This is a genomic window from Planctomycetota bacterium (assembly GCA_016235865.1).
Lineage (GTDB): Bacteria > Planctomycetota > MHYJ01 > JACQXL01 > JACQXL01 > JACRIK01.
This window is the reverse complement of sequence record JACRIK010000029.1, coordinates 1-52,384: the sequence shown is the minus strand read 5'-3', so window position 1 is coordinate 52,384 and position 52,384 is coordinate 1. Positions and strand designations below refer to the sequence as shown.

Below are 52,384 nucleotides of genomic sequence, written 5' to 3'. Positions count from 1 at the left end.
GGGATTGTTGCCACCACCCAACCCGCGACTGTTGACCTCTCGGCGATTATTCCGCTCAACACCAAAGCCGTGATTGTCTCCATCGCAGTCATCAATCAGAGCTATGCCAACGGCGGGATGATGGTTTATATCTTTCGGCAGTTGGGAGCGGAATATGCCCTGCAGGTAATGGCGCCGCCGGCTAACGCTCCTGGGGTATCTAACGGGGCATCAGTCCTGATGCCGGTGGCATCTGACCGGACCCTCTTGTGGCAGGCATACGTGTCAGGAAACAACTCCACCGAACTGGTAATCTATATTTTGGGGTATGTGATGTAAAAACCACAGATGACACAGATTACACAGATGGCACGGATTACGCAGATTAAAATCCCCCTCAATCCCCCTTTGGCAAAGGGGGAAGAAGGGGGATTAGAAGAGCGGTTAATCGTCCTATTTTACCAATTGGATGACCTTATCCTTGAGTTCCGGCGGCAGGTTATTGACCATGACCACATTCAGGCCGTTGAGCGCCAGATAATCAGTCTCGCCGGTGTCGTTAACTGACGTGGCAATGTTGCCGTCTTTCTGGACCTGGCCGTTTGATTCCATAGCCAGGACCGAGGCGTCAAAGAATTCCCGGGCGTCCTTGGCCGTGTCCCAGGCGGATTTATGAATGGCAAATCCTTTTTGCGCGCCTTTGTTGCCGACCAGGATAATCTTGTCACCGGCCCAGCCCAGGGCGGCCTCTTCGGCCAGCGGCCCGGATTTTTCATTAGTCAGCAGGCCGAGCAGCAGCCCGAATTCGCCGGCCGTATCCGGCTTGGATGCTTCCCAGCCCGCGCCGAGCGAGGCGGCTACCTCAGGTAAGGCGACCTCGACCGGCTGTTCCTGGGCCAGGTATTTGGCCGGATGGAGCACCTGTTCGGTGGATTTGGGGATATTGGTATACATGGCGTTGACGCCGGCCCAGCCCTTGGCCTCTTTGATGGCCTGGACGAACCGGGCGGCGATGGAGTAACCGAAGGCGCCCTGGCGCGCGGCCGCCTCGCCCCTTTGGCTCCGGTCGTATTTCGGCTCACCGCCCATCATCCGCCATGGCGTGGCTGACGCAATCATCATCTTGGCCATGCTCTCGGGCATGCATTCGATAAAGGTGAGCGTGGCATCGCCTTCTATCAAAGCCAGCAGGGCGTAATTCCCGTCCGTGGTCTTGATGGTTTTTTGCAGTTCACCCATTCCGAATAACTGGTCCTGGAGGGCGTGGAAGGTCTCGTGGATGCGGGTGCCTTTGAACCGGACCGGGTCAAGTCCCTGTTTGAGGTAGAGGGTCTTGTCGGCCCAGCGGTAGAATCCCTGGATGGAGTCGCTCTGGCCGCCGTAGGAGCGGGCGAACATCTCCGGGGTCAGGGTCTGATACTTGGGCATTTCCTTGAATTTCAGCCCGTGCACCTTTTCTATCAGTTCTATGGCCTCTTTCTGGGCCGCGTCGTCCTCAGGCGTATTGGCCAGCGCGGTAATGGGCGGAATCAAATCCAGCACCGCCTTGAATTCCGGCATGTCCTTTAAGAACACCAGGTCCGGGTCGGCTTCAATGAACTCCCGGTTGTCATAGCCGGCCTTGATGGCCTTGGCCAGGTATTCCAGGGCCAGAGTTGTCTCCTTTCCGCCCGAGGCGGGTCCGCCTTTAAGGGACATCAGGGCATAGGTGCAGGCCAAGTTATAATATACCGTGCCTATCTCAGGATTGTCTTCCTTGATTAGCTTGAGCACTTCCTGATATGTTTGCAGGGATTTAGGGTAATCGCCGGACTGGATGGCCTCAACGCCGGCGCGCATCAGTTCGCTGGCTTTAATGGCGTTTTCGTCAACCGCCGGTTTGGCCTTGGCAGCCGGCTTGGATTGTTCTCCGTTCATCGTTGAGCCCATGCGGCCGGACGAGTCGACTTTTACTTGCTCAGTTGGCGGGGTTGGCGCGGCGGCCTTAACCGGTTCCTGAGGCGAACTATTACAGGCCAGAGAAGTGATGATGCCGGCGGTGACCAATGCGCTCAACCAGACTGATTTCTTCATACGTTCCTTCTTTCTATACAAGGATTAAGTCAATTTCAGCACATAATGGTATATATAAAACTTTTGGTCAAGTAAAAGGCGGTTTTATTTGTCTTGGGTCGGCACAAATAGTATATTAGATGGCGATGCGAAAGATATATATTATTTTAATCGTGGTCGGCGCGCTGACGCTGGTCGCGGCCATTGCCTTTGTGGTGATTTTGTCTGTGTCTAAGGGCAAGCCGGGCCAGGCCGTTCCGGCCCAGGCGGCGCCGATAACCAAGACTATTTCGGTCGGCGCCTATTATCACACCTACGATGCCAAGGATTCGCCGTTCTGGCAGAGATACCTGCGTGAGAAACTGAATATCCAGCAGCAGCCGCAGCTGGGCGAATACACCTGCCGCGACGAGGCGGTGATAAAGCAGCACCTGGACTGGGCCAGGGGCGCCGGCATTGATTTCTTCGCCATGAACTGGTTCGGGCCGGGCTCGGCCTCGGACGTGACTATCAAGAACTATTTCAGCGCCTATCTCAAGCGCGCTAAGAGCGATTTTAAGTTCTGCCTGGTTTACCAGACGCCTTATATCCTGACTTTTGAGAAGGGGGTGGTGATTATAGACCATGACAGCTTGAGGTTGCTGCAGAATCACCTGCTCTACGCGGCGGATGAGTATTTCAAGGAGCCGAATTACCTGAAAATCAATAACCGGCCGGTGGTGTTCATATATGTCTCGCACCTGCTGCGGGGCGATTATGAATTGGCCCTAACCAAGACCTGCAACGTGGTTCAGCAGAGGACGGGATTGGATATCTTCCTGGTGGGCGACGAGGTGATTTTCCCGGAAGGCGACAGCCGCCAGACCAGGCCGGACAAAAAGCGGATAGCGGTTTTTGACGCCATCACCGCGCACACGATTGTCGGTCCGACCAGATACGACGGACTGCCGGTCCTGACCGGGTTCTTCAAGGATTTGGACGCGCTATTCCGCAGTTACCAGCAGCTGGCCCGGGAGAGTAACGGGATGTTTATTCCCTGCGCCATGCCCGGATTCAATAACCGCGGGTATAATAAAGAGGCGGATAAGTATTCGATCCTGCCGCGCGAGGCCACGGTGGACAAGGAAAACGAGGGTACGACCTATGCGGTTTATCTTGATATCGCCCGGAAATATGTTGACCCGTCGCTGGGCATGCTGATGATAAATTCGTTCAACGGGTTCTCGGACGATACCCAGATTGAGCCGGTGACGAGTGATTTTATGACCCCGGGCTCGGCGCCGGCAGAGCTGACCGGCGGATACAGGTATTATAATTACCAAGACTTGTATTTGAGGTTGACCAAAGAGGGACTGAAAGAGTAAACACGAATAAGACGAATAAAACGAATCACACGAATTAAATCCCCCCAGGCTTCCCCCCTTTGTCAAAGGGGGGTAAGAGGGGATTTGTAAAGGAGAATAATATGCCAACAGAAGAATTAAATATGGAATCGGTAACGAAAATGAAGGACGCCTATGAGCGCATTAAGGCAGAGATGAAGAAGGCCGTGGTCGGACAGGAGCAGGTGATTGAGGAGATGCTGATTTCCATCTTTTCCAAGGGGCATTGCCTGCTGGTGGGCGTGCCGGGACTGGCCAAGACCCTGATGGTCCGGGCCCTGGCCCAGACGCTGTCGCTGTCATTCAATCGGATACAATTCACGCCGGACCTGATGCCTTCGGATATTACCGGCACGGATGTCATCCAGGACGACCGGACCACCGGCAACCGATGCTTGCAATTCATCCGCGGGCCGGTTTTTGCCAACGTGATTCTGGCCGATGAAATCAACCGGACGCCGCCCAAGACCCAATCAGCGTTGCTGGAGTCGATGCAGGAGCTGCAGGTGACGGCCGGCGGGAATAAATATCATCTGGAACAGCCGTTCTTTGTCCTGGCCACCCAGAATCCCATCGAGCAGGAAGGCACGTATCCGCTGCCCGAGGCGCAGCTGGACCGGTTTATGTTCAGTATCCAGGTGGATTACCCAAAGGATGCAGAGGAGATGAGCATCATGAACCTGGCCCAGTCGCCTTTTGATGTCAAACTGGAAAAGGTGCTGACGAAAGAGGATATCCTGAAACTGCAGTCGACCGTCAAGCAGGTGCCGGTGGCGGATTACATATTGAAATACACCCTGAAATTAGTCCGGCAGACCCGGGTGAATGCGACAAACGGGGACGCCAGCGAGGTGCCGGAATTTATCCGGCAGTGGATATCCTGGGGCGCCGGGCCGCGGGCCAGCCAGTATATCATCACCAGCGCCCAGGCCCGGGCTCTGCTCCAGGGACGTTATTATGTCACCAGCGATGATGTCAAGGCGGTGGCCTATCCGGTCCTGCGGCATCGGATTATCAGGAACTTCGCGGCCGAGGCCGAGGGTATCACTACGGATAAGATTATTGATAAGCTTATCGAGATTACGCCCCTGGCCAAGAATGAGTTGCTGGAAGACAAGTCATTGCCGAAGATATTTAAAGCATAGAGCATAGGGCTTCCCCGAATGCTTTCGGGGTTGCTCTACGCTCTTTGCTCTACGCTTTACTTATGCAAGAATACCTTAAATATTTAGACCCCAAGGTGCTGAACAAGATTAGTCGCCTGGACCTCAAGGCCCGGCTGGTGGTCGAGGGTTACATTGCCGGGATGCACCAGAGTCCGTATAAGGGCGTGAGCGCCGAGTTCGTCACACACCGGGAATATGTGCCGGGCGACGACCTGCGCCACCTGGACTGGAAACTCTTCGGCCGTTCGGACCGGCTCTCGGTCAAGCAATACAAGCAGGAGACCAATCTGGCCTGCTATATCCTCTTTGATGTCTCGGAGTCAATGGCCTACGGTTCGAGCGAGGTGACCAAGCTGGAATACAGCCGTTATATCGCCGCGGCCCTGAGTTATCTGATGATTCAGCAGCAGGATGCGGTCGGGTTGGTGCTGTTTGATTCGGAAATCAGGGAAATCATCGCCCCGCACAGCAACCAGGCGCATCTGAATCTGGTGCTCAACCAACTTTCGATTGTTACACCCCAGAAGAAGACCGATATCAAAAACGTGGCTGATTATATTTCCGAGCGCCTGGACCGCAAGGGCATGGTTATCGTTATCTCAGACCTGCTGGATGAACCGGATAATATTCTGACCGGCCTGAACCGCATCAGGTCGCGGGGCCAGGATGTGATTGTCTTCCATATCCTGGACGATTTTGAGATGAGGTTCCCGTTCAACCGGATGACCCGTTTTGAAGGACTGGAGGAATATTCTGATATAACCTCTGACCCGATTGCTTTAAAGGCCGATTATCTCAAGGTGCTCAACGACTTTACGGACGGCATCAGGCGTGGCTGCCAGGCCAATCGGATTGATTATAACCTGATAACCACGGATCAGAAATTGGATGTGGCTTTAAGCGCCTATCTGGCCCGGAGAACGGCGAAGTAGTTAGATTTTTGGATGAGCTATTAATTTATGCTGAATTTTGTCAATCCGTTATTTGCCTGGCTGGCCCTGGCCGCGGCCATACCGCTGATTATCCACCTGCTGAACCGCCGGCGCTACCAGCAAGTCCGCTGGGCGGCCATGGATTTTCTCTTGAAGGCGCTGCATAAGAACCGGCGTCGGCTCCGGATGGAATCGCTCATCCTGCTGCTCCTGCGCATGCTGATTGTCACCGTTTTGGCCTTTGTCCTGGCTAAGCCGTATCTCAAAGGCAGCGTGCTCTTCAAGGAACCGGATACCCATCTGGTCATTGCCATAGATAATTCCTACAGTATGGGTTACCGGTTGGGCATGTCAAATGCATTTGAAGATGCCAAAAAGGCGGCGGCCGGGTTGATGGGGCAGCTCAAGCCCGAAAAAGGCGACAAGCTTTCCATTATCACCATCTCAGGCCGGCCGGAAATACTTATCAGCGAGTCAGCATACCAGATGGAACAGGCCAGGAGCAAACTGGCTAATCTGGCTCTCTCGGACTATGATACGGATATATCCAAGATGTTTGCCCTGGCCCGGGAGATATTGAACAAATCCACCTCATCCAGGAAGATTATGTATCTGGTAACCGATAACCAGCGGGTGGCCTGGGATAAAATAAATACCCTCAAAGAAAAGGATATTCTGGGCTCGACGCCCGTAAATGTTATTCAGGTCGGGCCGCTCAATCCCGGCAATACCCAGATTAGCCGCGTCTATACCGATAAGACTATTATTACCGCCCGGAAACCGGTTACCTTTTATGCTGAGATAAAGAATTATTCAAACTCTGATGCTCCGCCGGGTGCGCTTCAGGTTAGTTTCTCTATCCAGGGGCAGAGATATGCTTCGTCAACCGCGGAGATACCGGGAAATAATTCGGTGGTAGTTCCCTTTATCCATACATTTAACGAGCCGGGCCAGTATTGGGTAAAGATAGAGCTGGGCTCGGATAACCTGATGCTCGATGACAGCCGGTTGTATCCGGTGGCGGTCAAGGATGGCATAAATACCGTGATAATTAACGGAGAGCCAGGGATTGAGCCGTCCGAGGACGAGATTCTTTTCTTGCGTTATGCCTTAGCGCCGTCTGCCCAGTCAGCTCCTTACGGGACAAGCGGCGATGTCTTTTCCCCGTACCGGATTGATACGGCCACCGCTACCCAGTTTATAAATACTGAGGACATAAAAATCGGGATATATGACCTGATTATCATGGCAAACGTGGAATTCCTGACCCGGGATAAGGCGGAGCAGCTGGAGAATTTCGTCCGTAACGGCGGTGGGCTGATGGTGTTCTTGGGCGACCGGGTAAACCGGGCGGCCTATAATGAATTACTATATAATAATGGGGCCGGGTTGTTGCCTTGCCCGTTAGGCGAGGTCAAGGGCGACCCGGCGCACAATGAAATAGCCAGGTTCGGCGAGATTGATTTAGCCCACCCGGCCTTGGCGTTCTTCTCGTCCATCAAAGAGCGGTTTAATACGCTGGCGGTCTATCAGTATTACGGATTGGTGGAAGAGGGAGTAACGGCAACAGTTTTAGCGCGGCTCAACCGGCCTGATAAACCAACCATCATAGCCGAGAAAACCGTTGGCAAGGGCCGGGTGATGGTTATTGGCACCTCGGCTGATAACGAATGGAACCTGATGCCGGCCCGGCCGATGTATGTGATGCTGGTTGACCAACTGGCCATGTATTTGGCCTCGTTTCGCGACCGGGCGGTGAATCGCAACCTGATTGTCGGCGAGCCGATAGAGATTTCCGCGGAGTCGCCGTCAGCTAACTATACTCTGCGCCTGTCTAAAAATGATTCTATTTCACTGGCGCCGTCGGCGCTCAGTTCCACATCCTCGGTCATACGCTACGACACCCGGGATGCCGGTTTATACACCCTCTCGGGCGGCAGCCAGGGGTTTTTCTTTGCGGTCAATCCGAACCCGGTTGAGGGCGACCTGCGCAAGATAACACTGGAGGAACTGAAGGCATTTATTCCTTCGGTTGAGATATTCCCGGCCGAAGGGCTTGATTTCAGGGACAATGGAGTTTATCCCGTAGGGACAATCGGGCTGCCGCTGAAGGATTCTTCGGACTTATCCACCAGTCAATTGTGGAAGTATTTGCTCTACATCCTGCTGGTTTCGGTGGGTCTGGAGATGCTCCTGGCCTGGCGATTCGGCAGGAGATAAAAAATAAGAAAGTGCTTGATTTCCCGGTAAATCCGGTTATATTACATCCAAGACATCAGTGATTTTGCCCGCTTAGTTTTTATATAACAGAAAGGAATAATATATGACAAACAAGCCATGGTTAAAGGTTATCATATTCAGCGTATTCATTGCCTGTGTTAGCGTGGCGAGTTACGGCGGTTGCGGCGGCAGTAGCGGCTCAAGCGGCAGCAGCGCTCAGCAGGCCTGGTTCACCAAGTCACCCATGCTCACTGCCCGGGCCTTATGCGCCGTCGGCGTGGTCAATAACAAGATATACGCCATCGGCGGCATTAATTCATTCAGCAATCAGGCTGTAAACGAGGAATACGACCCGGTGGCCAACACCTGGACCGCCAAAGCGCCCATACCTATAGCCCGGCGGGCCCTGGCCATCGGCGTGGTCAATAACAAGATATACGCCATCGGAGGATATGACGGCTCGACATACTATGCCACGGTCGACGAATATGACCCGGTCTCCAACACCTGGGCGGCCAAAACGCCTATGCCGGTATCCCGGAGCGCGGTGGCTGTGGCGGTATTCAACAACAAGATATATGTCACCGGCGGAAACGATTTCGGTACGCTTTACCTGCCTATCCTGATATACACTCCGGCCAGCGACACCTGGACTACCGGCGCCTCGATGACTGTCGGCCGGGGCGGACATTGCGCCGGAATGGCCAACAACAAAATATACGCCATGGGCGGAATCACCAGCTTAACCACCTATGAAGACGCCAATGAGATGTACGAACCCGGTTTAAATAGTTGGTTCAATGGGGCGGTTGTGCCGGCTCAAAGGGGGTGTGCCGGACTGGGCGTAATCAATAACAAGATATACTTTATCGGAGGCGAAAACTACAGTTCAGGGCAATATTATTATTACCAGACCAATTATTTCTATGACCCGAATGCCAACCAATGGGCGGTAAAGCAATCGATGCCTACCTTTCGGACCGGACTGTCTGTTGCGGTAGTCAACAACAAGATATATGCCATCGGCGGACTGGATACCGGCGCCAATTACCTAGACATTAACGAGGAATACAACCCGGCGCTGGATTAGTGATAGACTCCAATAAAAAAGCCCCCCGTCCCGATGTTACATCGGGGCGGGGGGCGGACATCTCCGGATGCTTACTCTTAGAATTTTACATTGGCGCCAAAGGACACCATTTTCATTGAATCCTCAGCCGCACCATATGTTGTTGGGTCTGTGAAGAACCCGCCGCTGCTTAAGGTGGCATAACCCAACGTAAACGAAACGCTCGGGTTATACTGCAGGGTGACAACCAAATCAACCTCGGTGCCCAGGGAATCGTCAACACCGGTCATACCCATGGGCTGGTCCGAAAGCGTAAACTGGCCGAACAGGAGTTTTACCTTAAGGTCTTCGGGTGAGCCGTCCTTGTCCAGGTCAACCTTGGTCGCCACGCCGGTTTCCAGCTTAATGGCGGTATAGTTGCTGTCCAAATCCAGGCCGAACACCTCATCTTCCAGTATCATGGTGGATTTGACGTTTTCCAGAGAGATGAAGTTATTGTTCTTGGTGGTGCCGCCGCCTGAAAGGAACCAGTATGATAAATCCACATAGGGTTTTAAGGAATGCTGGACATCATACTTTGCGCCCAGCCGATAAGCCGAGGCGGATTGTTTTACGCCAACCGCGGCATCGCCGGTCTGGTTGTAATATTCGGCATAAGCTCCCAAATTGGGCATCGCGCCGTTGTAATTGACGCCCGCGCCGATAGTCTGGACTTTCAGCCCGTTCTCGGCATTGTTTAACTGGGTCAGCAGGGCATTGATGATTTTCTCATCGCCCAGCTTAAACCAGGCCACAGCGCCGGTGAGCGAGGTCGTATCGTGCAATCCGCCGGTGGGGTTTTTATTTACCGTGCCGGTAAATAGTAAGCCCTGTAAATTGCTGTTCTTGAGCGAGCCGTAATCAAAACGCAGCCCGCCGAATTCGCCGTTAGTCTTGGCGCGGTTCCAAACGGCGCCGTTCGGTTCGGTCAGGGGGCCAGTGGTGCTGGCATAGCCGGTATCCAGGAAGAACGCCCCTTCGCCGTCGCGCAGGGTGGTTTTGAGATTCTGCAAGCCGTAGGTGAAGGTCAGGTCCTGGACGATGAATTTCTCCAATTTAAGCAGCGCCTGTTTTACGGCCGGTTCAACATTAGTGCCGCCGAAGAAATCCATATTGGCGGCAGTGCCGACTCCGGTCTCAAGGCGTCTGTTCTGTAATTGAATCAATCCGGTGATTTTGTCGCCCAAGGCCGCTTCCAGGTTGAGTGTGATAAGGGGTGACCAGAGGGTATCGCCCACCTGGGGGGCGCCGTCCAGAACGCTGTTTACCCCGGCATCCCTGGAGACCATGGGTGTTTCCATCTCGCCAGAGATCTTGATTTGCTTGGCGCCGGTAGCCGATTGGTCTGTCACAACCGGGTTCGCATCAAGCAGGTTGGCAGCCGCAATGACGAATGCCACCGCGACCAGCAGTCCTATTTTCTTCATATCCGCTCCTTTCCTTTTTTTAATATTTTATCCCGGCCGGTGGATAATATCCGCCTGGCAGTGATTATTATTATTATCGGCAGGATATTCAAGAAAAATAAGTAAAATCGTATTTTTCAGTCCGGCGCATACTTTTGCGTGCCGGGTTAAATAATTGCTAATTTAGTTGACTTTGGGAAAACAGGAAATAATAATGGTGGTTCCTGAAAGGTATTGCCCCGGCAAATACTGTCGGGATAACTGCCCGTGAGCGCCATAATTCGTTTTACTCAAACGGGCAGTAAAGAGGAGATCAGATATGAGAACGCCTTTTATTGCCGGCAATTGGAAGATGCATACTAAGTTGGAAGAGGCGATAACCTTAACCGCGGATATCAAGAACGGTTTAAAGGATATGGAAGGCAAGGAGGCGGCGCTCTGTCCGCCTTATGTCTACCTGGCGGCCGTCAAAGATGCCCTGAAGGGTTCGGAGATACGGCTGGGCGCCCAGAACGGATATTTCCAGCCCCAGGGCGCATTTACCGGCGAGGTGGCATTCGCCATGCTCAAGGATATCGGCTGCGAATACGTGATTATCGGGCATTCCGAGCGCCGGCAGATATTCAAGGAGGATAACGATGCCATTAATAAGAAGATTAAGGCGGCCCTGGCCGCGGGTTTAAAGCCCATCTTCTGCGTGGGTGAATTGCTGGAGGAGCGCCAGGAGAACACCACCGAACGGGTCATCCGCCAGCAGGTCGAGGCCGGGCTTGATGAGATTGCCGCGGATAATTTCCCGAATATCATTGTGGCCTACGAGCCGGTCTGGGCCATCGGCACCGGCAAAAACGCCACGCCGGAACAGGCCCAGGAGGTGCATTTATTTATCCGCAAGCTCCTGGCGCACCTGAGTAGCGAGACCATTGCCCGGGAGATACGGATTATCTACGGCGGCAGCGTCAAACCGGATAATATCGGATTATTAGCGGCCCAAGAGGATATTGACGGCGCCCTGGTGGGCGGCGCCTCGCTTACGGCCGAGTCGTTTATTAAGATTGTGAATGGGGTAAAGAAAGGATAAATATAGGTATGGGTATACTGATAGTACTTTTAACCGTGTTATTTGTAATCGTGAGCGTTCTGCTCATTGTGATAATACTGCTCCAGCCGCATTATAGCGAGAGCGGGCTGGCCGGCGCCTTCGGCGGCGGCGGCGGAATGGATTCATTCCTGGGCGTCAAAGCCATTTCAGTGGCCACCAGAGTCACTGTGGTCCTGGCCGTGATATTCCTGCTTCTGGCTATTATTCTGGCCCAAATGCCGCGGACTTCTATAAGCCGGGGCTTAATCAGCAATGAAAAAGAGGCTCCACCGGCTAAAGAGGTGGCAACCTCCCAGGTGACACCGACTGCAACTGCGCCGGTGGCTGTTCCTCAGACGCCCGTCACGGCTAATCCGCCGCAGCCGGTTAATCCACCCGCACCGGTAACTCCTCCGGCGCCGCCTAAACCGCCGGAAGCACCGGCACCGGCTCCGGTTTCTCCGACGGGAAGATGAGCAGGCGCTGGGCATCCGGCGTTATGAAAGACGTTGATAAGTGAACACAGATAATTATATAAAATTATTCGAGAAACTGCAGGCAGTCAGGAAGGGGCATTTTATCCTGACCTCGGGCAACCACAGCGACACCTATGTCCAGTGCGCCCGGATTCTGGAAGACCCCAAAGTGACCGCCAAGCTGGCTAGGGAGTTGATTAAACCCTGGAAGAACAAGGGCATAGACATCGTGGTCGGCCCGGCCCTGGGCGGTATCATTCTTTCCTATGAATTAGCCCGAGCGCTTTCCCGAATGAATTCGGGATGGCAAAGGAAGGGTATTGGTTTGCGCCACAAGGCCCAGGCCATGTATCTGGAGCGGGTCGAGGGAAAATTGGCTTTGCGCCGGGGATTTAACGTGCCTGATGGAAGCCAGGTCATCGTAGCCGAGGATGTCATTACCACCGGCGGCTCGGTCAAGGAGGTGGTCGATGTCATAACCCAGCAGGGCGCCAAGGTGCTTGGTATTATCTCGCTGGTGGACCGCCGTCCCGAGAAAGGCAAGGAAATCTTCGGCATAAGATATAATTCCATCATCCAGGTTAACCCGCCGATATACCGGCCGGATAACTGCCCGCTCTGCAAGCAGGGCATACCGGCTGAAAAACCCGGCTCAAGAGGATTAAAGTAAATGAAGAGCATGACCGGATACGGCGAGGCCCGGGGCCGGATTGCCCCCAATCGGCTTAATATCAGGGTCGAGGTCCGCTCGGTCAATAACCGGTTCCTGAATCTCAAGATGAACCTGCCTGAACTGCTGAGCGGCTATGAAAGCGATATCGAAGAGATTGCCCGCCAGTATCTCAAGCGGGGCGCGATTAATCTTTTTATCAAGGTATTCTCCGACCGGACCCCGCGATTGATAATCAACCGGGCCATCATCAAGCATTATCACCAGGAGTTAAAACTGCTCCAGAAAACCCTGGGGTTAAAGGATGATATTCCGCTTAACACCCTGATTAACCTGCCCGGCGTCCTGGAGCCGGTGGTCAAGACCGATTACATCACCAATAAGGAATGGTCGTATATAGTTAAGGTAATCAGGCAGGCGCTGGGCAACCTGGTCAAGATGCGGCAGCGGGAAGGCGACCGCCTGGCCAAGACGCTCCAGAAAGACCTGAACCGGATGGGCGATTCCCTGAATAAGATAGAAAAGTTTGTGCCGTCTATCCGGGCGGATTATGAGGCGTCTTTCAGGAAGAGGTTGCAGGACGTGCTGGACAAATACACCCTGAACAAGGATTTTTCAGGCCATTCCAACCCTGATAATGGGGCCAAGCCAAAGAACCGAAATAATGACCTCAGCAGCCTGGAGCGCAATATCGCGGTTGAGGTGGCGCTCTTTGCCCAGAAGTCGGATATCAACGAGGAGATAAAAAGATTGTCTTCGCATATAACTGAGTTTACTGCCACCTTAAAACAGAATAACGAGGTGGGTAAGAAACTCGACTTCATCACCCAGGAGATGCTCAGGGAGATTAACACCATCGGCAGCAAGTCCGCCAATACTACCATAACCTATGCGGTGATTTCGCTTAAGAGCGAACTGGAGAAAATCAAGGAACAGGTGCAGAATATTGAATAACCACCTACACCTATGCATAGGTGTGGGGGTATACCCTAAGGAATGGAAAGTTCGCAAGGGAGAGATACTATTTTACGCCAGATTTTAGTTGTTTCCGGCCCGTCCGGCGTGGGCAAGACCACCCTGTGCGAACACCTCTTACGCCTGGAGCGGCGGCTGAAACCCTGTATTACCGCCACCACGCGCCAGCCCCGGCCCGGCGAAAAGGACGGACGGGATTATCACTTCCTTACTGTTAAGGGATTTACCGGCGGCATAAGAAATAAGAAATTTGTTGAATATACCCGGCTTTTTGGTAATTATTATGGAACGCCGGTTGCGTCGCTCAACGGCGTCTTCAGGCAGGGCAGATATCCGCTGTTGCGGGTTGATGTCCGGGGCGCCAGGGCGTTAAAACGAAAGGGATTTAAGGGCGTCTATATCTTTATCCTGCCGCCGGATGCCCGGACCTTGAAACAGCGGCTGATTAAACGGCAGAGCCGGGAGACATTAGCGGAGATAAATAAGCGCCTCAAGCGGGCCAGGGCTGAGATGCGCTATGCCCGCGATTACGATTTCCACGTTATTAACGACCGCATTGCCCGGGCTGTCGGAGAGATGCGGCAGATAGTGAAAAAGAATTTATACTAAATGTAACCCGCCTCCGCCCTTATGGGTTACGGCGAGGTCTAAGAGTCCCGCTTCAGGCGGGACCCTAAGAAAGCGAGATAATAAATATGGTAAACAGCTTGGAGAAGAAGATAGAATTGGCAGCCGATAAACTGGGCGGCCGGCTGAAATTAACCGCTATCCTCATCCATCGCATTAGGGACCTTAGGCAGGCCGGCTTAAAGCAGGACAAGGCGTTTTATGCCCTGATGGAACCGATGTTGGATGAGATCCTGGATGACCGGTTAACGGTGGCGGGCGAGGAGACCAAGACAAAAAAGAAATAATATATGGTCACCAAGAACCAGTTTAAAGGCAAGGAAATCGGCATCGGCGTCACCGGCAGCATTGCCGCCTACAAGACGGCCGAGCTGGTTTCCTACCTAAGCCAGCAGGGCGCAAATATCACGGTGGTTATGACCGCCGGGGCCGCGAAATTCGTCACGCCCCTGACATTCCAGACCCTGTCGCACCATAAGGTTATTACGGATTTATTTACTGAGGATTATGAATTCGACCCACAGCACATTGCCCTGGCGGAGAAACTCTCGGCGCTGCTGATTGCGCCGGCCAGCGGGAATATCATCGGCAAGATTGCCTCGGGCATTGCGGACGATGCCCTGACCACCTTGGTTATGTCGGTCAAGGCGTCTAAGGTTATCATTGCCCCGGCCATGAATGAACGAATGTACCTTAATCCGATTGTCCAGAACAACATCAAGCGCCTAAAAGAACAGGGCTATCATTTCATAGACCCGGCCAAGGGTCATCTGGTTTGCGGCTCAGGTATCGGCCGGTTGGCTGACTTTGACACTATCATAAAATATCTGGGTTCGCTTATTAAATAATCCAGTTAAAGGAGCAAACAGTACCAGGTATTTATTTTACCTGTCTACTGTGTACTGCCTACTGTCTACTTATGGCGAATATTCTCATTACAGCCGGGCCGACCTACGAATACATCGACCGGGTTCGCTATCTGGCTAACCTGTCCTCAGGCAAGATGGGCTATGAACTGGCCCGGGCCGCTAAAGGCAAGGGTCATCAGGTCACTCTCATCTCAGGCCCGACCGGGCTAAAAGCCCCGTCCGGAGTTCGTATTATAAAGATAACCTCGGCCCATCAGATGTATCAGGCCGTGATGAAGGCATACGCCAAGACCGATGCGGTCATAATGGCCGCGGCGGTCAGTGACTACACCCCGGTCCATTGTTTCAAGGGCAAGTTAAAGAAGACCTCTAAGACCTTTAATCTTAAACTCATTCCGACTGTGGATATCCTCAGGAAATTAGGGCGGAAAAAGGGAAAAAGGGTTCTCATCGGCTTTGCCCTGGAGACAGATAATGGTAAGCGTAACGCCCTGAAGAAACTAAGGGCCAAGAATCTTGATTATGTGGTCCTGAACTCTCCGGATGCCTTTGGCAGTGACAGGTCCACGGTTGAAATGTATAGTAGACAGGGCTTGGTCAAGCGGTTTAACAATACCTCCAAGAAGCAAATCAGCGGGTTTATAATTAAATTGGTCAGTGTCAGTTAAACACTGGAGTATTTTTCAGATTCCACTTGACAAGTCAGGAATAACGTTTATATTAATATATAGATTGAAAGCATCTGTGAGATGAGCATCAGCGTTTTAGTTGCTAATAAATTATAAGGAGATAATATTATGATTAACAAGATTATCCTTGGGACTGCACTGGCTGCTCTCATCCTGATGGTCAGCGCGCTGGCTGCCCCGGCTGATGCGATTACCGTGACCTATCCGGCCGGCAGCGAGTCGCTCAAGGTCGGCGCCAGCGAGCCCATTACCTGGACCAGCGAAGGCGCTATCGCCACGGTCAACATAGAATATTCCAAGGATGATTTTGTCAGCGATATAAATGCCATTACCACCTGCGATAATACCAATGGTTATGCCTGGACCATCCCAAATGACATCACCCCGGACTTCAGCGTCAAGGTCAGGGTCTCCTCGTTCGACACCCCATCAATATCAAGCACCTCAGCGGCATTCAAAATCAGGGCCGATATCAATGTGCTTGCCCCGGACGGCGGCGAAAGATGGGTCACCAACAGAACCGAGACCATCAGTTGGGCTATCACCGGCACGGTCCCCACAGTCGGAATATATTATTCTACGGATAACTTCGTCAGCGACAACCAATTGGTCATCACCACCTCAAACACCGGCTCTTATAACTGGACTATTCCGGACCGGGGTGGCCTAAAGGCCAACAGTAAGGTCAGAATCTGCGACAGCCGGGATTTAGCCGCCTACGGCCAGAGCCCTAATCCATTCTCTATTGATTATTATTACATTACTTTCAATGTCCTGGATACGGTGACTAACGAACATATGAAAACAATGACATATCAGGATCCGACCCGCGGTTTGACCATATATCCGGTTAGTTCTCCGAAAACTATTGGTTATCCTTATAATACTAATCATAACTCCATATTTACCAAGATGGGGTATCTGGATACCGGCGTGGACAACTGGGATGCTAACGCTGATAGGACATTCACCATTAAGATGGAAGGGTCTGTGGTTCACAACTGGCAGATACCGGTTACCTTTAACTATGAACCGTCTGATAATAGTCTGACTGCTACCGGCTGGTTTACGAGGGACGGGTTGGTAATGCCGGTCTTGGACCCGGAAGGTAACCCGCTCCTGACCAATCTGCGTATTGACATCTACGACCAATACGATAACCTTGTCAGGACGCTTGAATCAAATATTCCGAGTGTTGATGGTGTTTTTACTATCACCTGGACCAATACCACGCTGGTAGCCAATAAAACCTATTGGGCGAAAAGCGAAGTAACATATGCTACCACCCCTTACCGAAGCGCCTCGACATTTGAGATTGAATTGGACGCAGGCGGAACCACGCATACCTGGGAGGTCAAGGGAAATATCAATTATAACATCGTCTCAAACCGGCTGGAAACCACCAGTTGGCTGACCTATGACGGGATGATTATCGCCGCGCCGGACAGCGTCACTATCACCATCACTGACTTTGCGGACAGCGACCTCAGAACCATGACTTCCTCAACCCCGGATACCTGGGGGGTTTTCAGGACCACCTGGGATAATCCCAATCTTGATGACTACCAGACCTACACGGCCTATATTGAGATAACCTATTCCACGACAACCTATCGGGGCATTATCGCCTTTGACCTTAACCAGGAAGGCGCCTTGGCCGGCTCCAGCGGCGGCGCTCACGACAGCCGCGGGGTCTGCGGCTATCTGGGCATAGAACCGTTCCTGTTTATCCTGTTGCTTATGGGATTACGTCGCGCGAGTCTCCGGCTACTGCAATAACCAGTATCCATCCCTGAAGGGGGTCGCTTAGCCCATTTCCATACCTATATCGGTATCTACCTATAATTTATGGGGATGTCCTTATAACTTGTGGCGCCTTGGCGCCATAACCCGTAGAGACGTCTTTTTAACCCGTATGGATACCCCTAAAACAGGCCATTTTGGGCTATTTTCTCTTCCGTAAACCATTATAAATCAATCCCTTATAGCGGGAGGGGGGAGGTACCCCCCGGGTAGTATCTACCTACTCCCGGTCTATGCAGTATCCTCTCCCGGCCTATGTAGTATCCCCTCCCGGTCCATGTAGTATCCCCTCCCGGTCCATGTAGTATCCTCTCCCGGTCTATGTAGTATCCTCTCCCGGTCTATGTAGTATCCTCTCCCGGTCCATGTAGTATCCTCTCCCGGTCTATGCAGTACCCACTCCCGGCCTATATAGTATCCCCTCCCGGTCTGGTAAGTAAATACTCCGCCCCTCTTATGAACATACCACTCCCAATGCGAGAAATTATACTAATTTGCCACTAAGGCACTAAGACACGAAGAATATAAAGAATTAGCGTCTGGATTCCTGCTTTCGCAGGAATGACCCCTTTGTGTTCTTTTGGCGCCATTAGGGCGCCATGGCGCTTCGGCGCCAGTGGCAATAACTTATTTCTTTTCCTTGACCTTTATCTGATAGAGATATATTATTGTTTTATGAAATGGACCAATAGTTTTATACCAACAGTCAAGGAAGACCCGGCCGATGCCGAGAGCATCAGCCACAAGCTGATGATGCGGGCCGGCTTAATCCGCAAACTGGCCGCCGGCACCTATAATTATCTGCCTCTGGGCATGAGAATCCTTAATAAGGTTATTAATATAGTGCGCCAGGAGATGGACCGGGCTGGGGCTTTGGAAGTGTTGCTACCGGCTCTGCATCCGCCTGAACCCTGGGAACAGACCGGACGGCTAAAGGATTTCGGCGATAACATGTTCAAGGTGATAGACCGGACCGGGAAACTGAATGTGCTTGGGCCGACCCACGAAGAGATTATCACCTCGCTCGTTGCCAATGAGGTTTCATCTTACCGGCAACTGCCGGTGACCTTATACCAGATTCAGACCAAGTTCCGGGATGAACTCCGGCCCAGGTTCGGGATTATCCGGAGCAAGGAATTCCTGATGATGGACGCCTACAGCTTTCATACGGATACGGCGTCTTTGGACCAGAGTTATAAGAAGATGTATGACGCCTATTGCCGCATCTTTGACCGGTGTAAACTTCCGTATAAGATAATCGAGGCCGACCCGGGCCTGATGGGCGGGAGCGGCTCGCATGAATTCACCTGCCCGTCTCCGGCCGGCGAAGACCTGTTCGTGACCTGCACCCAGTGCAGTTATAGCTCTAATCCGGATTTGGCGACGATACAACCCCCTAAATCCCCCTTTAATAAGGGGGAATTCAAGGCGCTTAAGGAAGTGGCCACCCCAGGCAAGTCAACTATCGAGGCGCTGGCCGGGTTCCTCAATGCCAAGCCCGAACAGATGGTCAAGACCATGATTTGCAATACCTCCAAAGGACCGGTGGCGGCGCTGGTGAGGGGCGATTATGAACTGAACCTGTCCAAGCTGGCCAAACTGCTTAATTCACCGGTGATGGAACCCGAAGGGACCGCGTCCTGCGAACTGGCTGATGACAAGACCATAGCCAAGGTAACCAACGGCCCGGTGGGGTTTTCCGGCCCGGTGGGCTTAAAGAATATCACCATCATTGCTGATTATTCCGTAGTCGGGCTGATGGATTTCATTACCGGCGCCAATAAGTTGGATGCGCATCTTTTGAATACCAATATCAACCGCGATTTCAAGATAGACCAGTCCGCGGATATCCGGATGATTACGGATAAGGATGTCTGTCCGGGTTGCGGCAAGCCGGGGTTGAAGATATTGAACGGGATTGAACTGGGGCATATCTTTAAGTTAGGCACCAAGTATTCCCAGGCGCTTAATGCCCAGTTCCTGGACGAAAAAGGAGTGCGGCATCCGATGATTATGGGTTGTTACGGCATCGGCGTCAACCGCATCATTGCCGCGGCTATCGAGAATTCATTTGACCAGAACGGGATTATCTGGGCCGAGGCCCTGGCGCCGTATCAGGTGCTGATTATTTCTATTAACCCGGCTGATGAGGAGATATTCCAGGCGTCAAAGGATATCTATGACGGGCTGACCAACCGGGGCACCGAGGTGCTCTGGGACGACCGCGAGGTATCGCCGGGCATCAAATTCAAGGATGCGGATCTGCTGGGTATCCCGCTGATAGTTACCATCGGTAAGGGTTTGAAAGAGAAGAAGGTGGACCTGAAAACCCGGGCCAGCGGGAAGAAGGAAAGCGTGGAGCTGGATAAGGCGGTGGCATTCATCGCAGAGCGTTTAGTCCCGCTCCTGGCGGGATAAACTCCGAGCGTGAAGCGTATAATAATATGTTTAGAATAAGTATGGCGGTATTATTGTTGGCATTGGCCGGCTGCGCCCCGTTAGAAAGAACTCGGGCAAGGGTTATACTAATGATGGTGTTAATGATAGCGGTAGTGGGCTTTCTAACGGGGTGCGCCGGCGGTCCGGCCACAAACATGGCGGTCTCTCCGGGCGAGATAAAGGTTTCGTTCTTCCAGCTGACCCAAGGCAGGTCCGCCAAGGAGCCGATCGGCATCTATGTGGCCATGATTTCCGGCGAGCGGAATGTGAAATCCGGGCTGAAGTTGAATGAAATCTTTGAGCAGGTCAATACGCCCCGGGTGATGGTGGTGGATGACGAGACGGCCGGCGAGTTGTTCAAGTTCATCAACCACGAGGAATTCTTCGCGCTGCCGGAGACGACCCCGGCGCAATTTAACATAAATGACTTGAAACGGACCGACTTTTTTACTAAAGTAATCAATGTGGATATAAACGGGGTGGCCTACAGCGTGTGCTATGATAATCTGCCCCAGCCACTGAAGGAGAAATTCAACCGCATCCAGCAGGCGATATTCCTGTTCATGACCGCGGCTCAGCCCAAGGCGGCCATTGAGGTTCAGGATTGGAAGGAATTATTGCCTGAGGGGATACAGAAATAGTAAACACGAATAGGACGAATCAGAGCGAATGACACGAATAATTCCTGATTTATTCGTGCGATTCGTTAATATTCGTGTGATTCGTGTTAAGGTGTTTATTAGGTATGAAGAACAACGAATTCCAGAAATTCCAGTCGCCCCTAACCACGCGCTACGGCTCACCGGAGATGCTCTATAATTTCTCCGATGAATACCGTTTTCAGACGCACCGCAGAATCTGGATTGCTTTGGCCGAGGCCGAGCGCCAGCTGGGCTTGCCGGTGACCGCCCAGCAAATCGCCGAGATGAAACGGTTCCAGTCCAAGATTAATTATAAACGGATAGCCGATTGGGAGACCCGGACCAATCACGATATCATGGCGCATATCAAGGCCTTCGGCGAGCAGTGCCCCAAGGCCCGGCCGATAATCCATTTAGGCGCCACCAGCGCCATGGTTACGGACAACGCCGATTTGATAATCTATAAAAACGCCATCGCGCTCATCAAGGCGCGACTGGTCAAGACCATTAAATCCTTGAGCGCCTTTGTGAAGAAATATAAGGGCATGCCCTGCTGCGGGTTCACCCATTTCCAGCCGGCCTTGCTGACTACGGTGGGCAAGCGGGCCTGCATGTGGCTCCAGGATTTGGTGGAGGATTTTCATCACCTGGAATACCTGGAATTCAATCTCAAGTGCTTGGGCGCCAAGGGCGCCATCGGCACCCAGGCCAGTTTCCTGTCGCTCTTTAACGGCAATGCCAAAAAGGTAATGCAGTTGGATAAGATATTGGCCCGGAAACTGGGTTTTGATAAGACCTTCCCGATTACCGGCCAGGTCTATCCGCGCAAACAGGATTACCAGATGCTGACCGTGCTTTCAGGCATTGCCCAGTCGGCCCATAAATTCAGCCAGGACCTGCGGCTGCTGCAGGGCTTAGGCGAATTGGAAGAGCCGTTCGGCAAGGAACAGGTCGGTTCATCGGCCATGCCGTATAAGAGGAATCCGGTCTCGAGCGAGCGCATTACCTCACTGGCCCGGTTTGTCATTCTCCTGCCCGATAACCTGGCCCTGACCCATTCAGTCCAATGGCTGGAGCGTTCTCTGGACGACTCGGCCAACCGTCGGATTTCCATACCCGAGGCATTCCTGGCCACGGACGCCATACTCAGAACCTACAATAAAATCATGGCCGGCGTGACGGTTTATGAAGGCGTGATTAACCGGCGCATCGAGACGGAATTGCCATTTATGATAACCGAGGAGATACTGATGAAGGCGGTGAAATTGGGCGCGGACCGCCAGGAACTGCACCAGAGAATCAGGGAACGTTCGATGGAGGTAATTAAGAATATCAAGCAGGGCGGGAAGAATGACCTGCTGGCCCGGCTCAAGAATGATAAGGCCTTTGCCCGGGTGGTGCCACATCTGAAAGACATGCTCGAGCCAAAGAAATACATCGGCCTGGCTGAAAAGCAGGCAGCCGAATTCTTGAGGCAGGAAGTAGCGCAGATAATAAGATGAATCCCGCCATTAGGCGGGATCTAACTTGCTGTAACGCTCTCCCTCTGGGATACCTAACAGCAAGTAAGAGGAGCAAAGAATGATATATAGTGATAAGGTGATGGACCATTTCCGGAATCCGCGTAATGTCGGCGAGATACCGGATGCGGACGGCGTAGGCGAGGTCGGCAATCCGGTCTGCGGCGATATGATGACATTCTACATCAAGGTTAAGGATAACCGGTTAGCCGATATCAAGTTCAAGACTTTCGGGTGCGGCGCGGCCATCGCGGTTTCCAGCATGGTCACTGAGATGGGGATGGGCAAGACATTGGAAGAAGCCAAGAAGATTACCAAGGCGGAGGTGGCCAAGGAGTTAGGCGGCCTGCCGCCCAATAAGATGCACTGTTCCAACTTAGGCGCCGAGGCGCTGACCAAGGCCATCGAGGATTATGAGAAGAAAAAGTCCGGTTTAAAGACACCGTCAGTTCCGGCGCCAGCCAAAGAGCCCCAGGTTGAAGGGCCGTGCGTCTGTCAGTTCTGCAAGAAGGAAATACAGGACGCGCACGATAAGATATGCAAGCCCTGCGGCGCGAAGGCAGATAAAAATAAATAGGGATTATCACGAATAAGGATTTTCGCCTCCAAAATCCCCCTTAATCCCCCTTTTGCAAAGGGGGAAATAGGGGGATTAGAATATATATGACCTTCTGGGAAATTATTATTTTGAGCATCATCCAGGGCATAACGGAATTCCTGCCTGTCTCCAGTTCCGGCCATCTGGTGATTGCCGAGCATCTGTTTAAGATGACCAATCCTGAGACGAATCTTCTGCTGATTGTCATCCTTCATCTGGCCTCGCTGCTGGCGATTTGTATAAGTTTTTATCAGGAAATCATAGAGATGGTGCTTAATCCCAGGATACTCTGGCTGGTGATTATCGGGACCATCCCGGCCGGACTGGTCGGCTATTTATTTAACGACCAGATAAGCCGCTTGTTTGCCAGCCCACTGGTGGCCGGGATTGGATTGTTATTGACCGGCATATATCTGCTGTTATCGGAATTGCACTGGAAGGGGTCGCCGACTACATTAGCGCGCGCCACGCCCAAACAGGCGTTCTGGGTCGGCATTGCCCAAATGATTGCGATTATCCCGGGAATTTCCCGTTCAGGGACGACTTTAGCCACTGGGCTATTAAAAGGCCTGGATCGTTCGTCCGCCATAAAGTTTTCATTTCTGCTGGCTATTCCGGTGATAGGCGGGGCGTCAATACTGAAACTAAAAGATTTCGGTAAACTTTCAGGGGCACTTCAGCCGATACCTATAATGGTCGGCTTTATCATCTGTTTAGGGGTAAGCCTGCTGGCAATAAGCATCCTGGTTCGGACGGTCAGGCGCGGACACCTGTCATATTTTGGCTGGTATTGCCTGTTAGTCGGATTGTTTATTGTAATGTTTGTGCGTTAAAATACGTCAAGCAGTCAAGGATTGTCAAGTACAGATAACCTACTGACCCGCCGAAGGCGGATTTGACTATTCTTGACCATTTATGACGCTATTGTATTTATTATGACTGCAGACAAAAACAAGCGTTCCATCAGGCCCATTATCGGCGTATTCTTAATACTATTGGCCCTATTTTTAGAGTTCAGTTTGATTACCCACAGCACAACCGATAACCCGGCCTGGCATTATAACGCGGATAAGCCGGTTGGTTTCAGCAACTGGGGCGGGACGGTCGGCAATTTCTTCGCCACCAACCTGTTTCTTGTTTTCGGTATTGTGGCATATCTTTTAGCGGCCATGGTCGGGCTCTGGGGCATATTCCTGATATGGCGCCGGCAGATTTCGGTCCTGCCGCTAAAGATATTGTGCCTGATTATATTCATAGCCGCCGCATTGTCATTAGCCGGATTGGTTACGCCGGCCGGGTTTAACTCGGGCCGGATGGAGACCCTGGGCGGACTGACCGGCGCGGCTCTGGCCGGATTCACCATCCATACCTTTGGCTCAATCGGTTCGTATCTGCTGGCTCTTTTTGTCTTGGGGGCTTCCATTATCTTGGCCACGGATTGGCTGGCCTATGATGTCGGCGCCAAATTCGGCCGGATTATATACGCCATGGCCGCCAGATTCATCGGATTCATTAATGCGCTCCGCCAGGGCATTGACCGCAAGCACGCCCAGGATAAGATGATTAAACAACTGACCAAATCCGGTGTGCCAGCTCCGGTTACAACACCCATGGTTTCCGTGGAAGATGGCGATTTTGGCTCTGATCAGGATGAGCCGGGAGAGGATGATGACGCCAGAATCAGCAAGATTGCCGAGACCAAGCCCAGGGTTGCTCCGGTAAGAGAGCCGGCCAAGGCTCGGGAGGTTATGGTCGGCAATTTCAAGCTGCCCGGCTTGGACCTGCTGGAAGACCCGGAGGCGATGCCGGATTCGGATAATGCCGACGAGGTCAAGGACCGGATTGTCGTGATAGAAGGAACCCTGCGCAATTTCGGCATCGAGGCCAAGGTGGTAAACATTGAACGTGGGCCGGTGGTGACCAAATACGAGATAGAACTGGCGCCCGGCATCAGCGTCCACAAGGTGGCCGGGATGATAGATGATTTGTCTATTGCCCTGAAATCGCCCAATGTCACGGTGGTGGCGCCGATTCCGGGCAAGTCCACGGTCGGCATCGACGTGCCCAATACCTATAAAGGCATTGTCCGCCTGAAGGAACTGGTTACCAATAACGACTTTATCCTGCCGCTGTGCCTGGGCAAGGACGCGGCCGGAACCCCGGTCGTCCGCGAGCTGGACGAGATGCCGCACATATTGATTGCCGGCACGACCGGCTCGGGCAAGTCCATCTGCATTGACAGCGGCATCCTGAGCATGCTCATGAAGCGGACGCCGGATGAACTCAAGCTCCTGCTGATTGACCCGAAGATGGTGGAGCTGTCGGCATTCAAGGATATCCCGCACCTGATTTCGCCGGTGGTGACGGATATGAAACGGGCGCCGTTGATTCTTCAGTGGCTGGTCCGGACTATGGACGAGCGCTATGAATTACTCCTCCGGGTGGGCGTCAAGAAGATAAGTTCTTATAACCAGTTGACCACCGATAAAATCAAGGAGCGGCTGAGCGAGGAAGGTGAGGAACCTGTGGACGTGCCCAACAAACTGCCTTATATCGTGGTGGTGATAGACGAACTGGCCGACCTGATGATGGCCGCCTCGGACGACGTGGAAAACGCCATTACCCGGCTGGCCCAGAAATCCAGGGCGGTCGGGATTCACCTGATATTGGCCACCCAGCGGCCGTCCGTGGATGTGATAACCGGGCTGATAAAATCCAATATGCCGGCCCGGATTGCCTTCAAGGTGGCTTCCAAGGTGGATTCCCGGACCATCCTGGACCGCAACGGCGCCGAACGCCTGCTGGGCAAGGGCGATATGCTCTTCCTGCCACCGTCCTCGACTGATCTGATTCGGGCCCAGTGCACCTTTGTCAGCGACAAGGAAATCCATAACATTGTGGACTTCCTCAAGAAACAGGGTTCGCCGGTCTATGATACGGAATTGCTGGAACTGGAAAGCAAACGCGACTTTGAGAATCTGGAAGACGATGAGTTATTTGAGGACGCGGTTCGGGTGGTGTTGGAAACCCAGCGCGGGTCGGTATCATTAATCCAGCGCCGGCTGAATATCGGATACAGCCGGGCTGCCCGGTTGATAGAGATGATGGCCAAGGTCGGTATCGTCGGCGGCTATAAGAACAGCAAGGCCAGGGAGGTCATCATGAATCTGGCAGATTGGGAGAACGCTAAAACCACGGCCGGAAGGCAATAACCCCGCACATAACTTGCATAAGCGAAAGAATATTTTACCTGAAATGAATAACCCCCGCCCCCCGAAGATATCGGGGAACGGGGGAATGAGTGCGGAGACCTAAGCTATGCCCTTACGGGACAAAATAGCCTAAGCACTCCGGAGAGGGATAATATATATATAGTGGCAACTAGCATGCCAGTTCTGAAGATTACCGGGCAAATCCGACGGGTTTATTAGCCAATCCCCTTATTTATCAACAGGATAGAGAATCTTACGCAATTCGTACGAAAAATCAGGGCGGTCTTATGCACGGAAAACTTTTCCGCAGTGACGGAAAACTTTTCCGGCTACCGTCTTTCCAATTCCCCGAAAATCATCTTGCCGGCCGCGGTTTGCAGGGCGCTGGTGACCGTCACCATGACCTTCTGGCCGATGCGATGCTGGGCGCCCTCCACTACCACCATGGTGCCGTCCTGGAGATAACCCACCCCCTGCTTGGGCTCTTCGCCGGGTTTAAGAATCTTCAGTTCTATAATCTCGCCGGGCAGGACCACCGGTTTTAGGGCGTTGGAGAGTTCGTTGATATTGATGACCTCCAGACCCTGCAATTTGGCCACCTTATTTAGATTGAAGTCGTTGGTGACCAGATGGCCGTTGAGCGACTGGGACAGTTTGACCAGTTTCATGTCGGTTTCCTTGATGTAGGGGAATTCGGCCTCGTCAATCCGAATATCCAATCGCTTATTCTTGCGTATCTGGTCCAGGACATCCAGCCCGTATTTGCCCCTGGTCCGCTTGGATTTGTCCGATGAGTCGGCCACCTTCTGGAGTTCTTCCAGGACAAACTTGGGGACAATCAGTGGGGAATCAATGGCCATGGCCTCAAGGATGCTGGCGATCCTGCCGTCGATGATGACGCTGGTATCGACAATCCAGGGCTTGCCGCTTTTATGGCTGGGCGAGAGTTCCACAAAGGGAATCACGAACTTGAAATCATCCTTGCTGCGGATAATGGCGATGACTGTAATGAAACTGAACAGGAAGGTGATGGAGAACTGGAACCAGAACTTAAAGTCCGGCAGGTCCTTGGCCATTATCTCGGTCCAGCCGAGCATAAAGACGACATTGGTAAACAGGTAGGAAACAATGAATCCGAAAATCAGCCCGAAAATCACGATGGAAATTGTGGCGATGAACCGGCGGGTGAACCACAATTCTATCAGGACGAAAAGGGTGGACAGCAACACGCCGACGATAACACCGATGAAATTACCGGAGATGTTCCAGCCGATCAGCCCGCTGGTGGCGATGAATAATGCCCTTAAAACGTATAGCATAAATACTCCTTACTCGCTGTTAGACCTTGGTCGTTGACCTGCGCGCCCCGACCCCGAAAGCATTCGGGGCGGGGTGCTCGGAGTCACGCTTCGCTTAGTCCCAGCGAGTTATCCCGACGAATGTCGGGATTGCCATTTATATAATTATATTCTTTCAAACGGATAAAATAGTTTCTTATATTCTTCCTGGGCGTAGCGGTCGGTCATGCCGGCGATATAATCGCAGATGGACCGGCGCAGCGCCATTTCCGGGTCAGAACCCGGCTCCCGGGCCAGTTTTTGGTATCGGGGCGGCAGCTGTTTCGGGTCGCTCAAATATGCGTTGAACAGGTCTTCGATAAACCGCTTGGCCTTCTGGGTCATCCGCTCCACTCGGTAATGCTTATAGAGATTCTCGTATAAGAATGATTCCAGCTCCTTGCTTTCTTCGGCCATCTTATCGGAGAACCGGACAATCACTTCGTCGTGTTTCCGCACATCAGCCACGCTTTTGATATTACATTTCTTGAGCAGTTTCAAGGTATTCTCAACCAAATCGCTGACCTCGATATTAATCAGCGAGATGATGGATTGGGGCCGGAGGAACATTTCCTGCTCAGCCGGGGATAGTTTCTTCTTGTGTCCGGCTGAGGCCTTTTGCCAGAGGGAGCAGTTCTTGAGGGCTTCATATTTAATCAGGCCGGCCCGGATACCGTCGTCCAAATCGTGGTTGTCATAGGCAATCATATCAGCCATGGCCACCACCTGCGCCTCGAGCAGTCCCTGCCATTCAGGGTGGTATGCCTCGGGTATTTCGGCATTGTCGTAGGCGGTGGAGTGTTTTATCAGTGATTCCCGCACCTCGTAGGAAAGATTCAATCCGGTGAATTGTGGGTAACGGCGTTCCAGGAATTCAACGACCTTAAGCCCCTGGGAATTATGTTCAAAGCCGCCGTATTCCTTCATCAGGTGGTTCAATGCCTCCTCGCCGGCGTGGCCGAAAGGGGTGTGTCCGAGGTCGTGGGCTAGGGCAGCGGTTTCTATCAGGTCTTCATTCAGTCGCAGGGCCCGGCCGATGGTTCGGGCAATCTGAGTGACTTCAATGGTATGGGTCAGGCGGGTGCGGTAATGGTCGCCTTCGTGGTTGACAAAGACTTGGGTCTTATATTCCATTCTCCGGAAGGCCGTGGAGTGGATAATCCGGTCCCGGTCCCGCTGGAAAGCGGTTCGGTAGGGATGCTCCGGCTCGGGATATTTGCGGCCGAGCGAGTTAGCGCTCCTCATGGCATAGGGCGCCAGTAGCTTGTTTTCCAGTTTTTCCAGGACATTACGAGTATTCATAATGATTTATATTACAAGAACCGTATTAAGCGGTCAAGGAAAATAGAAACACGCACTAAGCGAAGCGTGACCACGAAGTGAATAGGACACATTCGCTGCGCTCAGTGTAAACTCACAGAATATTTAATGAGTTTACCCTGAGTAAAACGAAGGGTATGATTCGTCTTTATTCGTGTGATTCGTGTTAAATATTCGTTTTATTTCCCCGGCCAGGTAGAACGAGCCGGTGATGAGAATCAGGTCATCTTCAGCGGCTAATTTAACCGCCTTTTCCAATGCCCTTTTATGCTCAGGTTCAATAATAAAAACCTGATCGGTGTTTTCGGGTAGATATTTCAGGAATTCATTCGGCTCCAGTAAGCGCGGATGGCTGGTTTTGGTAAGGATTATAACATCAACTGAAGGAGTTATTATATCCAGTATCTTTTTTACGTCTTTATCTTTTGAAAGGGCGAGTACCAGGATGATTTTACGGTATTTTAAGCGCTGAATTGTTTCTATGGTTGCCTTGATAGAAACCGGATTATGGGCGCTGTCCAGGATGATGTCCGCCCCGTTGGAGGTAAATCTTATTTTATCTGAGACAGTTTCTTTATTATTATCTTTAGGTAAAGTAGAGTTTGGTGTTACCGATTCACGGTCGCCTAAGGGCGACCTACCTCTAACGGGGTCCGGTTTGCGGCTGACTAATTCCAGTCTGCCGGGCAGCACCAATTCTTTAAGCGCCCGGTTTATTTCCGCTGTATTTATTTTGGTGTAATTAGCGGAGTTGAGCAGTTTAATCGCGCCGCAGGCCAGCGAGTAATTCTCCTGCTGATGATTGCCGAGCAGGTTAAGTTTATGGGGCAGTATTTTTGCAAGATGAAGAGGCGCCTTTTTGGCTTTCGCACTTTCTTTGATAACCTTATCAGCTGGCGTCATTTGCCTGAAGGTTATTACGGGAACACCCGGTTTGATAATCCCGGCCTTCTCATGAGCGATTTCTTTTATGGTATCCCCCAGTTTATCGGTATGGTCAAGGTCAACCCTGGTGATGACACTGGCTATCGGCGTAATCAGATTGGTGGCGTCAAGCCGTCCGCCCAGGCCGACTTCAATTACGGCAAAGTCAACTTTGTGTTGTGTAAAGTATAAAAATGCCATGGCTGTCATTGTCTCAAAGAAAGTGGGCGAACCAATGGCGAATGGTGAATGGCGAATGGTGAAGTGAGTTTTATCTGCAATATGATTCATTAGGTTAGTGAAATCATTCTTGGGGATGAGGGTTTGTTTGTCGTTATGCCATAGCTGTATCCGTTCGCGCAGGTCAACCAGGTGGGGTGAGGTGTAAAGCCCGGTCCGGTATCCGGCAGATGATAATATCCTGGCAATCATCAGCGCGGTCGAGCCCTTGCCCTTGGTGCCGGCAATATGGATGCAATGCAGGTTATTTTGCGGATTGCCGAGCGCCTGCAGGAGCCACTTCATTCGTTTGAGGTTGTAAGTGGTCTGGCTGTAGTGGACCTTGGCCATTCGTTCGTAGTCAGTGAATCTGCAGAGATATTGATAGGCGTCGGAATAGGATTTAAGTTTGGTGTAGAGCATAGCGTCAGGTTATTTTGCCATTAGAATCGTCAGTTTTGATTTATACTGCAGGATGATGTCGTTTTTTTTGTCGTTATTCAGGTCGGCTACCACTGCCTTATCAGGGATTCTTACCGGGCAGAGGAGGAGTTCATCCTTTTCAAAACTCACGCCATCCGGCCGGGTTAATTTATCCTTCTGCCGGCCGCAATAGATGGTGACCGCGCCTTTCTTCTTTTCCGGCCCGGATATGGTCAGGAGATCGGTTCGATTATCAGCATTGTAATCATAGCCGAAATAGATATGCGAGAAATAGCCGGTTCCCTTGCCTAAAAACGAAGATGGGAAACTGACATTGCGTTCATAGTCGGGCGCCATCGGGAAGTTTTTCCCCGGTTTGTTCGCTGGCGCGGTCACTGCGGTGTTCAGGTATACCTGATAAATTATAGGTATGTATCCCAGGACGGCCTTTTTTATGAGCGAGAATTTAAATGAGATGATGAACAGGTCCGGATAATTGTCGCCGTTTATTTCGGTTATACCCCAGAGCGGGCAGATTCCTTTTAGGTTTATTACCTGGGCCGGCGGCGTGGAATAAATAGGTCCAGCCGATATTTCTCCTTTCCCACCCCGACTCCCGTTGGGGGCAGGATTGCCGGAACTGTTATTGAGGAAGATAAATATGCGCGTCACCATATTGCCGATATCTGACATATCTCCGCTGGTCGAAGCGATTACCAGGTCCATAAAGCCGTCAGCATTCAAATCGGCGAACTGGTTTGAATAAAGCAGGACGTTACTGCCGCTTTGGTTGGCGGAAGGGGCAAGGAAATCCATGCGGAATTCGCCCGATGGGGCTTCGGGGAAGAATCCGTTTGCCTTGTTCTGGAAGTAGTAATTTAATCTGTTGGGGAACCCTAAAGCAACATCTTTCAGCCCGTCCCCGTTCAAATCCTTGAGGGAAACATGCGGCAGCGCTGAGGAGATGGTGATAAAAGACGAATCCGATGTCTTGATTGCGTGTGAGGCCGGCTGGTTGATAATCTGTTTTCTGGCCGGTTTGGCGTTTTCGTAAGGCCCCCAGCAAATCAGATAGCCGTCTTTGGTCGGGATAATCAGATCGTCTATGCCGTCATTATTTATATCCGCGCCTTCCTTGATAAGCGGTAGGGCGTTGGTATTGGTTTCGGAAGGATAGAAAATAGATTGTTCGGACGCCAATAATATTCTTTCTTCATTATAACCGGAGCCGTCAGCTTGCTTATAGCAGAAGACGCTATCGGAGGTGTAGAAGGCGATTTCTGCGCCGCCGGCCGGAAGATAATTTCCGACATATATAATCATAGCTCCCGCAGGTATTTTTATCGTCTGCTTAGGACGATACTCCGAATTGGATTTATCATAAGAAAGTATTTCCAGGGACGCAGTCTCGGTTTGGATATAGATGATTTCCTTAATCCCGTCGTTGTTAAGGTCTATCAGGTTAAACGATTCTGAATGTCCGTTTATGGCGATATCTTTTATGCTGAAATGCTCTAATCCAATCGGCTGGGTTTCCTCATCCAGGTCGCCCCGCTGGGCAAAGACGGATAGGGGAAGCAGCAGAAATAGAACAATTATGACACGTCTCATAATAGCAAACACCAAGATTAAATTGATTTAACCGGTTTAGTCAAGGAAAATACTTGACATTTGGGTGTAGGAGAGTATAAGATTAGCCACTGAGAGCCATAAGGGCGCCATGGCGCTTCGGCGCCAGAAGACGTAAAGAATTCTTGGTGTCTTTGTGGCAGAAATTACTAAGTTTTATTGATTATGAAAGTACTAAAATTCGGCGGCGCCAGTTTGCAGGACGGCAACTCCCTGAAACAGATTGCTGATGTTATTTCCACCACCAAGGGCCCCAAAGCCATAGTTCTTTCCGCCTTTAACGGCGTCACAGATGAACTGAATAATTTGCTGAACCGTATTCTTAATAAGAATTTCAGCGAGAAGCAGATCAGCACTTTTGTTAATAAGCTTAAACTGGAGCACCTGGAGTTTCTCAAGCAGGCGTTATCCGGCATCGCGGTGTTTGACGAGACCTACCGGTTGATTGAAGGGCAGTGCAATCGGTTGGAGCGGCTGCTTTACGGCCTGCGCTACATAGATGAGATAACCGAGCGTTCGCGCGACCTGATAAACAGTTTTGGGGAGCGGCTTTCGGTTATTATCGCGGCTGAGGCGTTGACTCATTTAGGGATAAACTGCCAGGCGCTTGAGGCGGACAAAATCGGCGTGGTCACCGACGGACTGTTCGGCAAGTCATCGGCTTTATTACCGGTGGTGCGCAAGAATATGGGCCGGGTGGTGATGCCGCTGATAAGGCGTAATATTGTTCCGGTCATCACCGGTTATTTTGGATGCGACAAGCACGGCCGGACCACCACCTTCGGCCGGGGCGGGAGCGACTACAGCGCCTCGGTCATGGCTTATGCCCTTGATGCGGATGCGCTGGAACTCTGGAAGGATGTGGACGGCTTTATGAGCGCCGACCCGGAGATTATCCCCCAGGCGCGTTTGATAAAACATCTTTCTTACAAGGAAGCCGCGGAATTGGCCTATTTCGGTTCAACTATACTTCATCCCCGGACCGTTGAACCGGTGCTGTTGAAGAATATACCCATTATAATTCGCAATACCTTTAATCCAAAGGGCTCAGGCACAGTTATACATAATTATCACATTGCGCATTCTATCCCGGTTAAAGGCATTACGTATGAAAAGGCGTCGGGTTTTATCAAGGTGCATGGCTATGGCTCCGGATTTGGATATAAGCCAGAGGTGGTCAACGAGATTACCGGACGTCTGCTAGAAAATAATATAAATATTAAAAGCATTCTTTCGGCGCCGACCGGCATCGGACTGGTCTTCGGCAAAGAGGATTTTGATGAGGCCTTCTCAGTTTTGAGCCGAACGCCGATTAAACTGGTCAGCGGGTTTGAGAAGGTTCTGGACCAGGCGCTGATTGCCTTTGTCGGAGAGGGCATGACCAAAGAGCAGGGCGTCGCGGCCCGGGTTTTCAATTGCCTGGCTAACAAGAGAATTAATATTGAGATGATTTCAGCCGGGGCATCATCCGCGGCCGGATTCTTTATCATCCGCCGCCGGGACCTCAAGAAAACCATCACGACGCTATATAAAGAGTTTTTTACTTGACAATAGCAGTTATTTATACGGATAATTATCCTTTGAAAGGAGTATAGCGAATGGAGAATTATCATAAAGAAAAAGGTTCTGTAGTTGTTACCATAGACCCGGCACTTTACAGTAAAGAGGCAGTATTGGCAGCAGGATATGCCATGTTGGGTAAAGCACATCTAGTAGTGGGCAAGGACAAAAAGAACGGCGAGTTCCTGGCTAAGCTGACTCCGATAGATGAAAAGGCCGGCGATAATATCCTGGACGAACTGGCCCGGGATTTTAACGACCAGCTGGTAAACTATGCGATGTTTTATCAGGAATCAGCCAAGAATGACGAATTAAGAAAAGTGCTTATTGCCACCGCGCTATATGGAGTCCAAAAAGATGAACCAAGAGTTTAATAATTATACCATAAAAGACGGCAAAATCATTCTATTTCTGGAAAAGGAAATTTATAACACGGATATGATTAATGGGGCCGGGCACGCCGTAGCCGATGAATGCAAAATGGTTGTGGTTGACAAGAAGGATATTTATGAGGTTATTCTGACATCAATAAAAACCGGGGCCAATCAGGAAAACCTGGCAATATTATATAACGATGCCCTGATTAGCGGTGTTTCACTGTTTCCTAACTGAATATATATAAAATGGCAAATTATATCGCTGATGTGATGAGCAAGAAATTGGATGACAAATATCTGGTTTCTACTATTTCCGGCGCCTGGGATGTCCTGACCGAGCCGGAATATAAGTCGCTGATAACCTACCAAGCTGAGAAAGACCCGGATTTATATAAGAGGTTGGAAGAAGAAGGCATTATTCTTACCAAGGGGAATATAGAACTTATTAAAAACCGGCTCCGTCAGCGCTATTCTTTCTTATGCGAGCCGGTGGCGCTCCATATTATTGTGGCTACTAATCGCTGCACGCACCGCTGTATATATTGTCATGCGGCATCGCCTGCTCCGGAACTGACGGGGGTGCAAGATATGTCTAAAGAAACAGCCGATAATGTATCTGATTTTATCTTATCGTCAACTGCTAAGGTTCTTTCGGCTGAGTTCCAGGGAGGCGAATCACTTCTGAATTTAGAAATAGTAAAATATATCGCCGGTAAATTGGAAAAAGAAAGAGGTGATAAAAGAATAATTTATCGTTTAGTGACAAATCTTTCAGGGATGACAGAGGAAATCTTTACTGATTTATTAAAGATGGGATTCAATGTAGTTACTTCTTTGGATGGCCCTAAGGAATTGCATAACAAGCAGCGACTGATGGCGAATACAAACAGCTATGATAATGTTATTAAATGGTTTGATTATGCGCGGGAACGATTCAACAAGAATATTGGGACTTTGGCTACTACGACACGTTATTCTTTGGAGTATGGCGCCAAGGCCATTATTGGTGAGTACGTGAAGCATAAAATATATCATATTAGATTAAGGGAGCTGAATTTATCGGGCGCAACTATTCCTCATTGGAAAGAAATCGGCTACACGCCGGAAGAGTATTTTGACTTCTGGAAAGAAGGAGTGGACTATTGTATCCAACTCTATGAACAGGGTATTCCCATGCGGGAGGATATGACCACGATTATTTTAGAAAGATTACTTAGCCCCGCAGGCGGAGTGTATATGTGTTACAGAAGTCCTTGCGGCGCCGGTATAAACCAGGTGTCATACGACCCGGCCGGTGATATTTATTTCTGCGACGCAAGCAGAAGTTTTGGCGAGTCATTTACTATCGGGAATGTCAGTGAGATGACATACGAGGATTTGATAACCAAAACCAAAGGACTCAGGGGGTTGAGTAACCTGAATACTCCTTGTAGGCAATGTGTCTGGTCGCCTTATTGCGGGACCTGCCTGCTTCAGCCATCCGGGAAAGAAGAAGGATTTATTCCCATTAAACTCCGCGACTTCCACTGCCAACTCAGGCAGAAACAATTAGAATACGTGGTTAAACTCCTGCTGGGTGAACATAAAAATACCTTACTGGAATGGTGGGAAGCAACTTCCCGGATGAGCGGAAGGTCGGTAGATTTAGATTACCAGCCGAAAGTATAAAGTCGGTAAATCATGTCAGGATGAGTAAGCAATATTATACCTTAAGAGAATCCGTTGCGTTTACGCCTCAGATAGGGATTACACCCGATAATTTCAGCGGTTTTTCCAGATATCTCAAGCCCGATGAAGATATCAAGGCGGAGATAAATAATTTATCACCCCGGGATGAGAGGTTTGTTCTTTCCGCCCTGGCCGGCTATCAACGGCTTTATGGCCAAAGGAAGGTATCGGTGAAAAGAGGGAGTGATTTCTACTGTTTGGAGTCAATCTCTCTCCTGGAATCGCTTCACAGGCCAAGATTTTTCCTTAATTTACAGCTTACCGGCCGCTGTAACTTTGACTGCAAGCATTGTTATAATCAACTGAAGAACAAACACCTGAAAAATCCGGATTTATCCCTGAAGGCAATCGAGAAAATGTGCCGGCAGTTTCTGGCTGTTGAGCGGGCCAGGGATTTCGCTGATATCTCTGTTTATCTGTTAGGCGGCGAGCCGTTTCTTCATCCTGAATTGCCCCAAGTCGTAGACCTGATTGGTGATTTAAAAGTCAACGGACTGTATTTCAATGATGTCCGATTGGGGAGCAATGGTTTATTGGTGCCAAAAAATATAGAGTTACTGAAACGGGCGCGTGATTTATTTGAAAGGTTTTCAGTCCAGGTCAGTATTGACGGCGACGCCGAAATATATAGGCAGATACGCGGGCAAAAGATTGATATCCCTTTACGGGCTTTGGATATTCTGGCCCAAAGTAACATCAAAAGACAAATCGCCATCAGCATCTCGCGCCTGAACAGGTTCAGCCTGGAATACATCTTGGACCTTTGCGATAAATATGATGCCACTCCGCATATTACGCCATACGTGCCGTTTAACGAAGATTTGGAGGTGTTGACCCGCGCGGAATGGGAGACATTTAAACTGGCATTGACCGGTATGCTGGAACGGCGCTATGTCGGCGCCTGCGGCTATGATTTCGGCTGCGGTATCGGCTGGAACGGCACCAGTATTGACCCGGAGGGATATATCATCGGTTGCCCCAGAGACACTGAGGTAGTGGGGCATATTGACAATGTTTCCCTGACGGATAAAAAACTTTGGAGAACCAAATCAGAGGGCCCGTTTTTGTTTTATGAACGATGCGGCCGGTTTATCAAAACAAAATAAACCTCAAGACATAAAAATGACCATAAAACAATCCTCCTCTGACGTTAAACTTGTTCGTAATTATATTACCGACCCGCCCATTTATTATTACCATGAAAATAATTATTTTATTTATGATACAAATATAAAGAATTTGATTTGTCAGATGTCGGAAGTACACCCTGACCCGGTTGGCGTTTATAATTTTCTTACTTTTGGTTATTTGCCTTTTGAACTCACGCCCATTAAAAATATTTATAAATTGGAACCTGGCGAAACCCTTACCTGGAATGCTCAGGCCGGGATTAAAAAAGAAATAAATCGGACGCTACCCCAATTTGAATTCGCACCCGATGCTAATGACGAATCTTATTATGTTGCGCAGATACAGAATCTCTTAAGGGCGTCTATAAAAAAAACATTACAAGAGAAGAATCCGGAAGAAGCCGTAATTATGCTGTCCGGCGGGATTGATTCCAGTATGCTTACTGCCTTGGTAAGAGAAATGTATCCTAAAGAGAGGTTGAGAACTTTTACCGTTGGTTTTGAAGAAGTGCTGGGCGATGATATCCATTATGCCAGAAAGGTCGCCAGGCATCTCAAGACCGACCATCGCGAAAAAATATTATCCGGAGATGAGGCGATTGCAGGGCTACTCAGCGCAATCAGAGAAATAGATCTGCCCACTTCAAATCAGAGAGTATTTATCAGGAAGTATTATCAGGATGAGAACACGGGAATGGTTCATATTACCGGTATGGGTGGAGATGAATTATTCCTGGGCTGGCCACAGTTCCACCAACTCCTTCAGCCGGATGATGTCAATAAAGAAGTATTTTTACCTCGTTTTCTGATGAGACAAAACGCCACTAAACGGCTGCTTCCTTATTTGATGACATTCCCTTTTACGGAAAACCAGAAACACTTGCTATTCACAAAACAAGCATTAGAAGATGTGCTTATGTATATGGATAAGCAGCCTTTAAGAGGTTATACCTTATTTCAGACGCCTGAAGAGGGGGTAAAATTACTTCAGGAGTTTTGCCTGAGATACCGTATCCCTCACTGGCAACTTATTTGGATAGGATATGGTAACATTTATCCCTACCTGGCAGAAGATTTCATGAAGTTTGCCTTGACAATACCTGTGCGGTATAAAATAAAAGATGGTATAGAAAAATATATTCTGCGGCAATCAGCGAGACCTTACCTGCCTCAGGAAGTCGTGACGCGGGAGGATATTCATAGGGGAGGAACAAGACCAGGAGAACGATTTGCTATCGGTTTAAAAGAGATAGAGCGCTCTTTTCTTAGCGCCTCCTATTTGGTGGATAAAGGTATTTTAAATGGGGCTTCCATTAAAAAGATTGTTGATTCTATAGATATAGATACGGATAATAGAAACGACTTCCTTAGATATTGTCTGGCTGTTTTAGAGATATGGTTTAGGGGGCATGTATGAGATTCTTTTTTGACCGCTACCCGACATTAGTTGTGCATATTTCTAATAAATGCAACCAGAAATGCCGGTTCTGTTTCAAGCAGGCAGATTTCTGGGGCGAAGATTCAATAACTCTTAAGGATTTGGACGCTCTTATCAAGAAAGGCATAGCCGAATACCGGATTAAGGGAATCTGGTTCGGAGGCGGCGAACCGCTCCTGTATGATTCATTAAATAAGGCGGTTGAATTAGTCCGTCAGAACAAACTCCGGGTGTTGATGACCACCAACGGCGTGCTCCTGCCTGGTTCACCGGAGTTCAGGAAGATTATAGATAAGGTGGATGTCCTCCTGGTATCCCTGCATTCCCATATCCCTGATGTCCATAACCGCCTGGTCGGCAATGATGATTCGTTTTCGCAGGTAATGAAAACCCTGAACTACCTCCAGGAAAATAACCGGAAATTTATCATCAATTGCGTCTGCACCGCAGAAAACTATACAAGATTATATGAATTCAGTGAAAAACTCTTTAATAACTTCGGATTGGGTCTGGACGGATTACAAATACTTGCTCTTAAATATCACGGTCGGGTTTTAGAAAACAAGAACCTTTCGGTAGAAATGAGTAAAATTAGACCATACTTACAAAAGATAAATACCCTTGCCCAACAGGAAAAACTTAATATTATTCTGAGGGATTTTCCGCTCTGCCTGGCGCCGCGTGAAATAGCCGCATCCCGCTATCCGAGGAATTATATCGGGTATATTAAAAACGGTGATTATTTTATTGACAACGCGGCTAATAAGGGTAAAATATATTCTAATAAATGCCAAAGGTGTCGCCTGATGACTAAATGTCCCGGTGTAGACGCGAACTACATTAGAATATATGGGACAGCAGAGTTGAATCCTTTTGTAGCGGGTTCATGCTAAAGGAAATATTTATGCTAAGATTATTGTGGTTATTTGCAATCGCCTTGTTGGTAACGACCGGCGGCGGGATATCATATACGGAACAAGAACATCCGAATACAGAAGAAAGTCCCGGGCCAATTTTTTATTTAAGCGTTCCTTCTCCAATGGAAGAATCAATGAAAAAAATGGTAATGGACATCTATGGAACACTTAAGAATAATCCGGCAACCAAACAGGAAAAATTTACGGTCCGGCTGGAGGCGATAAGCGAAAACTTCAGCCGCACAATGGCAGGTGAGATAACTGATAAAGAAGGGATTTTTATTGCCCCGATTATTAGTCCGCCCGCGACAGAAAACACCCCGGCTAAAATCGGGCGCTCTTACAAAAAGCTCGGCATTACTCCTCTTATTGTAGTAACGGCTAAATCGGATAAGGGCTTGGCCAATTTGACCTCTTCGTCCTTAAGGAATATTATTTCCGGTAAGGCAGATGATTGGTCTAAGGTTTCCGATAAACTCACTGGTAAAATAACAGTTTATGCCCCTTTCGGATTAGGCATACTTGAGACGGTTCCATTGCCTGATAAAATAGTGTTGGCAGAAGCGCAAACCAGCAAAATAATTAAACTCGTGGCTGAAGAGAAAAATTCTATTGCGGTTATTCCTTTAGCAGGATTAACTGAAACAGAGCTTCAGCGTCTGAATATCCTGAGGGTGGATAACATCTTGCCTACGGACGGACAAGCGGTTTTAACAGGCGACTACCCCTATATTTTGCCGTTGTATTTATTCTGGACGCCTAAAATATCCAAACACCCATTCTTCGGGGAATTTAACAAAAGGTTTAATGGTGAAACCGTAAGGGGGTATCGTATATTCCAGAGAGACATTATTCTTATTCGGCTGGCTGCTGAAAAATCAGTCAGGGATGATATTCTAACGCTTTTTAATTCCTTGGGCCTGCCTAAAGATTTTGCGGTTTATTTTCCAGAGCAAACTGGAGGTATGGCGAAAAAAGGCGTCACAATTTGGATTGGCCATATAGGCGAAGAGGAGAAAATGTTGTCAACCTACGCAGGGGAATGGGGGTTTTCTCATAAAAAAATTGGAGTGGTACCGAGGGTTGCTATAATTCCCAAATCTTCCGCAGACCTGCAGAATATAAGTGCGGCAGATTTAAGCGGTATTATTACCGGTAAAATCACTGACTGGACAAAGATTTCTCAAAAACTCAGCGGTAAGATAACTGTTTACCGGGCCACACAGATAACCGACTGGGCTCCTGCTATAACAACCTACAGAGAGGTTATTAATTCGGTATCACAGGATAAACAGGGTATCGGAATGGTCCCGTTGGACTCTTTGACCGCACCGGACAAGGAAAAAGTATCTATTCTTAGTATTGATGATATATTACCTACTGATTCAGGTGCCGTCAAAACAGGTAAATATCCTTTACTTAGCTCGGCTTACCTCCTCTGGGACAAAACGATAGAAACAGACGAATCATCAAAGAAATTACTGGAAGGATTGACCAAATCCCTGGCGGATGAAGTAACCCTGAAGAAGTTCAGCATATATCAGGCAGGCAGTAAATGAGGCCGTTAAAAATCCGTCTAAACCATTAGGGTATTGGGAGTGGGTTAGCATCAATCTTTGAATAAATCACATTAATGAATGAAAGATTTTTTATCCAATGTGCTATTACCCTGGCGATGACCCTGATTTTCGGGATATACTTTTCTTATACCGACATCACCCGCCGGACAATCCCCAACCGTCCTTTGCTCATCTTCTTAATCTTCGGCCTATTCGCCAATATGCTGACCATTTTTACCGGAACAAATACAACCGGGGATATTCTTCTCGCCTTAACATTGGCGTCAGGGCTGGGATTCGGCTCATACTATTTCAACCTCTGGCATGGAGGCGACGGTAAACTTTTTATCGCCGCCACCCTGAATATCACTCCTCTGGCGTTATATCCTCTTAAACTGGTTATTTTTAATTTCTGTTTATCCCTGGCTCTCTGTTACCTTCTGCTGTTCTTATGGTTATTGTTCAAATCTATCATTAGAGGAAAACTCTGGATTGTTCTTCTTAGAACCGGCTGGGCCGTCTTTTCCGTAGAACGGTTATGTCAGGCAATCTTTACGTATTCGGTGTCATTGATCATCCAGCTCAACATAGATGTCACCTTGCGGACGGTTGTGATATACCTGCTGTTTTACCTTATCCAGAGCCGGCTTAATCGTTATTTCACCGGCCGGATTAAAATCTGGCATATTTACGCACTTCTGGCTATCGGGCTTCTGGCATTAATCAAAACAACCAATAACGCTTTTCCGCTTATTAATCTGTTACACTTATTTGGGTTTATCTTCCTGGTTACTTTATATTTTTCGCTGGATTTCTTCTCACATCTGGCATTCTTTGCGCCTGATGGCTTAAAAGCCGGCATGGAATTGGCGTATAACCTGTACAAGTCAGGCCGGAAAATTATCGGCAGCCCTTTCATCCGCAATGATGCGGAAATAGTAATGAAGGCGCCTAAAGAATTAACCGAGTCCGATATCAATTACCTGAAAGAAAAAGAGCGGGAACAGAAGATGTTGCGAATCCCTGTCCGGGGCGCGGCCCAGTCAATTCCTTTTGCCCCGTTCATAATCGCTTCGGCATTGTTTATTTTGCTAAAACTCTTATTACAGCAGTTAAGATAAAACATAAAATACCTCTTGACTATACTTGGAATATTTGGTAAGCATACACAGATTGGCGCAGATTAGAGATACGCAGATGGTTACAGATTGTATGTTCTGTGATAATCTGGTGTAAAAACAAATGACTACAGATTATATTTATAAGGATTTAACCTATAAAATTATCGGGGCGCTTTTTGAGGTGCATAATAATTTGGGTCATGTTCATAAGGAGAATATTTATCACGGGGCGATTAAAATAGAGTTCCAACTCCAGGATATTCCTTTTGTTGGCGAGAAAACGCTTGAAGTGAAATACAAGGAACAAAAAGTTGGCGCCTATCGGCCGGATTTTATAATTGACGATAAGGTTATTCTTGAGATAAAAGCCGTCCCTGTTTTATCTAAAGCAATGGCAGACCAAATGTATTATTATGTAAAAGGTTCAAAGTATAAACTTGCGCTATTGGTCAACTTTGGTACTCCTAAATTGTCTATAAAAAGAAGGATTTATACTTAATCTGCGTTAATCTTGCGCTTTTATCCTGCGCTAATCAGTGTATATTATGGCTAATCGTTGTTATCTGGAACTCTGTTACACCTGCAACAGCCGGTGCCTGAGTTGTCCCACGCCCTGGGAGGGCGGTATATTGCCCTTTGACAAGATAAAAGAGTTTCTGGATGATAAGGTGCAGCCAGGCACGATTGTGGCCGTCAACGGCGGCGAGCCAACGATCCATCCTGATTTCATTAATATTATTGCTTACGCCCATAAATTGGGCGCCCATTTGAGTTTATTGACCAACGGCCGGCGGTTCTCTGACCGGGAATTTGCTGATGCTTCTGTCAAAGCCGGGCTCTACGGTATCTGCATCCCCTTGCACGGGCCCAATGAGGAAATCCACGAGCAACTTACCCGGTCCAAAGGCAGTTTTACCGAGACCGTGGCCGGCATCAAGAATATCCTGGGAATAAAAACCAGCGGCGCGCCGGTAACCGTTACCTTGAAATTACTTATATCCAAAATAAATATAGAGCGCCTGCCGGAGACCGTCAGGTTCGTAGACGATGAATTCCCCGGTCTCAATCTGGTGATGCTCTGCGCAATGGATATCGTCTGCAAGGCAGAGGAAAACAAGGATAAGTTATTGCTGACGCTGACCGAGGCGGTTCCTTATGTGGCTCAGGCCGTGGAAATCGGATTGGCCAAGGGGCTGAATCTCCAACTCAAGGATATCCCGCCCTGTATCTTTCCTAATCCTGAATTTTATTACCCGGTGGTCTATCAGACGCAACCTGAAGAATCGCAGGTTATCTATGGTCCGACCCGTTACCAGGAAAACTTTCTCCTGGACGGGACGGCCGTTAAGGCGGAATCCTGCCGGCAATGCGAAGCAGACAAATTCTGCGCCGGCGTCTGGGAATCTTATGCACAAGTGGTTGGATTTGACGAACTTAAGCCCATAAAAAACCTAAAACCGCCGTTTTGTATAAGGCGTTAAAAATGTCTAAACCGAACAACCTTTACCTTGAGATATGCGGTGGATGTAATAATAACTGCATCTCCTGTCCTACTCCTTGGAATAATGAAATACTATCATTTGAGGAAATAAAAGATTTCATTGACACGAATGCCGGAGAAGGTTCAACTATTGCGATTACCGGCGGAGAGCCGACAACTCATCCTGATTTTATAAGAATTATGGAATATGCCGGCAACTCCGGACGAAAAGTAAATTTATTAACCAATGGCCGCAAATTTTGCGACTATGAGTTCGCTGAATCCGCGCTTAAATCAGGTGTTGGAACTATTTATATCGCCTTGCATGGCCCTGACCCTGAGATTCATAATCGGATAACCCGCTCCCCCGGTAGTTTTGAAGAAACAACCACAGGGATAAAAAACCTTTTTATTCTAACGGCGCTTGGCTATCCGGGTAACATTGTCCTGAAATTACTCGTTTCCAGGATGAACATAAAATATTTTATGGACAGTGTCCGATTTATAAACGATAATTTCCCCCGTCCGGAATGTTTGTTTGTGGAAATCACGGATATAATATACAAGGCCTTAAACAGCAAAGACGATCTTTTAATAACCTTTACTGAAGCGGCGCCCCATATTGATAAGGGGGTGAAATTTGGTCTGGCCCACGGCCAGAATATTATTCTTTTGGATATTCCTCCTTGTGTATTTCCGGATCCGCGGTTTTATTATCGTCTTCTTTTACCTCTTATAAAAGAAACCCGATCAATCTATGGACCAATGCGCCATCCTCAGAATATGGGCTTGAAGAAAATGACTGTTAAATCGGGTTTATGTCCGGGATGCGAAGCAGACAAATTCTGCGCCGGGGTCTGGCGTTCCTACGGGGAATTGGCGGGGCTCGCGGAATTAAAACCTATCAGGCGGTTAAAATTACCGGTATGGATTAGAGGTGCGTCCCGATTGATGTAACCTGATAAAACAACTTTTTGATATATTATCCGAGTGAAGCGCCGATGCTTTTTAACCGCAGATTTTATCCGGCCCGGGCTGGACCGCGGGGAATGGATAAACATCGGTGCAATTTTACGGCTAATGCCGGTTAAAATATCCCTTGACCCCGGCTCGGGAATATGATAACCTATTATCGGGTGTCCAAAAAGATGGGTTGGTCAACAATCTCATTATACAATAATACGGAGGATGTTAAAATAATGTATGAACGCCGAGAAAGTAATTCAGGAAGTCAGGCAGGACCATTGTCATCTGATTGAATTATGTTATACCTGTGACAATAATTGCATCGCCTGTCCGCCCCAGGGCCGGAATGGAATGCTGGCCTTCTCAGAGATTAAAGGATATCTTGATAAAAATCTCCGGGCCGGGCAATTCGTATCAATTACCGGCGGCGAACCGACGCTCCATCCGGATTTTATCAGGGTGGCTGATTATGCCAACCGATTAGGCGGACAGGTCCGCTTGTTTACCCACGGCCGGTCATTCCGCTCTGAAGAGTTCGCCCGGCTGGCGCTGGAAACGTGTATCCGGAGCGTCGTGATTCCCCTGCACGGATCAAATCACGCCATCCACGATGATTACACGGGTGTGCCGGGCAGTTTTGCGGAAACCGTGGCCGGTATCAAAAACCTATTTGCCCTGAAAGACCGCGGTTATCCTCTTGAAATTATGTTGAAAATACTTCTGGGGAAAATGACGGCAAAATATCTTTCTGAAATTATCCGGTTCATTGACCATGAATTTCCCAGGCCGGATATGTTGTGTATTGAACCATTGAGCATGCCGGACATAACCAGCGCAAATAGGGATAAAACCTCAATCACTTTCACCGAGGCGCAGCCCTGTCTGGCGGATGCGGTCAAGACGGCCGTCGCTCTCAAGCAGAACATTTTTCTCCAGTATCTGCCGGTATGTATTTTCCCCGCGCCGGAGGATTATTATCCGTTCATCTTCCGTCTGCCTTATACCACAAAAACGATTTATGGGGCCGAACGGTACTGGGAAAACCGGCCGGCTGACTTCTCCTTTGTCAAATCTGTTTTCTGCCGGGAATGCCAGGCGAATGATTTATGTTTCGGCGTCTGGATTTCCTATGCCCGGTTAATCGGGCTGGACGAACTTAAGCCCATAAGAACCCTGAGGCGGCCGCATTGGCTCGTCGGGCAGTTGGGCCGGCGCAGAAATTATGAATCAGTCAATGAGAGGGAAAGTCCGGATGGGAATATTTAACCTGAAGAATCAGTTTCTCCCTGCGGCGTCCCGGGACAAGAGCTGCCTGCTCCACTGGGAAATTACCAGCCGGTGTGATTTGCATTGCAAATTCTGCTATCGCGGGACGGATATCCCCGCGGATGAACTTTCTTACGAGGATTGTCTAAAGGTGCTTGACTCATACCGGGAATTCGCCCTGAGTAATAATCTATCGGCCTCCCTGATTTTTACGGGCGGCGACCCGTTCTTACGCAATGATTTCCTGGATATCTTAAAGGTCGCGGATGAATACCGCCGGTCCGGCGGTCTGGCGGATTTCACTATTCTGGCTAATCCTACCTTGATAGACCGGGCCATGGCCAGGCGTCTAAAGGCGCTGGGGGCGCCCCGACTCCAGTTAAGTATTGACGGGCTTGAGGCCGCCCACGATGCCCTTCGTCAACCCGGCAGTTTCCGGCAGACCATCAATGCCTTACGGTGCCTGAAGTCCGAAGGCGTCGGCACCTCGGTAAAATCCACGCTCTGCCGGCTCAATGCCCGCGACCTGGTGGATGTCATCCGCCTGATGATGACCGAAGGGACGAATTCATTCCAGTTCTCGCAACTGGTTCTTTTTGGCGACGCGAAAAACCTTCAGGATGAACGGCTGGCGCCGGCAGAGTATCGCCGGATTTTAATGGATGTAATTAATCTGCTGGATACGGTACCGGTCCAATATGACCGGTTAAAATATTCGGTGTTGAGCGCCGAACACCTGTTTATCCGTCTTTTTTATGAATTAGGCCGGCCGGCTGACTGCCGGAAACTGATTGAATCGCACCGGCTTATCCCGGCCTGCGGCAAGGGTTTTTCTTTTTCCGTCCTGCCGGATGGGACGGTCCGGGCCCGGAGGTTTATCCCGGAGAAAATCGGACAGGCGCCGCGGGATTCTTTCCAGGAAATTTATGACTCGTCCGGTTTAGTCCGCTCGCTTGAAACGGGCGCGTATATCGGGCAAAAGAAGGCCCAGTTTGAGAAATGCCGTAATTGCCCGGTGGTGGACTACTGCGGTAATATGATGGCCGATTCCTATGCCGCGTCCGAAAATCCGCATGCGCCCAATCCGATGTGCTGGGTGGAGTAAATTCTCGTCGTGCTTCGCTCCGTTGCTGGAACCACGGCGGGGAGAGACAAGATGGAACATAATCCCTCTCCCCAGCGGGGAGAGGAGCAAGGAAGTAATTACTCTTACCAAAAGGGAATGGAATAAGATGCATATAACATCAGGTTATCAGAAACCCTTGTCTGCGGCTCAGGATGAAAGGAAAACCTGCCTCATCCGCTGGGAAATCACGAATCAGTGCGATGTCGGCTGCAAACACTGCATCCAGGCCTACAACACCCCGGCCGGAAATCTTTCTTATGAAGATTGTCTGGGCGTCTTGGCCTCCCTGGGTGATTTTGTCAGCGCTAATAATTTTAGCGCGAAGATATTCTTTACCGGCGGCGACCCGCTTCTCAGGACTGATTTTCTGGACATCCTTAAAATCACCGCCGGATATCTCAGGGCGGGAACCGTCCGGGCCATTATTATCCAGGGTAATCCGGCCCACCTGGATGAAACCGTGGCCAGCCGTCTGAAAGAAAACGGCGTTTCGGTCTATGCCCTGAGCACGGAAGGATGTGAAAAACTACACGACTTCTTCCGCCAGCCGGGCAGTTTCCGGCAGACCTTATCGGCCATACGTTGTCTGCGTCAGGCCGGTATTCAGGTCCCGGTCAGATTGACCGTATCCCGGATTAATGACGGCCAGGTCGTTGAGGTTATTCAAACAATGATTAGCGCCGGTGTTTCCACGATGAATCTCGGACCGCTCCTGCCGTCCGGGCGGGGCAAAATGTTACAGAACCAGGTCCTGACCCCGGCCGAATATCGCCGGACCCTTCTGACGGTGCTGAATTTCCTGGATACTTTGGATGGACGCTCTGATGCGGTTCGGTTTTCTCTGGTCGGAGATGAATCATTATTCGCCCGCCTTTTTTACGAATTGGGGCGCTGGAATGAGTATCAGGAGACCTATGGCGCCCGGCCCACCCACGGAGTTAATAGTTCGGGATTGGGGTTTGCGATTTTGCCGGACGGGACGGTTTATCCGCGCCGGCTCATCCCGGTAACCATCGGACGGCTGCCGGGTGATTCATTCCAGAAGATTTACGAGAAATCAGCGGAGTTACTCAGGTCGCTGGATGAGGATTACATAGAAAACAAGAAAAAGGCATCTGCCAAATGCCGGACCTGCCCGGTCCTTGATTATTGCACCAAGTGCGGAACGAGTTATATCGCCTCGGGCAGTCCGTATGGCCCTAATCCCGGCTGTTGGGTGGAGTAAGAAAAATCTCCCTCATCTATCTGCCTGTCCCGCAAGGCGGGACGCAGACAGGTCCTCTCCCCGATGGGGAGAGGTTGGGCGAGGGTGAACCGGTTTGAGAGTCCATACAATAAAATATGAATACATCAGAACTGCATAACCGGATAATCGGGAATGCCGGACCGCCGGCCGGGAAATCCTGTGTATTGCGCTGGGAAATTACCCATAAGTGCAGTATGAAATGTAAGCACTGCATCATCGCGGATAAAAAACCGTCCGATGATTTGTCTTACGAAGATTGCGGCCGGGTGTTGCATTCTTACCAGAACTTCCTTTCACGTAATAACCTTGCGGGCAGGATGGTTTTAACCGGCGGCGACCCGTTTCTTAGAAAGGACTTTCTGGATATCCTGGAAAACATAAGAGAATACCGCTTATCCGGGTTCATCTACTGGGTGGCTATTCAAGGGAATCCTGTTTTCATAAACGAAGAAATGGCCGGGAAACTGAAATATCTGGGCATTGATTCCTACGGACTCAGCACAGAGGGAGGCGATGAGCGGGTGCACGATTTCTTTCGTAAGCCGGGCAGTTTCCGGCAAACCCTTTCCGCTTTGAACCACCTGCGTCAAGCGGGCATTAAAACCTCAATGAGTTTGACTGTTTCCAAACTTAATGCGCCGAACATAATTGAAGTTATTAAAACAATGCTTCAGGCCGGTCTTTATTCTCTGCATATCGCCCCGCTAATTGCATCAGGCCGGGGAGAAGAATTAAAGGAGCATATCCTTTCGCCCCCTGAATACCGGCAGGTTTTATTGGATGTCCTTAATTTTCTGGATACGTTGGATGAACATTATCGTGTTTTCAAGGCCTCAACTATAGCTGACGCGGGTTTATATGCCCGGCTTTTCTATGAACTGGGCCGCTGGCAAGAATACCTGGATTGTTTCTATCCGTATACAATCATTCCCACACAGCTTTCCCCCGGCCTGACATTTGCTGTTTTATCTGACGGAACGGTCTGGCCCGGGCGATTCATTCCAGTTAAAATCGGGCAGGTGCCGCGGGATTCTTTCCAGGAGATTTATGAATCCTCCGGGTTGTTAAAGTCGTTTGAAGATAACGCATACCTGGAAATCAGGAATGATAAATTTGAGCAGTGCCGGACTTGTCCGGTTGCGCTCTACTGTAAAAATATAGGAATGACTTACTTTGTTTCGGGCAGTCCGTATGGCCCCGCTGTCGGCTGCTGGGTGGAACCAGTTTAGGCAGTTGAGTCAGTTTAGTTAGTTAAGTCAGTTGAGATAATTGAGTTAGTTTAGCCAGTTGAGACAGTTTAGTCAGTTGAGCCGATTGACCGGCAAAAACTGGTTAACTGGCATAACTATCTAAACCGGCATGTTAATATGAAAAGGAGGAAGTAATTATGCGAATAGAAAAGTTTGAGGACTTGGAATGCTGGAAACGAGCCAGAATTGTTACTAAAAAGGTTTACACGTTGACCAAGCCAAAAGGATTTGCTTCTGATTATAGATTGAGAGACCAAATTACCGGCGCATCTGTCTCTATTATGAACAATATGGCGGAGGGTTTTGATAGTCAATCTAACCGTGAATTTGTCAGGTTTCTTACTTATGCCCGAAGGTCTGTTTCTGAAGTTCAGAATTGTCTTTATGTAGCATTAGACCAGAATTATATTGATGAGGCAACATTTAAGGAATTATATAACGAATGTACTGAAGTCCGTAAAATAACGGACGGCCTGATGAGGTATCTTCGTTCAAAGACCAAACGATCCTAACTGTCTAAACTGGCAAAACTGCCTTAACTGATCTAGCCGGCTAAACTGGTCTAACTATCTTAACTGGCTAAACCGGCAAAACTGTCCTAACCGGTTAAATTATATTATGTTATCGTCAATACTTAAAAATCAGGGTCCAGGTTCTGCCGATACTTCCAGGAAGAAATGCCTGCTTTTCTGGCAGATTACCGGCCGGCCGGCCGAGGATTGTCCGTTTTGCCTTCCGGCCGGTAATTCGTCCCGGCCTGATTTAAATCAGGCGGACTGCCTTAAAATACTGGACTCGTTTATTTCCTTCCTCCGGCAGAATCATCTCAGGGGCGATTTGATTTTTGCCGGCGGCGACCCGCTTCTACGGAAAGATTTCTGGGATATCCTGAAAGCGGCTGACGAATATCGCCGGGCCGGTGCGATTGACCGCATTATTATTTCAGGCCGGCCGTTTCCAGCCGACGGAGACATCGTCAGCCGGCTGAAATCTGCGGATGTTTCCCAGTACCGCTTCAGTTTGCATCATCGGCCCTCAATCTATGATACCTGGCACTACCGGGGGCGGTTTCAGGAAGTCCTGATGAGTTTAAGGGAACTGCGCGCCGCGCGCATCAGAACCGCTATTAAGTTTACGCTCACCCGTTCTAATGCCCGCGAACTGCCCCATATTCTTCGTCTGGCCGTCGCCGAGGGGGTGAGCGCTTTTAATATTAACCCACTGATTAGCCCGGCCAATGGCGGAAATAATGCGGAAAAGGTTCTTACCCCTTTAGAATACCGCCGTCTTCTGGTAAAAGTGCTGGAATTTCTTGATACGCTCGGAGCGCCGGGGCATCATTTCAGTCATACGCTGCTCGGAGCCGAGCATCTTTTCGCCCGGCTCTTCCACGAACTCGGACGCTGGCCGGAATATCAGGAACTGATTTCTTCCCTGGGGGCGAGAACCTCGGTCTTCAGTAAGGGCTTGACTTTCTTTGTATTGTCTGACGGCGCGGTATATCCCCGGCGGCTCATCCCGGTGCAGATTGGCCGGGCGCCCCGGGATTCGTTCCGGCAGATTTATGAATCATCCGAACTATTGAGGTCTCTGGAAGATGAAGAATATACCAATAGAAAGAAAGCCGGATTTGCCAAATGCCGGGCCTGTCCGGCGGTGGATTACTGCGGCAGTATGCTCGGCAACAGTTATCAGATTTCGGGCAGCCCTTACGCCCCGAATCCGTTCTGCTGGGTGGAACCGGTTTACTGAACTCTTGCGAAATGGGGAAAAGACCACCCAAAAGGTGTCATTCCTGCGACCCCTAACGGGATTTTCATTAATGAGAGTTCCGTAGGAAAAGCAGGAATCCATGCCCCCTGTAATTACTGGATTCCCGCCTTCGCGGGAATGACAGAGGGGGCGTTTCGCAAGAGTTCAGTAAACCGGCAAAACTGCCTTAACTGGTCTAACCGGCTAAACTGGTCTGACTATCTTAACTGGCTAAACCGGCAAAACTATCCTAACCGGTTAAATTATATTATGTTATCGCCAATACTTAAAAATCATGGTCCAGGTTCTGCCGATACTTCCGGGAAGCAGTGCCTCATCCGCTGGGAGATTACCCATAAATGCGGCCTGGGTTGTAAACATTGTTTTATTGACCGCGACACCACCCGGCCGGACCTGCCTTATAGCGACTGTCTGAAGATATTAGGTTCTTTTAGGGAATTCCTGCGGAGCAATAATCTGGACGGTAAAATACTCTTCACCGGCGGCGACCCGCTCTTACGGCCGGACTTTATGGATATCCTGGAAATCGCCAAAGAATACCGGGAGGCCGGCGCGCCGATCAGCCAGATATCTATCCACGGCAATCCGGCGCATCTGACCGCCGAAACAGCCGGCCGGCTGAAAGAGCGCGGGGTGGCGGTTTATGTAATGAGTTTGGAAGGCAGCCGGTCATACCACGATTTTATCCGGCAACCGGGCAGTTTCCGGCAGACCCTGGATGCCTTGAAATTACTGGCTGCGGCCGGGTTACCTTCGGCCGTCCGGCTGACTATCTCCAGGAATAGCGCCCCGGAAATAATTGAAATTATCAGCCAGGCAGTTGAGGCCGGAGCCGGGGCAATGAATATTGCGTTGCTGTTACCGGCCGGCCGGGGCGAAAAACTTAAAGATGACGCGCTCTCATCCCTGGAATACCGCCCGGTCCTGGTCAATATCATAAATTTCCTTGATTCGCTGGATGAACGGTATCTTCGTCTTAAGACCTCGCTGCTCAGCGGCGAGCCGTTGTTCGCGCGGGTATTTTATGAACTGGGGCGCTGGGATGAATATGTCCGGACCTATGGTCCCAGGATAACTGTCGGGCCGATGATTGCCGGCATCTGTTTTGTGGTCCTGCCTGATGGAACGGTTCAGCCCCGCACCCTCATCCCGGTAAAGATCGGGAAAATGCCCGGCGACTCTTTCCAGGGAATCTACGAGTCATCCGGCTTATTAAGGTCGTTGGAAAGAGAGCCGTTTATTGCCCATAAGAAACAGGAGTTTGCCAAATGCCGGGCCTGTCCGGTAGTTGATTATTGTATTGAATGCGGACCCGGCTATGTCGGATCCGGCAGCGCCTACGGGCCTGACCCCGGCTGCTGGGTGGAACCGGGTTAAGACCCGGCGGGGCCGGGAATCTACCCCGCATGGCGCGAGTGGGGGACAGACCACATGGCGAGTGGGGGACAGACCACATATTTTCTTTCCCTTTATTTCCGCGGCCTACCTGACTTCTTCTTCCTAAAACGCCGTTTTAGCCGGCGCTCCAGGCGTTCTACAAAGATATTGCCACCTAATGGCATCCCCCGCTTGGTCGTAATTCTTATCCGTTCTATCTCCCTTTTCGGGATCGGCGCCTTGACGAACTCTATATAACTCGACCTGCCGTCTTCAGTAATTAATTCATCGCTCAGCACCTCGTCCGGCACGCCGGTGATATGCGCCCGGGCGCTGGAATACGGATATTCCTCCGGCGCCTTGACCATTCCGG

At 49.9% G+C, this 52,384-nt stretch carries 47 protein-coding genes; 40 read left to right on the top strand and 7 right to left on the bottom strand.

All coding sequences use genetic code 11. The annotated features are described in order from the left end of the window. Positions 1 to 318, top strand: a 318-nt coding sequence (locus HZA49_09545) for a hypothetical protein (protein ID MBI5779682.1), incomplete at its 5' end; no start/stop codon positions are given. A 114-nt stretch (positions 319 to 432) separates the two neighbouring features. On the opposite strand, the gene HZA49_09540 is transcribed toward HZA49_09545, so the two are convergent. Continuing rightward, on the bottom strand, positions 433 to 2,052 hold the full coding sequence (locus HZA49_09540) for a hypothetical protein (GenBank protein MBI5779681.1): 1,620 nt from the start codon (positions 2,050 to 2,052) through the stop codon (positions 433 to 435). A 125-nt stretch (positions 2,053 to 2,177) separates the two neighbouring features. Here HZA49_09540 and HZA49_09535 point away from each other — a divergent pair, with 125 nt between their 5' ends. From HZA49_09535 to HZA49_09515, 5 genes are all read left to right on the top strand, one after another. Then, positions 2,178 to 3,395 (top strand): glycoside hydrolase family 99-like domain-containing protein, encoded by a 1,218-nt coding sequence (locus HZA49_09535; GenBank protein ID MBI5779680.1) that lies wholly within the window; start codon positions 2,178 to 2,180, stop codon positions 3,393 to 3,395. A 101-nt stretch (positions 3,396 to 3,496) separates the two neighbouring features. Beyond that, on the top strand, positions 3,497 to 4,558 hold the full coding sequence (locus HZA49_09530; protein MBI5779679.1) for a MoxR family ATPase: 1,062 nt from the start codon (positions 3,497 to 3,499) through the stop codon (positions 4,556 to 4,558). 62 nt (positions 4,559 to 4,620) lie between these two features. After that, positions 4,621 to 5,511 (top strand): DUF58 domain-containing protein, encoded by an 891-nt coding sequence (locus HZA49_09525; protein MBI5779678.1) that lies wholly within the window; start codon positions 4,621 to 4,623, stop codon positions 5,509 to 5,511. A gap of 27 nt (positions 5,512 to 5,538) precedes the next feature. Further along, positions 5,539 to 7,731: a BatA domain-containing protein gene (locus tag HZA49_09520; protein ID MBI5779677.1), complete on the top strand. Its 2,193-nt coding sequence runs from the start codon at positions 5,539 to 5,541 to the stop codon at positions 7,729 to 7,731. A gap of 103 nt (positions 7,732 to 7,834) precedes the next feature. Further along, entirely contained in the window at positions 7,835 to 8,821 is a 987-nt protein-coding gene (locus tag HZA49_09515; GenBank protein ID MBI5779676.1) for a hypothetical protein, read from the top strand. 77 nt (positions 8,822 to 8,898) lie between these two features. On the opposite strand, the gene HZA49_09510 is transcribed toward HZA49_09515, so the two are convergent. Then, positions 8,899 to 10,266 carry a hypothetical protein gene (locus HZA49_09510; GenBank protein MBI5779675.1) on the bottom strand — a complete coding sequence of 456 codons (1,368 nt, stop codon included), beginning with the start codon at positions 10,264 to 10,266 and terminating at the stop codon, positions 8,899 to 8,901. Positions 10,267 to 10,564: 298 nt separating this feature from the next. On the opposite strand from HZA49_09510, the gene HZA49_09505 reads away from it, so the two are divergent. The 15 genes from HZA49_09505 to HZA49_09435 all read left to right on the top strand — a co-directional run bounded on the left by HZA49_09505 (position 10,565) and on the right by HZA49_09435 (position 25,845). After that, positions 10,565 to 11,326, top strand: coding sequence for a triose-phosphate isomerase (locus tag HZA49_09505; protein ID MBI5779674.1), 762 nt, complete (start codon positions 10,565 to 10,567; stop codon positions 11,324 to 11,326). A gap of 8 nt (positions 11,327 to 11,334) precedes the next feature. Further along, positions 11,335 to 11,802 (top strand): preprotein translocase subunit SecG, encoded by a 468-nt coding sequence (gene secG / locus HZA49_09500; protein ID MBI5779673.1) that lies wholly within the window; start codon positions 11,335 to 11,337, stop codon positions 11,800 to 11,802. A gap of 40 nt (positions 11,803 to 11,842) precedes the next feature. Beyond that, entirely contained in the window at positions 11,843 to 12,472 is a 630-nt protein-coding gene (locus HZA49_09495; protein MBI5779672.1) for an orotate phosphoribosyltransferase, read from the top strand. After that, positions 12,473 to 13,426 (top strand): YicC family protein, encoded by a 954-nt coding sequence (locus tag HZA49_09490; GenBank protein MBI5779671.1) that lies wholly within the window; start codon positions 12,473 to 12,475, stop codon positions 13,424 to 13,426. A gap of 42 nt (positions 13,427 to 13,468) precedes the next feature. Then, positions 13,469 to 14,056 carry a guanylate kinase gene (gene gmk / locus HZA49_09485; protein MBI5779670.1) on the top strand — a complete coding sequence of 196 codons (588 nt, stop codon included), beginning with the start codon at positions 13,469 to 13,471 and terminating at the stop codon, positions 14,054 to 14,056. 86 nt (positions 14,057 to 14,142) lie between these two features. After that, positions 14,143 to 14,361: a hypothetical protein gene (locus HZA49_09480; protein MBI5779669.1), complete on the top strand. Its 219-nt coding sequence runs from the start codon at positions 14,143 to 14,145 to the stop codon at positions 14,359 to 14,361. A 3-nt stretch (positions 14,362 to 14,364) separates the two neighbouring features. Next, positions 14,365 to 14,922: a hypothetical protein gene (locus HZA49_09475; GenBank protein MBI5779668.1), complete on the top strand. Its 558-nt coding sequence runs from the start codon at positions 14,365 to 14,367 to the stop codon at positions 14,920 to 14,922. Between the two features lie 71 nt (positions 14,923 to 14,993). After that, on the top strand, positions 14,994 to 15,611 hold the full coding sequence (locus tag HZA49_09470) for a phosphopantothenoylcysteine decarboxylase (protein ID MBI5779667.1): 618 nt from the start codon (positions 14,994 to 14,996) through the stop codon (positions 15,609 to 15,611). 129 nt (positions 15,612 to 15,740) lie between these two features. Beyond that, positions 15,741 to 17,411, top strand: a complete 1,671-nt coding sequence (locus tag HZA49_09465; protein MBI5779666.1) for a hypothetical protein — start codon at positions 15,741 to 15,743, stop codon at positions 17,409 to 17,411. Between the two features lie 699 nt (positions 17,412 to 18,110). Beyond that, positions 18,111 to 19,853, top strand: a complete 1,743-nt coding sequence (locus HZA49_09460) for a proline--tRNA ligase (GenBank protein MBI5779665.1) — start codon at positions 18,111 to 18,113, stop codon at positions 19,851 to 19,853. 110 nt (positions 19,854 to 19,963) lie between these two features. Then, positions 19,964 to 20,515, top strand: a complete 552-nt coding sequence (locus HZA49_09455; GenBank protein ID MBI5779664.1) for a hypothetical protein — start codon at positions 19,964 to 19,966, stop codon at positions 20,513 to 20,515. A 104-nt stretch (positions 20,516 to 20,619) separates the two neighbouring features. Further along, entirely contained in the window at positions 20,620 to 22,017 is a 1,398-nt protein-coding gene (locus tag HZA49_09450) for an adenylosuccinate lyase (protein MBI5779663.1), read from the top strand. A gap of 82 nt (positions 22,018 to 22,099) precedes the next feature. Beyond that, positions 22,100 to 22,612: a Fe-S cluster assembly scaffold protein NifU gene (gene nifU / locus HZA49_09445; GenBank protein MBI5779662.1), complete on the top strand. Its 513-nt coding sequence runs from the start codon at positions 22,100 to 22,102 to the stop codon at positions 22,610 to 22,612. 86 nt (positions 22,613 to 22,698) lie between these two features. After that, a complete protein-coding gene (locus tag HZA49_09440; protein ID MBI5779661.1) occupies positions 22,699 to 23,466 on the top strand; it encodes an undecaprenyl-diphosphate phosphatase in 768 nt (255 codons plus the stop codon). Positions 23,467 to 23,568: 102 nt separating this feature from the next. After that, positions 23,569 to 25,845, top strand: a complete 2,277-nt coding sequence (locus HZA49_09435) for a DNA translocase FtsK (protein MBI5779660.1) — start codon at positions 23,569 to 23,571, stop codon at positions 25,843 to 25,845. 329 nt (positions 25,846 to 26,174) lie between these two features. Here the strand turns inward: HZA49_09435 and HZA49_09430 are convergent, their stop codons facing one another. The 4 genes from HZA49_09430 to HZA49_09415 all read right to left on the bottom strand — a co-directional run bounded on the left by HZA49_09430 (position 26,175) and on the right by HZA49_09415 (position 31,679). Next, positions 26,175 to 27,164: a TRAM domain-containing protein gene (locus HZA49_09430; protein ID MBI5779659.1), complete on the bottom strand. Its 990-nt coding sequence runs from the start codon at positions 27,162 to 27,164 to the stop codon at positions 26,175 to 26,177. A gap of 144 nt (positions 27,165 to 27,308) precedes the next feature. Further along, on the bottom strand, positions 27,309 to 28,484 hold the full coding sequence (locus HZA49_09425) for a deoxyguanosinetriphosphate triphosphohydrolase (GenBank protein MBI5779658.1): 1,176 nt from the start codon (positions 28,482 to 28,484) through the stop codon (positions 27,309 to 27,311). 132 nt (positions 28,485 to 28,616) lie between these two features. Continuing rightward, positions 28,617 to 30,068: a bifunctional folylpolyglutamate synthase/dihydrofolate synthase gene (locus HZA49_09420; GenBank protein ID MBI5779657.1), complete on the bottom strand. Its 1,452-nt coding sequence runs from the start codon at positions 30,066 to 30,068 to the stop codon at positions 28,617 to 28,619. A 9-nt stretch (positions 30,069 to 30,077) separates the two neighbouring features. Next, on the bottom strand, positions 30,078 to 31,679 hold the full coding sequence (locus HZA49_09415) for a VCBS repeat-containing protein (protein MBI5779656.1): 1,602 nt from the start codon (positions 31,677 to 31,679) through the stop codon (positions 30,078 to 30,080). 183 nt (positions 31,680 to 31,862) lie between these two features. On the opposite strand from HZA49_09415, the gene HZA49_09410 reads away from it, so the two are divergent. The 19 genes from HZA49_09410 to HZA49_09320 all read left to right on the top strand — a co-directional run bounded on the left by HZA49_09410 (position 31,863) and on the right by HZA49_09320 (position 52,011). Then, positions 31,863 to 33,245 (top strand): aspartate kinase, encoded by a 1,383-nt coding sequence (locus HZA49_09410; protein MBI5779655.1) that lies wholly within the window; start codon positions 31,863 to 31,865, stop codon positions 33,243 to 33,245. 50 nt (positions 33,246 to 33,295) lie between these two features. Next, complete coding sequence (locus tag HZA49_09405) at positions 33,296 to 33,631, top strand: hypothetical protein (GenBank protein ID MBI5779654.1); 336 nt, start codon at positions 33,296 to 33,298, stop codon at positions 33,629 to 33,631. After that, the gene (locus HZA49_09400) at positions 33,615 to 33,869 is read left to right on the top strand and encodes a hypothetical protein (protein MBI5779653.1); all 255 of its coding nucleotides are present in this window, start codon (positions 33,615 to 33,617) and stop codon (positions 33,867 to 33,869) included. The genes HZA49_09405 and HZA49_09400 overlap by 17 nt, the downstream gene beginning before the upstream one ends. An 11-nt stretch (positions 33,870 to 33,880) precedes the next feature. Continuing rightward, a complete protein-coding gene (locus HZA49_09395; protein ID MBI5779652.1) occupies positions 33,881 to 35,302 on the top strand; it encodes an SPASM domain-containing protein in 1,422 nt (473 codons plus the stop codon). A gap of 20 nt (positions 35,303 to 35,322) precedes the next feature. Beyond that, positions 35,323 to 36,468: a radical SAM protein gene (locus tag HZA49_09390; GenBank protein MBI5779651.1), complete on the top strand. Its 1,146-nt coding sequence runs from the start codon at positions 35,323 to 35,325 to the stop codon at positions 36,466 to 36,468. After that, on the top strand, positions 36,434 to 37,909 hold the full coding sequence (locus HZA49_09385) for a hypothetical protein (GenBank protein ID MBI5779650.1): 1,476 nt from the start codon (positions 36,434 to 36,436) through the stop codon (positions 37,907 to 37,909). Before HZA49_09390 ends, HZA49_09385 begins: the two co-directional genes overlap by 35 nt. Continuing rightward, positions 37,906 to 38,823: a radical SAM protein gene (locus HZA49_09380; GenBank protein ID MBI5779649.1), complete on the top strand. Its 918-nt coding sequence runs from the start codon at positions 37,906 to 37,908 to the stop codon at positions 38,821 to 38,823. Before HZA49_09385 ends, HZA49_09380 begins: the two co-directional genes overlap by 4 nt. Positions 38,824 to 38,834: 11 nt before the next feature. Further along, entirely contained in the window at positions 38,835 to 40,406 is a 1,572-nt protein-coding gene (locus tag HZA49_09375) for a hypothetical protein (protein MBI5779648.1), read from the top strand. Positions 40,407 to 40,480: 74 nt separating this feature from the next. After that, positions 40,481 to 41,527 carry a prepilin peptidase gene (locus tag HZA49_09370; GenBank protein MBI5779647.1) on the top strand — a complete coding sequence of 349 codons (1,047 nt, stop codon included), beginning with the start codon at positions 40,481 to 40,483 and terminating at the stop codon, positions 41,525 to 41,527. Between the two features lie 121 nt (positions 41,528 to 41,648). Beyond that, on the top strand, positions 41,649 to 42,026 hold the full coding sequence (locus HZA49_09365; protein MBI5779646.1) for a GxxExxY protein: 378 nt from the start codon (positions 41,649 to 41,651) through the stop codon (positions 42,024 to 42,026). 46 nt (positions 42,027 to 42,072) lie between these two features. After that, entirely contained in the window at positions 42,073 to 43,008 is a 936-nt protein-coding gene (locus HZA49_09360) for a radical SAM protein (GenBank protein MBI5779645.1), read from the top strand. A gap of 2 nt (positions 43,009 to 43,010) precedes the next feature. Next, complete coding sequence (locus HZA49_09355; protein MBI5779644.1) at positions 43,011 to 43,964, top strand: radical SAM protein; 954 nt, start codon at positions 43,011 to 43,013, stop codon at positions 43,962 to 43,964. A gap of 246 nt (positions 43,965 to 44,210) precedes the next feature. Next, positions 44,211 to 45,239 (top strand): radical SAM protein, encoded by a 1,029-nt coding sequence (locus HZA49_09350; protein MBI5779643.1) that lies wholly within the window; start codon positions 44,211 to 44,213, stop codon positions 45,237 to 45,239. Further along, the gene (locus tag HZA49_09345) at positions 45,196 to 46,344 is read left to right on the top strand and encodes a radical SAM protein (protein ID MBI5779642.1); all 1,149 of its coding nucleotides are present in this window, start codon (positions 45,196 to 45,198) and stop codon (positions 46,342 to 46,344) included. Before HZA49_09350 ends, HZA49_09345 begins: the two co-directional genes overlap by 44 nt. Before the next feature lie 127 nt (positions 46,345 to 46,471). Continuing rightward, positions 46,472 to 47,590: a radical SAM protein gene (locus tag HZA49_09340; protein ID MBI5779641.1), complete on the top strand. Its 1,119-nt coding sequence runs from the start codon at positions 46,472 to 46,474 to the stop codon at positions 47,588 to 47,590. Between the two features lie 116 nt (positions 47,591 to 47,706). Beyond that, on the top strand, positions 47,707 to 48,840 hold the full coding sequence (locus HZA49_09335; GenBank protein MBI5779640.1) for a radical SAM protein: 1,134 nt from the start codon (positions 47,707 to 47,709) through the stop codon (positions 48,838 to 48,840). 158 nt (positions 48,841 to 48,998) lie between these two features. After that, positions 48,999 to 49,373, top strand: a complete 375-nt coding sequence (locus tag HZA49_09330) for a four helix bundle protein (protein ID MBI5779639.1) — start codon at positions 48,999 to 49,001, stop codon at positions 49,371 to 49,373. A 106-nt stretch (positions 49,374 to 49,479) separates the two neighbouring features. Beyond that, positions 49,480 to 50,613 (top strand): radical SAM protein, encoded by a 1,134-nt coding sequence (locus tag HZA49_09325; protein MBI5779638.1) that lies wholly within the window; start codon positions 49,480 to 49,482, stop codon positions 50,611 to 50,613. A 270-nt stretch (positions 50,614 to 50,883) separates the two neighbouring features. After that, positions 50,884 to 52,011, top strand: a complete 1,128-nt coding sequence (locus HZA49_09320; GenBank protein ID MBI5779637.1) for a radical SAM protein — start codon at positions 50,884 to 50,886, stop codon at positions 52,009 to 52,011. A gap of 92 nt (positions 52,012 to 52,103) precedes the next feature. Here HZA49_09320 and HZA49_09315 read toward each other — a convergent pair. After that, positions 52,104 to 52,384: hypothetical protein (locus HZA49_09315; protein MBI5779636.1), on the bottom strand; the 281-nt coding region annotated here is incomplete at its 5' end.

What these genes read in the sequence shown, in the direction of transcription:
- HZA49_09460 (MBI5779665.1), top strand. Translation starts at nt 18,111, where the DNA reads ATGAAATGGACCAATAGTTTTATACCAACAGTCAAGGAAGACCCGGCC.
- HZA49_09505 (MBI5779674.1), top strand. Translation starts at nt 10,565, where the DNA reads ATGAGAACGCCTTTTATTGCCGGCAATTGGAAGATGCATACTAAGTTG.
- HZA49_09515 (MBI5779676.1), top strand. Translation starts at nt 7,835, where the DNA reads ATGACAAACAAGCCATGGTTAAAGGTTATCATATTCAGCGTATTCATT.
- HZA49_09385 (MBI5779650.1), top strand. Translation starts at nt 36,434, where the DNA reads ATGAACGATGCGGCCGGTTTATCAAAACAAAATAAACCTCAAGACATA.
- HZA49_09355 (MBI5779644.1), top strand. Translation starts at nt 43,011, where the DNA reads ATGTCTAAACCGAACAACCTTTACCTTGAGATATGCGGTGGATGTAAT.
- HZA49_09330 (MBI5779639.1), top strand. Translation starts at nt 48,999, where the DNA reads ATGCGAATAGAAAAGTTTGAGGACTTGGAATGCTGGAAACGAGCCAGA.
- HZA49_09320 (MBI5779637.1), top strand. Translation starts at nt 50,884, where the DNA reads ATGTTATCGCCAATACTTAAAAATCATGGTCCAGGTTCTGCCGATACT.
- HZA49_09410 (MBI5779655.1), top strand. Translation starts at nt 31,863, where the DNA reads ATGAAAGTACTAAAATTCGGCGGCGCCAGTTTGCAGGACGGCAACTCC.
- HZA49_09345 (MBI5779642.1), top strand. Translation starts at nt 45,196, where the DNA reads ATGAATCAGTCAATGAGAGGGAAAGTCCGGATGGGAATATTTAACCTG.
- HZA49_09400 (MBI5779653.1), top strand. Translation starts at nt 33,615, where the DNA reads ATGAACCAAGAGTTTAATAATTATACCATAAAAGACGGCAAAATCATT.
- HZA49_09390 (MBI5779651.1), top strand. Translation starts at nt 35,323, where the DNA reads ATGAGTAAGCAATATTATACCTTAAGAGAATCCGTTGCGTTTACGCCT.
- gmk (MBI5779670.1), top strand. Translation starts at nt 13,469, where the DNA reads ATGGAAAGTTCGCAAGGGAGAGATACTATTTTACGCCAGATTTTAGTT.
- HZA49_09520 (MBI5779677.1), top strand. Translation starts at nt 5,539, where the DNA reads ATGCTGAATTTTGTCAATCCGTTATTTGCCTGGCTGGCCCTGGCCGCG.
- HZA49_09440 (MBI5779661.1), top strand. Translation starts at nt 22,699, where the DNA reads ATGACCTTCTGGGAAATTATTATTTTGAGCATCATCCAGGGCATAACG.
- HZA49_09370 (MBI5779647.1), top strand. Translation starts at nt 40,481, where the DNA reads ATGAATGAAAGATTTTTTATCCAATGTGCTATTACCCTGGCGATGACC.
- HZA49_09395 (MBI5779652.1), top strand. Translation starts at nt 33,881, where the DNA reads ATGGCAAATTATATCGCTGATGTGATGAGCAAGAAATTGGATGACAAA.
- HZA49_09365 (MBI5779646.1), top strand. Translation starts at nt 41,649, where the DNA reads ATGACTACAGATTATATTTATAAGGATTTAACCTATAAAATTATCGGG.
- HZA49_09465 (MBI5779666.1), top strand. Translation starts at nt 15,741, where the DNA reads ATGATTAACAAGATTATCCTTGGGACTGCACTGGCTGCTCTCATCCTG.
- HZA49_09325 (MBI5779638.1), top strand. Translation starts at nt 49,480, where the DNA reads ATGTTATCGTCAATACTTAAAAATCAGGGTCCAGGTTCTGCCGATACT.
- HZA49_09405 (MBI5779654.1), top strand. Translation starts at nt 33,296, where the DNA reads ATGGAGAATTATCATAAAGAAAAAGGTTCTGTAGTTGTTACCATAGAC.
- HZA49_09425 (MBI5779658.1), bottom strand. Translation starts at nt 28,484, where the DNA reads ATGAATACTCGTAATGTCCTGGAAAAACTGGAAAACAAGCTACTGGCG.
- HZA49_09350 (MBI5779643.1), top strand. Translation starts at nt 44,211, where the DNA reads ATGAACGCCGAGAAAGTAATTCAGGAAGTCAGGCAGGACCATTGTCAT.
- HZA49_09375 (MBI5779648.1), top strand. Translation starts at nt 38,835, where the DNA reads ATGCTAAGATTATTGTGGTTATTTGCAATCGCCTTGTTGGTAACGACC.
- HZA49_09360 (MBI5779645.1), top strand. Translation starts at nt 42,073, where the DNA reads ATGGCTAATCGTTGTTATCTGGAACTCTGTTACACCTGCAACAGCCGG.
- HZA49_09340 (MBI5779641.1), top strand. Translation starts at nt 46,472, where the DNA reads ATGCATATAACATCAGGTTATCAGAAACCCTTGTCTGCGGCTCAGGAT.
- HZA49_09335 (MBI5779640.1), top strand. Translation starts at nt 47,707, where the DNA reads ATGAATACATCAGAACTGCATAACCGGATAATCGGGAATGCCGGACCG.
- HZA49_09470 (MBI5779667.1), top strand. Translation starts at nt 14,994, where the DNA reads ATGGCGAATATTCTCATTACAGCCGGGCCGACCTACGAATACATCGAC.
- HZA49_09380 (MBI5779649.1), top strand. Translation starts at nt 37,906, where the DNA reads ATGAGATTCTTTTTTGACCGCTACCCGACATTAGTTGTGCATATTTCT.
- HZA49_09450 (MBI5779663.1), top strand. Translation starts at nt 20,620, where the DNA reads ATGAAGAACAACGAATTCCAGAAATTCCAGTCGCCCCTAACCACGCGC.
- HZA49_09435 (MBI5779660.1), top strand. Translation starts at nt 23,569, where the DNA reads ATGACTGCAGACAAAAACAAGCGTTCCATCAGGCCCATTATCGGCGTA.
- HZA49_09480 (MBI5779669.1), top strand. Translation starts at nt 14,143, where the DNA reads ATGGTAAACAGCTTGGAGAAGAAGATAGAATTGGCAGCCGATAAACTG.
- secG (MBI5779673.1), top strand. Translation starts at nt 11,335, where the DNA reads ATGGGTATACTGATAGTACTTTTAACCGTGTTATTTGTAATCGTGAGC.
- HZA49_09510 (MBI5779675.1), bottom strand. Translation starts at nt 10,266, where the DNA reads ATGAAGAAAATAGGACTGCTGGTCGCGGTGGCATTCGTCATTGCGGCT.
- HZA49_09490 (MBI5779671.1), top strand. Translation starts at nt 12,473, where the DNA reads ATGAAGAGCATGACCGGATACGGCGAGGCCCGGGGCCGGATTGCCCCC.
- HZA49_09525 (MBI5779678.1), top strand. Translation starts at nt 4,621, where the DNA reads ATGCAAGAATACCTTAAATATTTAGACCCCAAGGTGCTGAACAAGATT.
- HZA49_09540 (MBI5779681.1), bottom strand. Translation starts at nt 2,052, where the DNA reads ATGAAGAAATCAGTCTGGTTGAGCGCATTGGTCACCGCCGGCATCATC.
- HZA49_09430 (MBI5779659.1), bottom strand. Translation starts at nt 27,164, where the DNA reads ATGCTATACGTTTTAAGGGCATTATTCATCGCCACCAGCGGGCTGATC.
- HZA49_09475 (MBI5779668.1), top strand. Translation starts at nt 14,365, where the DNA reads ATGGTCACCAAGAACCAGTTTAAAGGCAAGGAAATCGGCATCGGCGTC.
- HZA49_09420 (MBI5779657.1), bottom strand. Translation starts at nt 30,068, where the DNA reads ATGCTCTACACCAAACTTAAATCCTATTCCGACGCCTATCAATATCTC.
- HZA49_09455 (MBI5779664.1), top strand. Translation starts at nt 19,964, where the DNA reads ATGATGGTGTTAATGATAGCGGTAGTGGGCTTTCTAACGGGGTGCGCC.
- HZA49_09415 (MBI5779656.1), bottom strand. Translation starts at nt 31,679, where the DNA reads ATGAGACGTGTCATAATTGTTCTATTTCTGCTGCTTCCCCTATCCGTC.
- HZA49_09535 (MBI5779680.1), top strand. Translation starts at nt 2,178, where the DNA reads ATGCGAAAGATATATATTATTTTAATCGTGGTCGGCGCGCTGACGCTG.
- HZA49_09530 (MBI5779679.1), top strand. Translation starts at nt 3,497, where the DNA reads ATGCCAACAGAAGAATTAAATATGGAATCGGTAACGAAAATGAAGGAC.